Genomic DNA, 47,772 nt, shown 5'->3' with positions numbered 1-47,772 from the left:
ACCCAGGTCCAGCGAACAGGTCGCCTGGAGCGTCGGCATCCGCACGCGTTTTTCCGGGTTGAGAATCTTCGCGGTCTCGCCCATGAACTTGACCCCGGCCACCACCACGGTGGTGGCCGGATGCTGGTTACCGAAGCGGGCCATTTCCAGGGAGTCGGACACGCAACCGCCGGTTTCCTCGGCGAGCGCCTGGATGACCGGATCGCAGTAATAGTGAGCGACCAGAACGGCATTCTGCTTCTTCAGCTCGGCAGCGATTTCGCTACGATAGAAGGCTTCCTGCTCATCGGTCAGGGGCACCGGCTGCTTGGCGTCTAGGTGAGCCTGAACCAACAGGCGTTCGGAAATCTGAGTCATGTCATCAGGCTCTGAATATGCTTTCAGTGCGCCGATTATACCCGCCAACGATGCTGGCAAGCGGCTCTATATGAATACGGGAGGGGTGCTGCGAGGAGGGAGTGGTGGGTCGTGTAGGATTCGAACCTACGACCAATTGGTTAAAAGCCAACTGCTCTACCAACTGAGCTAACGACCCGACGCGGAGCGCATGATACTGATTTATCTCGACAAATCAACACCTGCGCGAAAAAACTTCAATAATAGCGAGTCGGATCGGCAACCCCCGCCGCCGAAAAGCCCGACGCCCGCAGTCGGCAGCTGTCGCACCGGCCGCACGCGCGCCCGTCGTCATCGGCCTGGTAGCAGGACACCGTCAGCCCGTAGTCGACGCCCAGCGCCACGCCCGCCGCGATGATCTGAGCCTTGCTCAGGTACTGCAACGGCGTCTGGATACGGAAATCGAAACCCTCGATTCCGGCCCGGGTCGCCAGGTTGGCAACACGTCCGAAAGCCACGATGAACTCGGGCCGGCAATCCGGATAACCGGAGTAGTCCACCGCATTCACGCCGATGAAGATATCGCGCGCACCGACAACCTCCGCCCAACCCACGGCGAGGGATAGAAACAGCATGTTTCGCGCCGGCACGTAGGTCACCGGGATTCCCTCGCCAGGTTCCTCCGGCACCGCGATGGACGTATCGGTCAGCGCGGAGCCACCCATGCCGCTGAGGTCCAGCCCGATGACCTTGTGCTCGACCACGCCCGCCTGCTTCGCCACGCGCCCCGCAGCGGCCAGCTCGGCGCGGTGACGCTGCCCGTAGTCGAAACTCATGGTGTAGCAGGCGTAGCCCTGCTCACGCGCCATCGCGACCACCGTGGCCGAATCGAGACCACCGGACAGCAGGATGACCGCCTTCTTGTCACTCATCGAAATACCTCGATGGCAGAAAAGAAAATCCCGCGCCGGGCGCGGGATTCAGGGAAGCGAGAACGCCTCAACGCAGGGTCTGCAGATCCCGCTGGGCCAATTGCGCGGCGGAACTGCCAGGATACTGGGCGATAACCTGCTGCAACGCCGTCCGCGCCTTGTCCGTATTACCCAGCCGACGCTCGACATCGGCGAGCTTGTATAGGGAGTCCGGCACCTTGGGATGATTCGGGTAGGTCGCGCTGACCTTGGCGAATGCCTGACCGGCGCCCTGCAGGTCACCTTTGGCGAGATTCACCTCACCCAGCCAATACTGCGCATTGCCGGCGTACTGGCTGTTGGGATACTTGCGCAGAAAGGCGTTGAACGCCTGACTGGCCTTCTCGAAATCCTTGGCCTTGATCAGATCGAAGGCGGCGTCGTAGTACACCTTTTCCTTCGCCGGATCGCCCGGTTCCGAATTGGCTGCCGCGGCAGGCGCACCTGCGGGGGCGGACGGGGCACCGCTGGCGTCTATCGCGCCAGCGGCTGAATTCTGGGTGGTCGATGCGCTGGCTGCGCCGGCCAAACGACGATCGAGGTCCTGATAGCGTTCGAGACCCTCCTGCTTCAGGCGCTGGATCTCATTCTGCTGTTCCTCGAGAGTACCGCGCAACTGCGCGATATCCCGTTGTATCTGCTGCAACTGCATAAACATTTCGCCCTGCGCCGAGGTCGGAGCCGAAGCCACGCCCCCGGCGGCATAGGCGCCACTCGTGCCGTAACCCGACGGAGGATACGAACTGCTGCCGCTGTTATAACCGGCATCGCCATCTTCTACGGGGACCTGGGCCATTGCCGCGAACGGCAAACCGACGGCCAACAGGATCAGAGCACGAGAGCACTTGCGCATATCGAATTACTTACGCAGTTCGACGCGACGGTTCTGGGCCCAGGACTGCTCGTCGTTGCCAGTGGCAACCGGACGCTCTTCGCCGTAGGAAACCAGTTCCAGCTGAGCCGGGGAAACGCCTTGCAGTACCAGGTAGCGCTGAACGGCATTGGCGCGACGCTCGCCCAGAGCCATGTTGTACTCACGGGTACCGCGCTCGTCGGTGTGGCCTTCCAGAACGACGCGAGCGCCGTTGGCTTTCAGGTCCTTGGCGTGAACGTCCAGAGCGCGCATGGCTTCCGGTTTCAGGTCGGAGCTGTCGTACTCGAAGTAGAAGGTGGTGATGGCGCGCAGAGCGGCTTCGTCGCTCAGGCTGCCGTCAACGGCACCGCTGTTTGCGCCGTAGCCAGCGTTCGGATCGACAGCAGCGCCTTCGCCAGCAGCATCGCCGCCTTTCGAGGAGCAACCAACAGCAACGGCCATGGCCAGAGCCAGAGCAGCAAATTTCCCAAATTTCAGCATTTCCATGATGTAACTCCTAATGACCCCAGTGTGTGTTTCAAAGTTGTAGGTATATCGACGCCGCATCAGTTCAGGTAGGGGGACCAGGATGGCTCTCGGACTTCGCCTTGAGCGGTAGGAAGTGGGAGCCTAACTCGACCGTTTATAGATACGAGCATCAAGACTCCCCGGCCCTGCTGGCGGGTGGCGTAGATTAGCATGGTGCCATTCGGCGCAACAGTGGGAGACTCATCCAGGTTGGTATCGGAAAGGACGCGCAAGCTGCCGCGCTGGAGATCCTGCGCAGCGACTTTGAAGTTGGTGAAGCCATCCTGACGGTGGATCATCACCAAAGTTTTTTCATCGGCGGAAAGTTTCGGGTTGGCGTTGTAGTTACCGGTAAAGGTAACTCGCTCCGCCGCACCGCCACCGATGCTTTGTTTGTAGATCTGCGGTTTGCCCGCGCGATCCGAAGTGAAGTACAGCGTGCGACCGTCGGCGCCCCAGAAAGGCTCGGTATCGATGCTGTTGGAGTTGGTCACACGGGTGATCTGCCGGCTACCGAGGTCCATCACGTAGATTTCCGGGTTGCCATCCTTGGACAGAACGAAGGCCAGGCGATTGCCGTCGGGCGAGAATGCCGGAGCGCCGTTGAGCCCCTCGAAGTTGGTCAGCTGCTCACGGCGACCGGTATCGATGTACTGCAGGAAGATCCGCGGACGACGTTGCTCGAAGGACACGTAGGCGATGCGACGGCCGTCCGGCGCGAAGCGCGGCGAGAGGATCGGCTCGCGCGACTGCAGCAGGGTGACTGCGCGGGCGCCGTCGTAATCGGAACGCTGCAGCGTGTAGCGGGTGCTGGTGGCGCCCGCGCCCATGCGCTCGGCGGTGACGTAGAGCATGCGGGTGGAGAACGCACCCTTGATGCCGGTGAGTTTCTCGAACGACTGATCGGATATGTGGTGAGCCATGTCGCGCAACTGGTCTACGCCGCCGCCAACGCTGCCGGTCGCGACCTGCTGCTCGGTGGCCACGTTGAACAGCGAGAACTGCACCTGCAGGCGGCCGCCGGCGGGAACGATGTTGCCGACCAGCACGTACTGCGCGCCGATGGCCTTCCAGTCACGGAAGATGATTTCACTGGCCTGCGACGGAAGGCTGATCATGTTCTGCCGCGGGATGGGCTCGAAGACGCCGGAGTTGCGCAGGTCGTTGCCGATGATCTCGGCCATGTCGTCGGGCAGCACGCTGCCGCTCTGCCAGCCGAAGGGAACCACGGCGATCGGGATTGCCCGATCGGCGCCGGTGGTCACCAGGATGTTCTTTTCCTGTGCCATCGCAGCACCGGCCGCACAGAAGACGATTACCAGTAAACCTCGAAGAAACTTGGTCACAACGCTAAATCCTCAGGTGTGAATGTCATCTTGAATGAGCGGTACGGCTGGAAGTCGGCGGGCTTCAGGCCCTGCATCTCTGTAAGTCGGCCAATGTTCTTCACCGCGGCGACCGCCGAGGCGTCGAATGGACCATCGCCACTGGACTTGGCCACGCTGACGCTGGTCACGGTGCCATCGGGCAACATGGCGATCTGCAGCACCACCGTCATGTTGTTGCGCGCCGACGGCGGACGACTCCAACCCTCGGCGGCGCGAATCCGGATAAGGTCATCGAAGTTTCCGCTAGTCTGATCGCCCACTTCGTCGGCCAGTGCTTCCTGACGTTCGGTGTCATCGGAAAGCAGCTCGGCCAGGGCCTGGGCTTTCTTGTCCGCGGCGGCCTTCTTCGCAGCTTCGGCGGCGGCCTTCTTCTTCGCGGAATCGGCAGCGGCTTTCTTCTTGGCATCCTCGACGGCTTTCTTGCGGGCCTCCTCGGCGGCTTTCTTCTTCGCGTCGTCGGCCGCCTTCTTCTTGGCGTCTTCTTCTTTCTTCTTGGCGTCGGCTTCGGCCTGCTTCTTCGCCTCTTCCTCGGCCTTTTTCTTCGCGATGTCGGCCTGCTCGGCTTTCTTGGCCTCTTCGGCCTTGGCGGCTTCGGCTTTTTTCGCCGCGGCGGCCTTCTCGGCTTCCGCCGCCTTTTCCGCTTCGTCGGCCTTTCGAGCTTCGTCGGCTTTCTTTTGTTCCGCGGCCTTCACGGCCTCTTGCTTCTGCTGCTCGATCTTCCTTTGTTCGAGCTGCTCGGTCTCGTATTGCTTTGCCGCCGTCTTCTTCGCTTCGCCGGCGATCTTCTGGTTGGTCTGGGTGGTCGCGCGGCTCTGGGATTTGAGCTGATACAGGGTGGCCTGGACGATCGGCTTGGAGGGCGGCAACTCGGGCGTGTAGGCAAAGCTGATGAACATCGTGCCGAACAGCAGGATGTGCAGCGCCAGAGCCAGGTTGCTCGGCCAGAAATAGCTTTCCGAAGGGGACCGCTCACGCTGGAACATCAAGGCGCCTCGGTGATCAGCCCGACATTACCCACGCCGGCGGTCTGCAGGCCTCCCATGGCGGCCATCACCGCGCCGTAGTCGACGGCTTTGTCGCCACGCACGAAGACCTGCACTTTCTTACCCTGACGGCTGTTCTCGCTCATGATCGCGGTGACTGCGCGGGTCATCTCCGGCAGGGTCGAGGCCTTGGCCTGCTGCGTCTCGGTGTCCACTTCGCTACCGATGTTCCAGTAGTAGGTCTTGTCGGCCTTGATGGAAATGGTCAGCACCTGGGAGTCGTTGTCCTGCGGCAGCGCTTCGCTGCTGACCTTGGGCAGATCGACCTTGACGCCCTGGTTGAGCATCGGCGCGGTCACCATGAAGATCACCAGCAGCACCAGCATCACGTCGATGTAGGGCACCACGTTCATCTCGGCGACCGGCTTGCGTCTGTTGCGAATTCTCGCCATGACTTAGAACCTGTTCGAATGGAAAACCTGCTGAGCGGGGCGTTCTCGCCTCACTCCTCGCTGGTGTGGACCTTGCGGTGCAGGATCGCCTGGAATTCGTCGGCGAAGGTGTAGTAGCGGGCGATCAGCATTTCGCCGCGCGAGGAGAAGCGGTTGTAGGCGACCACCGCCGGGATGGCCGCGAACAGGCCGATCGCCGTGGCGATCAGCGCCTCGGCGATGCCCGGGGCGACAGTGGCCAGCGTGGCCTGCTGCACCTGCGCCAGGCCGCGGAAGGAGTTCATGATGCCCCAGACGGTGCCGAACAGGCCGACGTACGGACTGGTGGAGCCGACGGTGGCGAGGAACGGCAGGCTCTGCTCGAGCTTCTCTTCTTCACGCGCGATGGCCACGCGCATGGCACGGGCGACGCCGTCCATGACCGCGTCCGGGTCTACGCCGGCCTGCTGGCGGAGGCGGGAGAATTCCTTGAAGCCGGCGCGGAATATCTGCTCGACGCCCGAATCCGGATCGGGATTACTGCCCGCCTGGCGATACAGCTTGGACAGGTCGATGCCCGACCAGAAGCGCTCCTCGAAGGTATCGAGGGACTTCTTCGCGGCGCGCTGCATGGTGGCGCGCTGGAAGATCATGATCCACGACGTGATCGAGGCGGCCACCAGGACCAGCATGACCAGCTGTACAACCACGCTGGCGTTGCTGATCAGACTCCACATGGACATATGGTCAACTGCGTTGGCTTCCACGCTTACTCTCCTGAAAGGGACGACGGGTCATCGGCGAAGGCTGCGCGCAGCGCTTGCGGAATGCCACGGGGTTTCAAACTGTCGGCGCGCACACAGGCCACCAGAAACTGCCCTTCGCAGAGCAGCGCGTTATCCGAGGCCCGCCGCACCTGTTGCATGAAGCGCAGGCTGGCCCTGTTCAATTCCACGACATGCGCAGTCACTTCGAGTTCGTCGTCGAGCCGTGCCGGTGCCAGGTAGCGGGCCTGCGTCGAATGCACGACGAATAGCAGATTCTCGCCGACCAGCTCGGACTGGGAGAAACCCAGCGCTCTTAGCCGTTCGGTGCGAGCCCGCTCCATGAACTTGAGGTAATTGACGTAGTAGACGATGCCCCCGGCATCGGTGTCTTCGTAGTAGACGCGACAGCGATGGGCGAAAGGCGGTACTGCGTTTTGCGCGGGCATACTCTAGTGCGCGCCTGCGTGGTTGCCAATCGGCAATGCCAAGTATTTTTTTGCCGCGATGGTCATTCGCCGGCACCTTCGAACAGATCGGCGACCGGCGCCTCGCCCAGACGCTTCGGCACGTTGAGGCCAAAATGCAGGTAGGCATGACGGGTGACCACGCGGCCGCGGGGCGTTCGCATGATGTAACCCTGCTGGATCAGGAACGGCTCGAGCACGTCCTCGATGGTGTGACGTTCCTCGCTGATCGCGGCGGCCAGGCTGTCGATGCCCACCGGCCCGCCGTCGAACTTGTCGATCATGGTCAGCAGCAGGCGGCGGTCCTGGTGGTCGAAACCATGCTCGTCGACGTCCAGCAGGTTCAGCGCCTTGTCCGCGATATCACGGCTGATGTGGCCGGTGCCGCGCACTTCGGCGAAATCCCGGACGCGGCGCAACAGGCGGTTGGCGATACGCGGCGTACCGCGCGCGCGGCGGGCGATCTCGTAGGCGCCCTCGACTTCCGTTGGCAGGCCGAGAATTTCCGCGGAGCGGCTGACGATGGTGGTGAGGTCGGCGGTGTTGTAGAACTCCAGCCGCTGCACGATGCCGAAACGGTCGCGCAGCGGGTTGGTCAGCATGCCGGCGCGGGTGGTGGCGCCGACCAGGGTGAAGGGCGGCAGGTCCAGCTTGATCGAGCGCGCGGCCGGGCCTTCGCCGATCATGATGTCGAGCTGGAAGTCCTCCATCGCCGGATAGAGCACTTCCTCGACGATCGGGGACAGGCGGTGGATCTCGTCGACGAAGAGCACGTCGCCCGGCTCCAGATTGGTCAGCAGCGCGGCCAGGTCGCCCGGACGCTCGAGCACGGGACCGGAGGTGCTCTTGATCGCCACGCCCATTTCCTGGGCGATGATGTTGGCCAGGGTGGTCTTACCCAAGCCGGGCGGACCGAAGATCAGCGTGTGGTCGAGCGCCTCCTGGCGGCCCTTCGCGGCCTGGATGAACAGCTCCATCTGTTCACGCACACTCGGCTGGCCGATGTACTCGGCCAGACGCAGCGGCCGGATCGCGCGATCCAGCTGTTCGTCGCGTTCGCGGCTGCTGGCGGTGACAAGGCGATCGGCTTCTATCACCTCAGACCATTCCCTTCAGCGCGCGACGGATCAATTCTTCACTGCTCAAGCCTTTCTCCTGAATCGCGGCGACTGCCCGACTGGCCTCCTGCGGTTTGAAACCCAGGGAAACCAGGGCGCTCAACGCATCATTCTCGGCGCTTGAGACTGCCATACCGGGGCGAGGTTCAACCACCAGCGTGGCGATGGAAGGCAGGCTCTCCCAGGCCTTGAAGCGATCCTTGAGTTCCACCAGCAAGCGCTCCGCCGTCTTCTTACCGACGCCGGGAATCTTCACCAGGGTCGAGGTATCGCCCGCCTGGACGCAGCGCACCAGCTCGTCGACCTCCATCCCGGACATCAGCGCCAGTGCCAGTTTCGGGCCGACGCCATTGAGCCGGATCAGCTCGCGGAACAGCTCGCGCTCGCGCTTCTCGTAGAAGCCATAGAGCAGGTGAGCGTCCTCGCGAACCACCAGATGGGTGTGCAGGGTCACCGTTTCGTTCAGCGACGGCAGGCGGTACAGCGTGGTCATCGGTACTTCCAGCTCATAGCCAACCCCCCCTACGTCGACGACCAGGTGCGGCGGCTGCTTTTCCAACAGGGTGCCACGCAAACGTCCGATCACGAATGCTTCCTCAAATAATCTTACAAACGAAGCCGACCGCCGCGCCGCTTGGCGCTGGCCAGGCCGTGGGGAATCAGGCTCTGCCGGTGGTGCGCATGGCAGAGCGCGATGGCGAGGGCGTCGGAGGCGTCGATCTGCGGCTTCTGCACCAGCTTGAGCAGGTGCATGACCATCATCATAACCTGCTGTTTGTCGGCGCCGCCGGTGCCGGCGATGGCCTGCTTGACCTGGGTCGCGGTGTACTCGGCGATCACCAGGCCTTCCTCCGCCGCCGCGACGATTGCCGCGCCGCGCGCCTGGCCGAGTTTCAACGCCGAATCCGGATTGCGCGCCATGAACACCTGTTCGATGCCCATGGTCATCGGCCCGTGCAGGCGGATCACCTCGCGTACGCCACGGTACACCGCCTGCAGACGCTCCGGCATTTCGCCGCTGCCGGTGCGTATGCAGCCGGAAGCCACGTACTCGCAGCCACGCCCGGTGTCGCGCACCACGCCGTAGCCGGTGATACGCGAGCCGGGGTCGATACCGAGGATCAGCGTCATACCTTGTTCACCCGCAACGCCATCCACTGTCTATTTATCCAGGCCGCGAGTATAGGGCCGGGCGACGCCTGCGTCACCGCGCCACCAACAAAAAGCCGGAAGCGCGCGAACGCGTTCCGGCTTCTTGTCACCCGGCCTGGATTCAGCCGAGCTGCTCCATGATTTCTTCGGAGATGTCGGCGTTGGAGTAGACGTTCTGCACGTCATCCAGGTCCTCGAGCATGTCGATCAGCTTGAGCACCTTCTGTGCGGTTTCCAGGTCGAGCGACGCGGTGGTCGACGGAATCATCGTCACCTCGGCTTCCTCGCCCTTGAAACCGGCGGCACTCAGCGCCTCGTTGACCGAAATGAAATCGGCGAAGCTGGTGAAGACGTCGAAGGAACCGTCCTCGTTGCCGACCACGTCGTCCGCGCCGGCTTCCAGCGCCGCTTCCATCAGCGCGTCTTCGGCCACGCCCGGCGCGAAGCTGATCTGCCCCTTGCGCTCGAACAGGTAGGCCACCGAGCCGTCGGTGCCGAGGTTGCCGCCGCACTTGCTGAACGCATGGCGCACTTCGGCGGCGGTACGGTTGCGGTTGTCGGTCATCGCCTCGACGATGATCGCCACGCCGCTCGGCGCGTAGCCTTCGTAGGTCAGCTCCTCGACCTTGCCGGCGTCGTCGGAACCGACGCCACGGGCGATCGCCCGGTCGATGGTGTCACGCGTCATGTTGGCGGTGAGCGCCTTGTCCACCGCCAGCCGCAGCCGCGGGTTATCCGCCGGCACGCCGCCGCCCTGGGACGCGGCCACCGTGAGCTCGCGAATCAGTTTGGTGAAGATCTTGCCGCGCTTGGCGTCCTGACGACCCTTGCGATGCTTGATGTTGGCCCATTTGGAATGACCAGCCATAACTCACTCCGTCCTTCTACTCGTTCACTGTGTTACGAGGGCGCCGGCCGCGGCCGGCACGCTCCCGGTGCCGATCACTCGGCCTTGGGCTGTTCGCGCAGACGAATGTGCAGGTCGCGCAGCGCCCGCGAATCCACCGCACCCGGCGCCTGGGTCATGACGTCCGCCGCGCTCTGGGTTTTCGGGAAGGCGATCACTTCGCGGATCGACTGGGCGCCGGTCATCAGCATCACCAGGCGATCCAGACCGAAGGCCAGGCCACCGTGCGGCGGCGCGCCGAACTTCAGCGCATCGAGAAGGAAGCCGAACTTCTCGTCCTGCTCCGCCTCGTCGATGCCGAGCACGCGGAACACCGCCTGCTGCATCGCTTTGTTGTGGATACGGATTGAACCGCCGCCCAGCTCGGTGCCGTTGAGCACCATGTCGTAAGCGCGCGACAGCGCAGCGGCCGGATTGGCTTCGAGCTCTTCCGGCGTGCATTTGGGCGAGGTGAACGGGTGGTGCAGCGCGGACAGCGAACCGTCGTCGTTTTCCTCGAACATCGGGAAATCGACGACCCACATCGGCGCCCACTCGCAGGTCAGCAGGTTCAGGTCATGGCCGAGCTTGATGCGCAGCGCACCGAGCGCCTCGCTCACCACCTTGGCGCGGTCGGCACCGAAGAACACGATGTCGCCGTCCACCGCGCCAACGCGGTCGAGGATGGTGTTGAGGTTGGCCTCGGGGATGTTCTTGACGATCGGCGACTGCAAACCTTCGACGCCCTTGGCGCGCTCGTTGACCTTGATGTAGGCCAGGCCCTTGGCGCCGTAGATGCCGACGAACTTGGTGTATTCGTCGATACGGCTGCGCGGCATGCTTGCCCCGCCCGGCACGCGCAAGGCGGCGACGCGCGCCTTGGGATCGTTGGCCGGACCGCTGAAGACCTTGAATTCGACATCCTTGAGCTGATCGGCGACGTCCACCAGCTCCATCGGAATGCGCAGGTCAGGCTTGTCGGAGCCGTAGCGGCGCATGGCCTCGGCGAAGGTCATGTGCGGGAACTCGCCGAACTCGAGGTCGAGGACTTCCTTGAACAGCTGACGAATCATCTTCTCGGTCAGGCCGATGATTTCGTCTTCGCCGAGGAAGCTGGTCTCGATGTCGATCTGGGTGAATTCCGGCTGGCGGTCGGCCCGCAGGTCTTCGTCACGGAAGCATTTGGCGATCTGGTAGTAACGGTCGAAGCCGGCCACCATCAGCAGCTGCTTGAACAGCTGCGGCGACTGCGGCAGCGCGAAGAAATGGCCCGGATAGGTGCGGCTCGGCACCAGGTAGTCGCGCGCGCCCTCGGGAGTCGGACGACCGAGGATCGGCGTCTCGACGTCGAGGAAGCCGTTCTCGTCGAGGTAGCGACGGATGCTCGAGGTGATGCTCGAACGCAGGCGCAGCTTGGCGGCCATCTCCGGGCGACGCAGGTCGATGAAGCGATAGCGCAGACGGGTTTCCTCGCCGACATCGCTGTATTCGTTGAGCGGGAACGGCGGGGTTTCCGCCTCGTTCAGCACTTCGAGCGAGTAGCCCAGTACTTCGATGGCGCCCGAAGCCATGTTGGCGTTGCCGGCACCGGCCGGACGCAGGCGAACCTTGCCGGTGATCCTGACCACGTATTCGCTGCGCACGCGGTCGGCGAGTGCGAAGGTCTCGGCACGATCCGGATCGAAGACCACCTGGGCCAGCCCTTCGCGATCGCGGATATCGAGGAAGATGACCCCGCCATGGTCGCGGCGACGGTGAACCCAGCCGCACAGAGAGATTTCCTGACCTTCCAGGCTTTCGTTAAGTTGGCCGCAATAGTGGCTGCGCATCATGATCCGGTTTCTTCTCTTGAGTCTTGATTCGTGGGGTCGCGCGGAAGGAGCGGTACGGCGCTGAAACAGGCGCCTGATCGGCCGACGGCTGCGCGAATCCGGGAGCACGCTCTTCGATCGAGTCGCCCGCGCGGGGCAAACCCGACGGCGCGCAAATGAAGCGGTGAGCGGCGACAAAGCGCGGGATTATATCTGGTTAATCGACACGACGCAGCCGTCGCCCGGCCACAACCGGTCGTTGCGCAGCCCCTGCCGCATGATCCAGCGCAATCACCTGTCGGCATGATCGACGCACCATCGAATCGCCCCGGCGAGCCGGACGAGACGGCGCGCAGCCGCTCTATGCTAGGCTCCACTACCGCTTTCAACCACCGACAAGGAGAAGACATGGAAATCAACATCGGCATCGCAGAACAGGACCGCGCCGCCATCGCCGAAGGTCTTTCGCGACTGCTTGCGGATACCTACACCCTGTACCTGAAGACCCACAACTTCCACTGGAACGTCACCGGCCCGATGTTCAACACGCTGCACCTGATGTTCGAAGGCCAGTACACCGAACTGGCTCTGGCCGTGGACCTGATTGCCGAGCGTATTCGCGCCTTGGGCTTCCCGGCTCCTGGCACCTACGCCGCCTATGCCAGCCTCTCCTCGATCAAGGAGGAAAGCGGCGTTCCGAGCGCGGAAGAAATGATCAAGCTGCTGGTGCAGGGCCAGGAAGCGGTGGTCCGCACCGCGCGTGGCATCTTCCCGCTGCTGGACAAGGTCAGCGACGAGCCGACCGCCGACCTCCTCACCCAGCGCATGCAGGTTCACGAAAAAACCGCATGGATGCTGCGCAGCCTGCTGGCAGCCTGAGCCCCACCCCGAGAGCCTGCGCCCGCAGGCTCTCGCTCCCACATCGCACCAAAACGCACCGGCCAGCCTTCTCGAAGCCCGCGCTCCAAGCCGCCGGCATGACCGCCCCTTTCATCAAGCCCGACGCACGACGTGCATACGCCGCGCTGGATGCCTGATTTGAGCGCGTCCTTTCTTTGCTGTTAAATACGCAGCGTGCCGCGAAAGGTGACAAGCGCGGCATAGGCTGACGAAGAGCATTCGCCTTTCCCTACAGGCATTCCGACTCAGCTCCTCCTCGTGACATCTATATAGTGAGCCACTTCAACATGCTGAGAATCGTCCATCTACTGGCGGGCGCTGCTGCCCTGCTGCTGTCCTTTGTACCTAGCCTGAGCGCCGAAGCGTTTCCCTATCTGCAACAACCCGATGCGCTCTACCTGGCCATGTTCGGCCTCATCAACCTGCTGATGGCCCCGATCGCCCCGCTCGGCAAGGATGCCCATCCTCAACTGCAAAGCCTGGTATCCGTCCTGCTGGTCATCGCGGTGATCGTGCAAACGCTGGTACTGCTGGCGCCCCTGCCGCTGATCGGTGGCAAACCGGCCATCTTCCTCAGCCTCATCGTGGTCGTCGTAGCCGCCGCATTGCACCTGGCCATCAACCTGCCGCGGCGCGGCTCCGAGCCCTATGCGTCAAGCGGCGGTGCCGACCTGGGCAACCGCGAGACCGGCACGGTCAAGTGGTTCAACACCTCGAAGGGTTTCGGCTTCATTTCTCGCGATACCGGCGACGATATCTTCGTTCACTTCCGGGCCATCCGCGGCGAAGGCCACCGCGTGTTGATCGAAGGCCAGCGCGTGGAGTTTTCGGTAATGCAGCGCGACAAGGGGCTCCAGGCGGAAGACGTGATCGCCGCCCTGCCCGGTCGCTACTGATACCCCGCAGAAATGAAAAAGCCCGCTGATCAGCGGGCTTTTTTCTGTCCTCAATAATGAGGCGGCGGCGCCTCGTCCTGCTCGCCACTCAACTGCCCGCTCAGCTCCTCCTGCCGCCCGGCAAGGGCAGCCAACTGCATCTGCAATCGATCAATCAGGCGCTGCTGCTCGGCAACCACGTCGCTGAGCGTCTGCAATGCATCGTCCTGAAACGCCTGGCGACTCTCCAGATCCGCCATCCTCGACTCCAGACTCATGCCCCTGCCTCGATGAACGTGAAGCTGCTTGCCAGCACCACGCGTAGCTTGTCTTTGATGGTATCGACCTGTGCGGCCTCGTAGGGCTTCGGCGGGTACTTACCCCAAACCGGGGCAGGCCAGGCGACATCGGAGCGCCGGCGCGCGATCACGTGCATGTGCAATTGACTGACCACGTTACCCAGGGCCGCCACATTGATCTTGTCCGCGGCGAAGGTGTCCTTCAGGGCCTCGGCAAGAAAGGTGGTTTCATCCCACAACGCCTGCCGATCCGCCTCCGACAGTTGAAACACCTCGCTGACGTCTTCACGCCTCGGAACAAGGACGAACCAGGGATACTGGGCATCGTTGATCAATAGCAGCCTGCACAACGGGAAGTCGCCAATCGGCAAGGTGTCGTGCTCAAGTTGCGGATCCAGCGTAAACATCAGCCCCTCCTTCTTATCCTGGCGAGCACTGCCCGCCCTCAGTGCGCCAAGGATAACGCCGTTCTCGGTACTCGCCCTAGCATGAGGCAGACCAAAAAAATGACGCCCCAAGATCTGGCATACAGGTGGCCGCGGGCAAGTGTGAAAAAAGCGTGAAATGGTGCAGACTGATCGGCGAGCGCGAAAGTTCGGCTTTTTTCAGTTTTTTTTGGATTTTGTGCACGGTTGTTGCTATCGAGAACTCAGTGTTTTCTGGCGGGCGCTAACGGAAACCCTCTTAGCCACCCACGATCAGAAAAACGACACTGGATTTAGTCATTTGCGACATTGGCGGAAAGTTCAATACGAAACAGCTTGCAACTATCGCCAACCCTAGCTGACATGCTATAAGTTAGCGCCGATAAAAACGAAAAAGAGCAGACCCATCAATGGGCTGCGCGAATCTTCTAAACCAAAGGAGCAATCACGATGCAAGTGATGAAGTGGAGCGTAATCGCCCTGGCAGTCGCAGCGGGCACCACTCAACTGGCTGTCGCCAGTGAGCAATCCGAGTCGAAAGGCTTTGTTGAAGACAGCAGCCTGAACCTGCTGCTGCGCAACACCTATTGGAACCGTGATTACAACCACGGCGCAGATGACCGCAAAACCTGGGGTCAAGCCTTCATCGGCACCTTCGAGTCCGGTTTCACCCAAGGCACCGTCGGTGTAGGCGTCGACGCTTTCGGCCTGCTGGGCCTGAAGCTGGATGGCGGTCAGGACGACATGTTCGAACTGAAATCCAACGGCCACCGTACCGATGACGTTGCCCAAGCCGGCGCTGCGGTAAAAGCCCGCTTTTCCAATACCGTGATCAAGTACGGTAACCAGATGCCGAGCCTGCCGGTCCTGGCGTATGACGACTCCCGCCTGCTGCCGCAGTCCTTCACCGGCACGCTGGTCACCAGCAGCGAGATCGAAGGTCTCGAGCTGAACGTCGGTCGCTTCACCCAGGACAGCTCCATGGCGTCCTCCAGCAGTGACTCGGGCGCACTGAAAAGCATCGACGTCTACGGCGGTAGCTACAAAGTCAACGACCAACTGAGCGTCGCTCTGTACGCCTCCGACGTTGAAGACACGTACAAGAAAAAGTACGCCAACGTTAACTACCAGATCCCGCTGAGCGAAGAGCAATCGCTCGCCTTCGACTTCAACATCTATAAGACCAAGTACGACAAAGGTTTTGTTGAAAACTACACCACCCGCACGGAAGACGACGTAGTAATAACCCCCGGCGTGCGTGAAAGCCGCGACAACACTATCTTCAGCCTCGCCGGCACCTACGCTTTCGGCGCACATGCGCTGACTCTGGCTTACCAACAGAACACCGGCGATGATGGCTACAAGTACGACTACGGAGACGGCGGTAGCGCGATCTTCCTGGCCAACTCCTACTACTCGGACTTCAACGCGAAGGACGAAAAGTCGATGCAGCTCGCTTATGATCTCGACTTCTCTGCCTATGGTGTTCCCGGTCTGACCTGGAGAAGTGCATACGTCTATGGTTGGGATATCGACACCACCTCAGGCGGTGTAGATGTTGATGGCAAAGACAACGTCAAAGAGCGTGAATTCTTCAACCAGGTCAAGTACACCGTTCAAAGCGGTCCGGCCAAAGATCTGGCTCTGAAAGCGCGTAATTCGATCTATCGCAGCGATCGCGCCTACGGCGATGATCTGAACGAATGGCGTCTGTTCATCGAGTACCCGCTGAGCATCCTGTAATCCAGGACTTCTTCGGATGATCGATACGAAAAAGCCCGGCTCCTGCCGGGCTTTTTCTATTCGGCCTTTGCCGGCAGGGCGGGCCACTATCCACCTCAACTCGGCAACGCGTAGGTTCCCGTCACATGTGCGACAAGGGTTTCACGCGCGCCGGCCGAGTACAGCAGCACCTCGCACACCGCTTGCCGTTTGCTCAGCAGCAGGATGGTCGCTTCGGCCAGCAGATCCGCCGGCGCCGGGCGGGCGAGAAAATTGATGTTCAGATTGGAGGTCACCGCCATCTCCACGCGCCCCAGACGACCGAGCACCACGGCGTACATCGCGGCATCGGCAAGAGCCATCACGGTCGGACCGGAAAGGGTGCCGCCGGGCCGCACCAGCTTCGGGTGAAAGGGCACCCGCGCCAACGCACAGTCGGTATCCAGCCGATCGACATGCAGATCGATCTCCTCGGCCATCGGCACGCCTTCGCGAATGAGCACCTGAACCTGTTCCGCTGTCAGCATCGCCCCGCTCTCCCCATCGCCTTTGCCCGGTGAATTCTGTACGCCACCCTGTCACCGCCGTACAATGCCGGGCCACTTCCCGACCCAGCAACCGACAGAACGGCCAAACATGCGTACCAGTCAGTACCTGCTCTCGACCCTCAAAGAAACGCCCTCCGACGCCGTCGTCATCAGCCATCAGTTGCTGCTGCGCGCGGGGATGATCCGCAAGTTGGCGTCCGGCCTCTACACCTGGCTGCCGATGGGGTTGCGTGCGCTGCGCAAGGCCGAGGCCATCGTCCGCGAGGAGATGAATGCCGCCGGCGCACTGGAAGTGCTGATGCCCGCCATTCAGCCGGCCGAGCTGTGGCAGGAGTCCGGCCGCTGGGAACAGTACGGCCCCGAGCTGCTGCGCCTGAAGGACCGTCACGATCGCGCATTCTGCGTCGGGCCGACCCATGAAGAAGTCATCACCGATCTGATGCGCAACGAGCTGAACAGCTACAAGCAGTTGCCGATCAACTTCTTCCAGATCCAGACCAAGTTCCGCGACGAGATCCGCCCGCGCTTCGGCCTGATGCGAGGGCGCGAATTCATCATGAAGGACGCCTACTCCTTCCACCTGTCCCAGGCTTCCCTGCAGGAAACCTATGACGTGATGTACGGCGCCTACAGCAAGGTGTTCACCCGCCTGGGCCTGAATTTCCGTCCGGTGCAGGCCGACAACGGCTCCATCGGCGGCAGCGGCTCCCACGAATTCCATGTGCTCGCCGATTCGGGCGAGGACGACATCGTCTTCAGCGACACCTCGGATTACGCGGCGAACATCGAGAAAGCCGAAGCGGTCCCGCGTGAAACCGCGCGCCCGGCGCCTGCCGAGGAATTGCGCCTGGTCGACACGCCGGAAACCAAGACCATCGCCGCCCTGGTGGACGGCTTCGGCCTGCCGATCGAGAAGACCATCAAGACGCTGGTCGTGCAGGGCGCCGAGGAAGGCACGCTGGTCGCGCTGATCGTCCGCGGCGACCACGAACTGAACGAGATCAAGGCGTCCAACCAGGCGCTGGTGGCCGCGCCGCTGGTGTTCGCCAGCGACGCCGAAATCCGCGCCGCCATTGGCGCCGGCCCGGGCTCGCTGGGGCCGCTGAACATGCCGCTGCCGTGCATCGTCGATCGCTCGGTCGCTTTGATGAGCGACTTCGCTGCTGGCGCGAACATCGAGGACAAGCACTACTTCGGGGTGAACTGGGAGCGCGACCTGCCGCTGCCGGAGGTCGCCGACCTGCGCAACGTCGTCGCCGGCGATCCGAGCCCGGACGGCCAGGGTACGCTGGTGATCAAGCGCGGTATCGAAGTCGGTCACATCTTCCAGCTCGGCACCAAGTACAGCGAGGCGATGGGCCTGAGCGTGCTCGGCGAGCAAGGCAAGCCGGTCACCCTGACCATGGGTTGCTACGGCATCGGCGTATCGCGCGTGGTGGCAGCCGCCATCGAGCAGAACCATGACGAGCGCGGCATCCTCTGGCCCGACGCCCTGGCGCCGTTCCAGATCGCACTGGTCCCGCTGAAGTACGAGACCGAGTCGGTCAAGGTCGCCACCGACCAGTTGTACGCCGAGCTGACCGCTGCCGGCTTCGAAGTGCTGCTCGACGACCGTGACAAGAAGACCAGTCCGGGCGTCAAATTTGCCGACATGGAGCTGATCGGCATTCCGCACCGCATCGTGGTGAGCGATCGCGGCCTCGGCGAAGGCGTTCTGGAATACAAGGGACGTCGCGAAACCGAGAGCCAGAACGTGGCGGTTACCGACATCCTGTCGTTCATCACCGACCGTATCCGCCGCTGACCACAGAGCCCTTCATGTTCAACGCAAGTTCATTGCGCCTCGCCGGCGCCGCCCTGGGCGGTGCGCTTTTTCTCGCAGGCTGCGCCAACCATCTGCCGCAGCGCAGCGAACACGAGGAAAGGGTCGAGCGAAAGCTGCTGAGCCATAGCCTGCAGATCGAGACCGGCGAACCCGCCGTCCTCGAGCTGCCGCAACGACGCGTACGCATTCTCGAGCAGAAAACCTTCGAGCTGACCGAGTTCGAAGTCACCCGTCGTTACGACCGCTACACGCCCTACCAGGCCTGGCGCGAACTCTACGAGGTGCCGCTGGGCGCGGTCGCGGTGGTCGCCGGCGTCGGCGCCAACGTGCTCAACGTGGTTCTACTCGGGCGCCTGCCGGACAGCGCCACCAAGGGCTGGATCAGCTACGGCTTCGCCGGCCTCAACCCGTTCATGAACGTGCAGTCCAACGGCCGCTCGCAGCAGAACCTGGCCGGCATCGACGAGCGCCAACTCGACAAGCGCATGGATTACTCCAGCCTGCCGTGGGCGGAGCGCCCGGTGCAGGTCAAGGCGGGCACGCACGACCTCGACCTGCTCACCGACCGCACCGGCGTGTTGCGCCTGAACCTGCTCGACGGCCCGTTCGCCGAGCAGGATTTGAGCGGTATCGCCACCCTGGGCATCAGCGTCGAGGACCCACAGGATGGAACCCGCGCCTCCGCCAGCCTGGGCATCAGCCGCTCCCTGCGGGGCAAGCTCAGCGAAGCCCACGCGCTGATCTTCGATGACCTCGAAGGCGACGACGTCGATCAGTGGGTGCATCGGGTCAAGCGTCTTTCCGAACTCGGCCTGGAAGAAGAAGCCAGCGAACTGGAGCAGAGCCTGATCGAGCTGACCCGCAATGATCCGGAGCTGCAGAAGGAATTCCTCCACGCGCTGCTCAAGGATGCCGGCCGACTGGCCGCCGATCCGGGCGAGGACTGAGCCCGTGGGCCCGGCGTCGTGGTGGCGCTGCGCCCTGCTCGCGCTGCTGGTGACGCCTGCGGCGCACTCGGCGCTGAGCCAGCTTCCCCAGGCCCCCGAACCGGAGTTGCGCGCACTGCTGCAACGCACCGTGGCCGAATCCGAGAGTTTTCAGGACCGTTTCGACGCCGAGGTCTGGCTGCTCGACATGTCGACGCGCCTGCAGCGCTACGTGCCGCGTGCCGACGATCGCCTGACGCTGCTGCGCCTGGTCCACCGGGAGGCCAGCAAGGCGGGCCTCAAGCCTGATCTGGTGCTGGCGCTGATCCACGCCGAAAGCCGCTTCGACCGCTTCGCCATCTCCTCGGTGGGCGCCCAGGGCATGATGCAGGTGATGCCCTTCTGGAAGGCCGAGCTGGGCCGCCCGCAGGACAACCTCACCGACAACGCCACCAACCTGCGCTACGGCTGCACCATCCTCAGCTACTACCTGAAAAAGGAAAACGGCGACCTGAGCCGGGCCCTGGCGCGCTACAACGGCAGCCTCGGCAAGAACGGGTATCCGGCGCGGGTGATCGGGATCTGGCAGGACATCTGGTACGTGAAGCCGTGAAAGGACGCGCCGGCAGGCCCCTCGCGGGACACGCACACGCGGACGGTCGTCAGCGGCGGATGACGAAACCGACCAACCCCTGCGGCGGACGCTCGTCCAGCGCCAGCGCATCGACACGCGCGCCGGCCGGCCCGTGTTTCAGCCAGTCGGCCAGTTGCTGCAGCGCTTCGTCCTGCCCCTCGAACAGCGTCTCCACACGCCCGTCCGGCAGATTGGCCACCCAACCAGCCAGCCCTAGGCATTGCGCCTGAGCCTGCGTGGCCTGGCGAAAACCGACGCCCTGTACCTTGCCGGCGATCAGCCCATGCAGGCAGCGACGGGCCATTTCAGGAATCCGACCGTAGCGTCGCGAGACGCGCGCGCAGGCCTTCCGCGGTCTGCTCGCCGAGCAGCCTTTCGCGCAGCTTGCCCTGCGGATCGACGATGAAGGTGGCCGGCAGCGCCTCACTGCGCGGCAGGGCGAAACGCTCGGCGGGGTCCTGGGCGAGCACCACGAAGCGAATGCCCATGTCGCTCGCCGCCTTGCTCAGCGCCTCGTCCTGCAGGCCATCGAAGTTCACCCCGATGACCTTGCCCCCCTCGGACGCGAGCTGTTCGGAAAGCTGGTTGAGCTGCGGAATCTCGGTGCGACAGGGCCCGCACCATTCGGCCCAGTAGTTGATGACCAACCACTGGCCTTCGAGACTGCCAGCCGTTACCTTCTGCCCATGCTGGTCGAGCCCCAGATTCTCGCCACAGCCACTGAGCAGCAGGCACGCCAGCAGCCCCATGACCCGTCGGAGTTGCGTTCCCATGCTTTCGATCCTCGTGCTCGCTGATTGATATGATCCTGGATGCCTTGCACCTGGGTGTGGCGGACATCGACGGTGAACCGATAGCGCCTCTGGCGGAGTTGAACGGGCGCTTGCTGGAGGCCCGCCAGCAAGCGCTGGAGATCGGTCTGCAGGAGACCCTGAGGCTACTGTTCCGCCTCAATCGCAGCGCCCTGACCTTACTTGAAAGGCAGCGTGCGCTGCAAAGCTTCAGCGACGAGTTCCGTCACTACGCCAAGGCCCTTTCCCCCCAGAGTCCGCTGCCGCCGCTGTTCCTGCGCCTGTGCGCGGAGCTGGCGGTGGGCTTCAAACGCCTGCTGTTGCAGATCATCCAGGGCCGCTCGCCGTCCCGTCCGCACCTCGCCTGGTGCCTGTACATGGCGCTGTATTTCACCGCGCAGTGCCTGCTGCGTCACTACCAGCTTTACCAGGAGCCCGCGCCGGAGCTGTGGCGCGACAGCCACCTGCTCTACTGGATCGGCGAGCAGCAGGCCTGCCTCGACGAGCCGGTAGCGGCCGCTTTCCAGCCGACTCCCGCGAGCACGCCGGGCGGGCTCTATCAGCAGGTTCTGCTGCTGGCGCTGAGCAACCCCTTCCACCTCGCCGAGGAAGAATGCCTGCTGCTGTTCAGTGCGCTGGCGCCGCTCGCCACGCTGCCGCAGATCATGCCGTGGGCGGCGGACGACGACGGCGGAGCTCCGCTCATCGACCTCACCCTCGCGCAGCCTTCGCTGGCGCCTGGCCAACCCGGCAATGGCAATCCCGCCTATCTGCGCCGACTCGAACTCGGCGCCCTGCTGATCGCGGTGAACGACCCCGCCCCGCTGCGCAGCGGCCCGGAGCATCACCTGCTGGAACGGGTCAAGCACCACTGGCTGGGTCGGGAGCAGCGCCGCCACCCGCGTACCGAACAGGCGGCCGACTGCAACCTCCTCATCGGCCTGCAGGCGATCCATGCCCATCTGCTGGAACAACGCCCCGTGCAATGCGCGGCGCGCCTGGTCGACAGCAGCGCGGGCGGCGCCCGGCTGCTCTGCCCGTCCGGACTCGGCAACCAGTTCCCGGTCGGCCAACTGGTGCTGCTGCTCGACGGCGCGCCGAACCTGGTGATGGTGCGCTGGCGTCACCTCAACGCCGAGGGTCTGCACCTCGGGCTGCATGCGATGCAGGGCCTGCCGCGCCCGGTATGGCTGCGCCGCACGCCCAGCGGGCAGACGCACCCCGGAGTGCTGCAGAGCACGGCTTCGGAGAATGGCTGGGAACATGGGCTGTGGCTGGCGCGCGATGCGTTTGCCGAGGGCGAGAAGCTCTGGCTGCAGCTGAGCGGCATGCACAGCCAGACCGAAATCCAGCTGTCACCGGCCAATCTCGGCAGCACCACGGTCAGCCGGCACCCGCTGAAACTGCGCTGAGCGACGGGCTCAACGGTCGCGAGGCGCGGCGGGCTGCAGCCAGCCGGCCAGGTCGTCGCCGAACAGCTCGACCTGCTCCTCGTGCAGTTTCGCCAGCGCGTCGCGCAGCGGCGCCAGCCAGTGCTCGCCCGCTTTGTCCGGCAGTTGCTCGACGCGCGGCAGCGGCCAGGGACTGTGGCGGATCAGCTGGTGCACCGGGTAGCGACTCAGGTCGCGGCACAGTACCCAGGCGCCGCCACTGGTACGGCAGACCAGTTGTTCGCGCTCGAGAAACTCGACCACCTCGACCCACTCGTCCTCCGGCATCGGCCAGCCGGCGCTGCGCATGTCCGCATGACGCACCGGGCGCCCGCTCTGCTGGCGCTGGTGAAACACCCGCAGCGCGCCGAACACCGCCAGCAGCCGGGGCACCTCGCGGTTGCGCCATTCGCGCGACGACGACAGGTTGCACACCAGCTCGGCGCCGAGCAGCACGATTATCCAGGACAGGTAGATCCACAGCAGGAACAGCGGCACCGTGGCGAACGCACCGTAGATCAGCTGGTAGCCGGGGAAGAAGCCGACGTAGAAGCTGAAGGCCTTCTTCGCTGCCTCGAACAGCACCGCGGCGAACACTCCGCCGACCAGGGAGTGACCCAGCGGTACGCGGGTGTTCGGCACCGCCGCGTAGAGCAGTGTGAAGGCCGCCACGCTGAGGAGCAGCGGCATGTACTTGAGCAGTGTGCCGGCGCCGATCAGCGGATGTGGCCCGCTGATCAGCGACAGCGAGGCGATGTAGGTGCTCAGCGCGAAGCCGGCGCCCAGCAGCAGCGGTCCGAGGCTGAGAATTGCCCAGTAGATGAGGAAGCTGGTGATCCCCCGGCGCGTCTGGTGGACCCGCCAGATCGTATTGAAGACCTTCTCGATGGTCAGCAGCATCAGCAGCGCGGTGACCAGCAGAAAGGCGATGCCGACCCAGGTCAGCTGGCGCGCCTGGACCGTGAACATCCGCAGGTATTCCTCGATGGCGCTACCCGTGGTGGGCACGAAGTTGCGGAAGATGAAGCTCTGGATCAGCTCGCCCATATTCTGAAACGCCGGCACCGCCGAGAGCATGGCGAAGGTCACCGTCATCATCGGCACCACCGCGAACAGCGTGGTGTAGGTCAGCGCCGCGGCGTTGTTCGGCCCCTGGTCGGCCAGAAAGCGGCGCAGCAGGAAACGCCAGAAGTCGACGGTATCGATGAAGCGCGTGCGCATCCCTTCTCCTCTGAACCGGCCAGTCGCCGGCGTGTATGGACCGCCGCGCTGCGAAGGTGACACCACGCAGGCTCCGGAGCGGCGCCGAGGCGGGTAGAATAGCCGCCACCTCACGCAAGATGCGATCCGCAAATGACCGATCTGATCCTCTATCACAATCCCCGCTGCTCGAAATCCCGCGGCGCACTGGAGTTGCTCGAAGCGCGCGGCCTGTCGCCGATCGTCGTGCGTTATCTGGACACACCGCTGAACGCCGCCGAGATAAGGGCGCTGCTGGCCAAGCTCGGCATCGGCGCGCGCCAATTGCTGCGCCGTGGCGAAGACGAATACGCCACCCTCGGCCTGGCCGACGAGCAACTCGACGAGGCCCACCTGATCGACGCGATGGCCAGCCATCCGAAGCTCATCGAGCGGCCGATCCTGGTGGTCGGCGACAAGGCGGTGATCGGCCGCCCGCCGGAGAAGGTTCTGGAGCTGCTGCCATGAGCGCGCCCTACGTACTGGTCCTCTACTACAGCCGCCATGGCGCCACCGCCGAAATGGCCCGGCTGATCGCCCGCGGCATCGAACAGGCCGGCATGGAGGCCCGCCTGCGCACGGTGCCGGCGGTCTCCAGCGAGTGCGAAGCGGTGGCCCCGGCGATTCCCGCCGACGGCGCGCTCTACGCCAGCCTTGACGACCTCAAGCACTGCGCCGGCCTGGTGCTCGGCAGCCCGACACGCTTCGGCAACATGGCCGCGCCGCTCAAATACTTCCTCGACGGCACCAGCGGCCTGTGGCTGACCGGCGAGCTGGTGGGCAAGCCGGCGGCGGTGTTCACCTCCACCGCCAGCCTGCACGGCGGCCAGGAAACCACCCTGCTGTCGATGATGCTGCCGCTGCTGCACCACGGCATGCTGATCTGCGGCCTGCCCTACAGCGAGGCGGCGCTGGTCGAGACCCGCGGCGGCGGCACGCCGTACGGCGCCAGCCATCACGCCGGCGTCGACGGCAAACGCCCGCTCGACGAGCACGAAGCGGCCCTCTGCCGCGCCCTCGGGGAGCGCCTGGCGCGCGTCGCCCAGCGCCTGGAGAACTGACATGGCCAAGACGCCAAAGCCGCTGCCGGCGCTGGAATGGCTGCAACCGCGGATGAAGCTGGTGCGCAGCCTCAGCCTGCTCAGCTTCGTCGCTCTGGCGGTGCTGATCGTCACCTGGAACCTGGCGTTCGCCGACCTGCACGGCGCGCGGGTCGGCGTGGTGTTGGCGATCCAGCTGGTGCCGCTGGCGCTGCTCGCGCCGGGCATGCTGATGGGCAGCCCGCGCGCGCATGCCTGGCTGTGCTTCGTGGTGAACCTGTATTTCATCCAGGGCGTACTCGCCGCCATCGACCCGGCGCGCGCACTGTACGGCTGGCTGGAAGCGGTGATCAGCGCCCTGCTGTTCTGCACCGCCCTGCTCTACACGCGCTGGTGCTTCCAGTACCAGCGCAAGCTCGCCGGCGAAGGGAACTGAGCAGCCTGCTCGATGGGTTACGGTGCGCTGGATGCCCTGCGCGCCAGTGAACCCGTGCGCTGCGCCTAACCCATCCTACGGCGGGGCTGGATGCTCTCGTAGATACAAGGGCGGGTTAGCGGCGAGCGCCCTACCAGCCCAGGGTTTCTTTGAGGAACGGAATGGTCAGCTTGCGCTGAGCCTGCAGCGAAGCCTGGTCGAGATGCTCGAGCAGTTCGAACAGCGCGCTCATGCTGCGCGCGCCGCGGGTGAGGATGAAGCGCCCGACTTCATCGTTGAGGTGCAGCCCGCGGCGCGAGGCGCGCAGTTGCAGGGCGCGCAGCTTGTCCTCGTCGGACAGCTGCTGCAGCTGGAACACCAGCGCCAGGCTCAGCCGTGATTGCAGGTCGGGCAAGCCGATCGCCAGCTCGCGCGGCGAGGCGCTGGCCGACAGCAGCAGCCGCCGGCCGGCGTCGCGCAACCGGTTGAACAGGTGGAACAGCGCCTCTTCCCAGTCGGCGCGTCCGGCCACCGCGTCCAGATCGTCGAGGCAGACCAGCTCGCACTGCTCCAGGTTGTCCAGCAGCGCCGGGCCGTGGTCGACCACCTCGCCGAGCGGCAGGTAGACCGCCAGTTCGCCGCGCTGCTCGAAGCGCAGACAGGCCGCTTGCAGCAAGTGGCTGCGGCCGACGCCTTCGGCGCCCCACAGGTAGATCAGGCTTTCCGTCCAGCCGGCGTCCGCCTCGCACAGGCACTCGACGTAGCCCAGCGCGGCCGCGTTGGCGCCGGGGTAGTAGTTGGCGAAGGTGGCGTCGTCACGCAGACGAACGCCGAGGGGGAGCTGCAGGGGTGTCATGCCGGACCGGGAGGTTCATGGGAGTTGGAAGGCTCCCGATAGAGGTCTGAAAGTTTATATAAAACATGCACATGCCGCAGCAGAACCATGACCACCGCAGCCACCGGCAAGGCCAGCAGCACACCGGTGAAGCCGAACAGCTGGCCGCCGGCGAGGATAGCGAAAATCACCGCCACCGGGTGCAGGCCGATGCGGTCGCCGACCAGCAGCGGCGTCAGCAGCATGCCCTCGAGCAACTGGCCGACGGTGAACACCGCTGCGACCCCGATCAGCGGATACAGATCGCCGCCGTACTGGAACAGCGCCGCGATCACCGCCGCGCCGAAACCGACGACAAAGCCCATGTACGGAACGATGCTGGCGAGACCGGCGAGGAGGCCGATCAGTAGGCCGAGGTCGAGGCCGATGATCATCAGCCCGGCGGCGTAGATCACCCCGAGCGCCAGCATCACCAGCATCTGCCCGCGCAGGAAGGCGCCGAGAACCTCATGGCACTCGCCGACCAGTTGCACGGTGGTTTCCTCGTTACGGCGCGGCAGCAGCACGCGCAGGCGGGCGACCATCAGGTCCCAGTCGCGCAGCAGGTAGAAGCTCACCACCGGGATCAACAGCAGATTGCCCAGCCAGGCGAGCAGCGCCAGGCTCGAGGTGGTCGCGCTGGCGAGGACGATGCCGACGATGTCGGTGGTCTGCCCCAGGTGCTCGGAGAACACCGCCTTGATCCGGTCGAAACGCCAGAATTCCTCGGCCAGGCCAAGCTTGGCCTGCAGCCAGGGCAGCGCGCTGACCTGCAGCCAGTCCAGCGCCCGTGGCGCCAGCTGATAAAGGTGCATCAACTGCTTGCCGAGCATCGGCAGGACGATCAGCAGCGCCGCCAGCAGGATCAGGCTGAACAGGGCGAACACCACGACCACGGCAAGCGTGCGCGAAAGCTTCCAGCGCTCCAGGCGATCGACCAGCGGATCGCCGAGGTAGGCCAGCAGCACGCCGATCAGGAACGGCGAGAGGATAGGAGTGAGCAGATAGATCAGCCAGCCGGCCAGCAGCAGGCCGATCAGCCACAGCCAGCGATTAGAAGGGGTCATGCCCGGTTCCTTGAACGGAGAAGTCAGCGGCCGCGTTGGCGGCCGCGCAGTGTACGCCGGCTACCAGCCGAAACGCAGCACGGGGTCCCGGGGTACCGCCGGTGCTGCCGGGCTCGCGGCCGGATCGGTCTCCACGCCTTCCGCCGGCGCGCTGGCTGCGGGCGCTTCGGCGGCCAGCTCATGCAGGCCACCCAGCGCGAGCTGCGCGCGCAGTTGCTCTGGGCTAGCATTCAACTGGTAATTGAGCTGATTGCCCGAGACGCTCTGCAGATGCGCCGCGAAGGGTTCGAGCAGGCGATCAAGTTCGGCGTAGCGCGCCAGGTCGGCGCCTTCTATCTGCACCGACAGCCCGCGCGCGGCGCCCGGTTTGGCGACGAAGCGCGGTGCCAGGCGCTGGTTCACCGCCCACAGCACCGCCTCGGCCAGGCTGGCGGCGTCGGCGCCCTCGGCGTTGCCCTGCTCGCGGGAGTCGCCGAGCCACAGCTTCCACTGCGCCGTCCACTTGCCCTCTTCCTCGTGGGCATCCACCGCCAGCAGCGCATCCGCGCCATAACGCGTGGATATCTCGCGCAGCGCATCCGGCGACGACGCCTTGAGGGTGTCGGCGGTCGCCACCAGTTGCTCCGGAAGATCGGCCAGCGGCAGGCGCAGCGGCAGACCGGCGCGCTGGGCGGCGGCACGCAGCGGCGCGGCGCTGCTTTGGCCATCGCCGACCAGACTGGCGGCGTCGACGGACTCGTTCAGCCACCAGGCGAGAATCGACGGCCGGTTGGCGCCCCACAGGGAGATCCCGGCGCGGCTCAGGGCGCGCTCGCTGGACAACGGATCGAAGTCGACCTTCAGTGCCTCGTCGTCGTAACCGTATTGGATGATCAGTTGCTGCGGGTCCTTGCGCAGCTCGGCCAGGCCCGGATTGCGCAGCGCCGCCGGGTCGCCGGAAAGACGCAGCACCAGGGTATCCAGCGCCCGTTGCAGGGCCTGTTCGCGGTCCGCCGGCTGCTGGCTGGCGACCGGCTCGCGCACCTCGTAGAGCCCGGCGACCGGTTCGGCGAAGCTCGGCAGGCACGGCAGCGCGAGGCTGAGAAGAAGCAGACGGGCGATCGGACGCATGGATAACTCTCTGGACAGGGGCGGCATGGCAGCCACCCGGAGCGCTATACCTTAAACAGCCCTCCGCCACCCGGCAACCGGGCGGGCAGGATGGCCGCTGCCCGGCAAGCCTGATAAAATCGCGCGCCTCGCAGACCGGCCCCGCGCGGCACCGGTCCCACCCCGAAACCCCAAGGGCCCGATTTATGAGCAAGCAACCCTCCATCAGCTACAAGGACGCCGGTGTCGACATCGACGCCGGAGAAGCGCTCGTCGAACGCATCAAGGGTGTGGCCAAGCGCACCGCACGTCCGGAAGTGATGGGCGGCCTGGGTGGCTTCGGCGCCCTCTGCGAAATCCCAGCCGGCTACAAACAGCCCGTGCTGGTCTCCGGTACCGACGGCGTCGGCACCAAGCTGCGCCTGGCGCTGAACCTCAACCAGCACGACAGCATCGGCCAGGACCTGGTCGCCATGTGCGTCAACGACCTGGTGGTCTGCGGTGCCGAGCCGCTGTTCTTCCTCGACTATTACGCCACCGGCAAGCTCAACGTCGACGTGGCTGCCACCGTGGTCACCGGCATCGGCGCCGGTTGCGAGCTGGCGGGCTGCTCCCTGGTCGGCGGCGAGACCGCCGAGATGCCGGGCATGTACGAAGGCGAGGACTACGACCTGGCCGGCTTCTGCGTCGGCGTGGTGGAAAAGGCCGAGATTATCGACGGCTCGAAGGTCGCCAGTGGCGACGCGCTGATCGCCCTGCCCTCGTCCGGCCCGCATTCCAACGGTTACTCGCTGATCCGCAAGATCATCGAAGTCGCCGGCGCCGACATCGAACGCATCCAGCTCGACGGCAAACCGCTGAAAGACCTGCTGATGGCGCCGACGCGCATCTACGTCAAACCGCTGCTCAAGCTGATCAAGGACACCGGCGCGGTGAAGGCCATGGCCCACATCACCGGCGGCGGTCTGCTCGACAACATCCCGCGTGTGCTGCCGCAAGGCGCCCAGGCGGTGGTCGACGTGGCCAGCTGGACGCGCCCAGCGGTGTTCGACTGGCTGCAGGAGCAGGGCAACGTCGATGAGCACGAGATGCATCGCGTGCTCAACTGCGGCGTCGGCATGGTCATCTGCGTCGCCCAGGAACACGTCGAAGCCACGCTGAGCAATCTAACCGCCAGCGGCGAGCAGCCCTGGGTGATCGGCCAGATCGGCACTGCCGCCGAAGGCGCCGCGCAAGTCGTGCTGAACAATCTGAAAGCCCATTGATGGGCGAATCCTGCAATGTGGTGGTGCTGATCTCCGGCAGCGGCAGCAATCTGCAGGCGCTGATCGACGATCTCCACGGCGCGGGTAGCCCGGCCCGCATCCGCGCGGTGATCAGCAACCGCGCCGACGCCGCGGGCCTGTCCCGCGCGCGGGCGGCCGGCATCGACACCCGCGTACTCGATCACACGCGCTATGCAGGTCGCGAGGCCTTCGACGCCGCGCTGATGGCTGAGATAGACGCTTTCGAGCCGCAGCTGGTGGTCCTCGCCGGCTTCATGCGCATCCTCAGCGGAGGCTTCGTGCGTCACTACCAGGGCCGCCTGCTGAACATCCATCCTTCGCTGCTGCCCCGGCACAAGGGCCTCGACACCCACCGCCGGGCGCTCGAAGCCGGGGACGCCGAGCACGGCTGCAGCGTGCACTTCGTCACCGAAGAACTCGACGGCGGTCCTCTGGTCGTACAGGCAGTGCTGCCGGTCGAAGCGGACGACACGCCAGAGCGTCTGGCGACGCGTGTTCACCACCGGGAACATCTGATCTACCCAATCGCCGTGCGCTGGTTTGCCGAGGGTCGCTTGCGCCTCGGCACCGATGGCGCAATGCTTGACGGCGCAAAACTGCCGGCCACCGGCCATCTGATTCGAACCTAGGAGCCTTTATGCGTCGCGTCCTGCTGTTCGTCCTCGCCCTGCTCGCCTTGCAGGTACAGGCCTACGAGCTGAAGCCGTTCTCCGCCAGCTATACCGCCGACTGGAAACAGCTGCCCATGAGCGGCACCGCCGAGCGCAGCCTCAAGGCCGACGGCGACAACCGCTGGCTGCTCAACTTCAAGGCCTCGATGCTGGTTGCCAGCCTTACCGAGGAAAGCACCTTCCGCCAGGACGCGGACCTCTTCGTGCCGCTGACCTACCGCTTCGACCGCAGCGGCCTGGGCAAGGGCAAGACCGTCGAGCAGGATTTCGACTGGAACGAAAAGCAGATCATCGGCAACGACCGCGGCAACCAGCTGCGCGTGCCGCTGAACCGCGGGATGCTCGACAAGTCGACCTACCAGCTGGCGCTGCAGTACGACGTGGCCGCCGGCAAGAAGAGCATGAGCTACCAGGTGGTCGACGGCGACGAAGTGGAGACCTACGACTTCCGCGTGCTGGGCGAGGAAGTGGTGCGCACCCGCGCCGGTCTGCTGGATGCGATCAAGGTGGAGCGCGTGCGCGACCCCACCCAGAGCAACCGCAAGACCGTGCTCTGGTTCGCCAAGGACTGGGATTACCTGCTGGTCAGCCTGCAGCAGGTGGAAAAGGACGGTAAGGAATACCAGATCATGCTCGCCGAGGGTAACGTCGACGGCCGCAAGGTCGAAGGCCGCCGCGACTGATTCGCCTCCCTCGCTCCTCCGTCCGGGGGAGCGATTCGTCTCACCCTCTCTCTCTCTACAAGACACAGGCGCGGCCCCTAGGCCGCGACCTGCCTCACCACATCAGGTCGTCGGGAATCTGGTAAGCGGCGTAGGGGTCGTCGGCGTCCGGCGCTTCGGTCTGCACGTTGAGCTGCACGATGCGCTGCGGGTCGCGTTCCTGGATCTTCAGCGCCGCCTCCCGCGGAATCACCTCGTAGCCGCCGCCATGCCGGACGATGGCCAGCGACCCGCGGCTGAGCTTGTCGCGCATCAGGTTGTTCACCGAAAGGCGCTTGACCTTCTTATCGTCGACGAAGTTGTAGTAATCCTCGGTGGTCAGCTTGGGCAGCCGCGAGGACTCGATCAGTTGCTTGATCTGCGCCGCGCGGGCCTTCTGCTCGGCCTTTTCCTGCTGCTGGCGGTTCAGCTCCTGGTCGCGGGCGAGCTTCTCGGCCTGCGCCTGCAGGGCGGCCTGGCGCTGCGAGTCGTCCTTTTCCACCTGATTCTTCTTCTCCAGGCGGACCTGCTTCTGCTTCTGTTTGCCGGCCTGCTTGGCCTGCTTCTCGTTGACCAGTCCGGCTTTGAGCAACTGATCGCGTAGGGAAAGACTCATGTTTCGGCTCGTCGTGAATTGAGTTGGACCTGGGGTGGCACGCGCTTCATCGCTCCGCCCGGGATTGTGGTGGATGTGAAAAGCGACATCCACCGGCTTTCTGTTCGCCGCGCGGGGGGCTCAAAGGGCCGCTGCGGCTTTCTCCTGCTTCTTCGCCTCACCCCAGAGCGCATCCAGTTCGTCGAGGCTGCACGCCTCAATGGGGCGGCCGCGTTCGCGCAAGCGTTGTTCGATGAAGCGGAAACGCCGCTCGAACTTGGCGTTGGCGCCGCGCAGCGCGGCTTCAGGGTCGACCTTGAGATGCCGCGCCAGGTTGACCGCGACGAACAGCAGATCGCCGACTTCCTCGGCGATCGCCCGTGGGTCATTCTCGCTCATCGCCTCGAGCACTTCGTCGAGTTCCTCGCGGACCTTGTCGACGACCGGCAGCGCATCCGGCCAGTCGAAGCCGACGTGGGCCGCGCGCTTCTGCAGCTTGGCCGCGCGCGAAAGCGCCGGCAGCGCGCCCGGCACGTCATCGAGCAGCGACAGTTGCTGCGGCGCGGCAGCGGCCTCGGCGCGCTCCTCGGCCTTGATCTCTTCCCAGCGCTGACGGATCGCCGCCTCTTCCAGGCGCGCCATGTCCGGCGCGCCATACAGGTCGCCGTCGGGAAACACGTGCGGGTGGCGGCGCACCAGCTTGCGCACGATGCCGTCGACCACCGTGGCGAACTCGAAGCGCCCTTCTTCGCGCGCCAGCTGGCTGTAGTAGACGACCTGGAACAGCAGGTCCCCCAGCTCGCCGGGCAGGTGGGCGAAATCGCCGCGCTCGATGGCGTCGGCGACCTCGTAGGCCTCTTCGATCGTGTGCGGGACGATGCTCGCGTAATCCTGCTTGAGGTCCCACGGGCAGCCGTGTTGCGGGTCGCGCAGGCGCGCCATCAGATGCAGAAGGTCGTCGAGTCGGTACATCGGAATGTCCTGGTAACGCGGAGGCCGTCCGTCAACCGCCGACGCGGTGACGGCGGGCTTCGATGATGTTGGGCAACTGCGAGAGGCGCCCGAGCAGACGGCCGAGGGCGTCCAGACCGGGAATCTCGATGGTCAGCGACATCGATGCGGTGTTGTCTTCCTTGTTCGAGCGGGTGTTCACCGCCAGCACGTTGATGCGCTCGTTGAGCAGCATCTGGGAGACGTCGCGTAGCAGGCCGGAACGGTCGTAGGCGCGAATGACGATGTCCACCGGATAGGTCATCACCGGCACAGGGCCCCAGCTGACCTGGATGATCCGCTCGGGTTCGCGGCTTTCCAGTTGCAGCACCGAGGCGCAATCCTGGCGGTGGATGCTGACGCCGCGGCCCTGGGTGATGTAGCCGACGATGGGATCGCCCGGCAGCGGCTGGCAGCAGCCGGCCATTTGCGTCAACAGGTTGCCGACGCCCTGGATCTGGATGTCGCCGCGCCGACCCGGCTTGTTGCCGCCATGCTTGCGCGGGATCAGCTCCAGTTGCTCGGAGCCGCGCTCCGGCTCGACCAGTTGCTGGGCATGGTTGATCAGTTGCGCCAGGCGCAGGTCGCCGGCGCCGAGGGCGGCGAACATGTCCTCGGCGGTCTTCATGTTGGCCTTCTCGGCCAGCCGCTCGTAATCCACCTGCAACAGCGCCAGGCGGTTCAGCTCGCGCTCCAGCAGGCCCTTGCCGGCGGCGACGTTCTGGTCGCGGGCCTGCAGCTTGAACCAGTGGACGATCTTCGCCCGCGCCCGCGAGGTGGTGATGTAGCCGAGGTTGGAGTTCAGCCAGTCACGACTCGGCGAGCCCTGCTTGCTGGTGATGATCTCCACCTGCTCGCCGGTCTGCAGGCTGTAGTTGAGCGGCACGATGCGCCCGTTGATCTTTGCGCCCCGGCAGTTGTGGCCGATCTCGGTGTGCACGCGGTAGGCGAAATCCAGCGGCGTGGCGCCCTTCGGCAGGTCGATGGCGTGGCCGTCGGGGGTGAACACGTAGACCCGGTCCGGCTCGATGTCGACGCGCAGCTGTTCGGCCAGCCCACCGATGTCGCCGAGTTCCTCGTGCCATTCCAGCACCTGGCGCAACCAGGAGATCTTCTCCTCGTAATGGCTGGAAGTGGCCTTGAGGTCGGTGCCCTTGTAACGCCAGTGCGCGCATACGCCCAGCTCGGCCTCCTCGTGCATGGCGTGGGTGCGGATCTGCACTTCCAGCACCTTTCCATCCGGGCCGATTACCGCGGTGTGCAGCGAGCGGTAGCCGTTCTCCTTGGGGTTGGCGATGTAGTCGTCGAATTCCTTGGGGATGTGCCGCCAGAGGGTGTGCACGATGCCGAGCGCGGTGTAGCAGTCGCGGATTTCCGGGACCAGCACGCGCACCGCGCGGACGTCGTAGATCTGGCTGAATTGCAGGCCCTTGCGCTGCATCTTCCGCCAGATCGAATAGATGTGCTTGGCGCGCCCGCTGATGTCGGACTTGATCCCGGTGGCGGCCAGCTCGGCACGCAACTGGTCCATCACCGTGGTGATGTACTGCTCGCGGTCCAGGCGCCGCTCGTGCAGCAGCTTGGCGATCTGCTTGTACTGCTCGGGCTCGAGGTAGCGGAACGACAGGTCCTCCAGCTCCCACTTGATATGGCCGATGCCCAGGCGGTGCGCCAGCGGCGCGTAGATGTCGAAGACCTCGCGGGCAACGCGGTGGCGCTTCTCGTCGTCGGCATTCTTCACGGTACGGATGGCGCAGGTGCGCTCGGCGAGCTTGATCAGCGCGACGCGCACGTCGTCGACCATCGCCACCAGCATCTTGCGCAGGTTCTCCACCTGCGCCTGGGTGCCGAGCACCAGCGACTGGCGCGGGTTGAGGCTGGCGCTGATCGCCGCCATGCGCAGCACGCCTTCGATCAGCTTGGCGACCACAGGGCCGAAGCGCTGGTTGACGTCGGGAAGCTGGATCTGCCCCTCGCGCACGCCGCGATAGAGCACTGCGGCGATCAGCGAGTCCTGGTCGAGCTTGAGGTCGGCGAGGATTTCGGCGATTTCCAGGCCGGTCTGGAAGCTCGACGTGCCTTCGACCCAGAGGTTCTGCGCGGCATTCGCCTGCTGCTCGACCTGGCGGGCGAACTCGCAGGCCTCGCGCATGGCGTCGCGATCCAGCGCCGGGTCGAGACCGATGACGTGGTCCAGCCACGCCTCCAGATTGATGCTGCCGTCGGTATTGATCGGCTGATGCGCTCTGACCTGTACCATTTCGCCTATCCCCACGACGTGCCGAACACGTCGAAAACGTCGGTCCGAAAAATTGGACCGCACGGATTACCGGAGCTTCCCGCTCCTCTCGAATAAAACCATCGCCTCGACATGCGCCGTCTGCGGAAACATGTCGAGGATGCCGGCGCGTCGCATCCGGTAGCCCTGACGGGCCAGCTCGGCGGCATCGCGCGCCAGGGTCGCCGGATTGCACGACACGTACAGCACCCGGTCGGCATCCAGCTCGGCCAGGTGCCGCACCACATCCCACGCGCCGTCGCGCGGGGGGTCCAGCAGAATCGCGTCGAAGCCGTGCTGCGCCCAGGGCGCATCGGCAAGCGGCTTCGACAAGTCGGTCTGGAAAAAGTGCACGTTGCCCAGACCGTTACGCCGCGCGTTCCCCTGCGCGCGCTCGACCATCTCCGCCACGCCTTCCACCGCCACCACTTCACGCACCCGCTGCGCCAGCGGCAGGGCGAAATTGCCCAGCCCGCAGAACAGGTCGAGGACCCGCTCGCCAGGCTGCGGCGCCAACCACTCCAGGGCTTGGGCGACCATCGCCTGGTTCACCGGCGCGTTGACCTGGACGAAATCGCCGGGGCGAAAATCCAGTTGCAGGTCCCAGGCCTCCAGGCGGTAACCCAGTTCCTGCCCGGCGACGAAGGCCTGCGGCTCGCCCGTGCCCTGCAGCCAGAGCTGCGCGGCGTGATCGGCGCAGAACGCCTGCAAGCGTTGCAGGTCGGCCTCGCCGAGCACCGTCGTGTGGCGCACCAGCAGCGCCTCTGCGGTGCCGCTGAAGATTTCCACGTGGCCGATCGCATGGGGTTTGTCCAGCGCACGCAGCACCTGCGGTAACGCGCGCACGATCGGCTGCAAGGGCTGTACCAGCACTGGGCACTCGTCGATGGAAAGGATGTTCTGGCTGGACGCCTCGCGGAAGCCGACCTCCAGCCGCGAGGCCCGCGCGTCCCAGCGCACGGCGATCCGCGCACGGCGCCGGTAGGCGAACTCCGGCCCGCTCAGCGGCGCGGCCCACTGCTCGGGCTGCAGCTGCGCGGTGCGCGTCAGTTGCTCGTCGAGGGTGCGCTGTTTCAGCGCCAGCTGCTCGGCATGGGGCAGGTGCTGCAGGCTGCAGCCACCGCACTGGCGCGCGTGCTTGCAGGGTTCGACACGGCGCAGCGGCACGGCCTCGAGCACACGTTCGACGCGTGCCTCGACCACCTGGCTGCGCGCGCCAAGCACCCGCGCCTCGATCCGCTCGCCCGGCAGCGCACCGGCGACGAACCAGGTGCGCCCTTCGAGAAAGGCGATGCCGCGCCCGTCGTGGGCGAGACGCTCGATGCTCAGCTGCTGCTTCTTGCCCGTCGGCACCTGCACGCTGCGCGCGCCGCCACTGGGCTGAAAACGCAGGCCGCTACGCTTGGCCATCAGCGCGCGCTCCGCGGATCAGGGCTGTTCATACACACCGGTGGACAGGTAGCGGTCGCCACGGTCGCAGACGATGGCCACGATCACCGCGTTCTCGACTTCGCGCGACAGGCGCAAGGCCGCGGCGACCGCGCCGCCGGAGGACACGCCGCAGAAGATGCCTTCCTCGCGGGCCAGGCGGCGCATCACGGTTTCGGCCTCGTTCTGCGCCATGTCGACGACCCGGTCGACGCGCGTGGCGTCGTAGATCTTCGGCAGGTATTCCTGCGGCCAGCGCCGGATGCCGGGGATCGCCGAGCCCTCCATCGGCTGCAGCCCGACGATCTCGATCGCCGGGTTCTGTTCCTTGAGGTAACGCGAGGTGCCCATGATGGTGCCGGTGGTACCCATGGAGCTGACGAAGTGGGTGATGGTGCCGGCGGTCTGCCGCCAGATTTCCGGGCCGGTGCCGGTGTAGTGCGCCTGCGGGTTGTCGCCGTTGGCGAACTGGTCGAGCAGCTTGCCCCGGCCTTCGCGCTGCATCCGCTCGGCAAGGTCGCGGGCGCCCTCCATGCCCTCCTCCTTGCTCACCAGGATCAGCTCGGCGCCGTAGGCGGTCATCGCCCACTTGCGTTCGTCGGTGGAGTTGTCCGGCATGATCAGGATCATCCGGTAGCCCTTGATCGCGGCGGCCATCGCCAGGGCGATCCCGGTATTGCCGGAGGTGGCTTCGATCAGCGTATCGCCGGGCTGGATGTCGCCGCGCAGCTCGGCGCGGGTGATCATCGACAGCGCCGGGCGGTCCTTCACCGAACCCGCCGGGTTGTTGCCCTCGAGCTTCACCAGCAGGGTGTTGCTGGTTTCGCCGGGCAGGCGCTGCAGGCGGACCAGAGGCGTGTTTCCGATGCAATCGGCGATCGTGGGGAACTGCGGAGTCATGGGCTCGACGATCCGAACGGCGAAAAGAAGGCGCCTATGATACCGGCAAACCCGGCGCCGCCCCACCGCGACGATGCACGCAACGAACCGGCAGCCCGATCAGCGCGGGCGGCGACTCACTCCGGCGATCAACGGCGTGCCGCTGTGCGGATCGCGCAGCAGCACGCACTGCACGCCGTACAGCTGCTCCACCAGCGGTGGCGTGACGATCTCGCCCGGTGCGCCCTCGGCGACGATCCGCCCGTCCTTCATCGCCACCAGATGATCGGCGTAGCGGCACGCGCTGGAGAGGTCGTGCACCACCATCACCACCGTCTTACCCGCCGCGGCCAGCCCGCGAATCAGCTCGAAGACCTCGATCGCGTGGCCCAGGTCGAGGGCCGAGGTGGGCTCGTCGAGCAGCAGCAGCGGCGTCTGCTGCGCCACTGCCATGGCGATCCAGGCGCGCTGGCGCTGGCCGCCGGACATCGACTCCAGCGGCCGCTCGGCCAGCTCGGCCAGGTCGGCGACACGCAGCGCCTCCTCGACGATGGCCTGATCCTCGGCCGACCACTGGCGCAGGATGCCCTGGTGCGGCTGGCGGCCGAAACGGATCAGCTCGGACACACTGAGTCCGTCCGGCGCGGTCGCGTCCTGCGGCAGCAGCGCCAGCAACCGCGCCACCTCGCGGGACGGCTGGCTGCCGATGGCAGCGCCGTTGAGCAGCACCGCGCCGGCGCTCGGCTTGTGCAGGCGTGACAAACCGGCGAGCAAGGTCGACTTGCCACAGCCGTTGGGCCCGACGATGGCGGTGACCTTGCCCGGCGGAATGCGCAGCGACAGCTCGCGCACGATCGGCGTGTCGCCGTAGCCCAGGCTCAGCGCCTGGGCCTCGAGGGTCGCCGTGGCGCTCGACCGGCCGATGAGCGGCGATTCGGGGTGGCTCATGTCAGCCTCCGCGCCGGCTGGCGCAACAGTATCCACAACAGGTAGGGGCCGCCGACGATGGCGGTGACCACGCCGACCGGGATTTCCACCGGCGCCAGCAGGGTGCGTCCGGCCCAGTCGGCGCAGAGCATCAGCAGCGCGCCGGCGAGCCCGGCGTTGAGCACCGGCACGCCGCGATGGCCGCTCAGGTAGCGGGCCATTTCCGGTGCAGCCAGGGCGATCAGCCCGACCGGGCCGGCGACAGCCACACCGAGCGCGGTGAGCGCCACCGTGACGATCAGGGTGAGCAGGCGCATGGCGCCCAGGCGCACGCCGAGGCCGACCGCGACGCTGTCGGAGAAGCGCATCAGGTCCAGCGCCCGCCCCAGGTACTTGGCCAGCGGCAGGCACACCGCGAGCCCCGCCGCGAGCAGCCAGACCGCCTGCACAGGGCGCGCGTTGAGGCTGCCGACCGTCCACGGATAGGCCTGGTTGGCGGCGTCCATGTCGGTGCGCGCCAGCATCAGGTTGGTCAGCGCGCCGAACACCGCGCCGATGGCGATGCCGACCACGATGAAGCGGTAGCCGCGCGCCCCGGCACCGGCACTGAGGCCGAAGGCCAGGGCAGCCGCCGTCGCCGCGCCAACCAGGGCGAGCATCGACGGCGCCAGACTGGTCGGCACCGCGACGATGGAGGCGACGGCGAACGCGGTCGCGCCCTCGTCGATGCCGATCACGCCCGGCGTGGCCAGGCGATTGCGCGCCAGCGTCTGCATCAGGCAACCGGCGACGCCGAAGGCCAGCCCGGTGAGCACGCCGGCGGCCAGGCGCGGCAGGCGCAACTCGCGCACCAGGAAAACCTGCATCGTCTCGCCCTGGCCGAAGGTGGCCTGTACCGCGCTCCACGGCGACAACAACGCGCTGCCCGAGGCCAGGCTGATCGCCGCCATCGCCAGCAGCGCCAGGCCCAGCGCCAGCCCGGCCAGCAGGCCGCGCCGGTTGAACAGGATGCGCCAGGGCCCGACGGCCAGCAGCCAGTGGCCCGCCGGAGCATGCAGAGGCCGGGCGCTCATAGCGTTGGCAACCGGTGACTGCGCACCACGGCGATCAGGATCGGCGCGCCGACGAAGGCGGTGACCACGCCGATCGGCAACTCGTAGGGCCGCACGATCAACCGCGACAGCGTGTCGGCGAACAGCACGATGGCCGGCCCGAGCAGCAGCGACAGCCCAAAGGTGCGGCGGATGTCGGGCCCGACCAGGCGCCGCGCAATGAACGGCACGATCAGGCCGACGAAGGCGATCGGTCCCGCGGCGGCGGTCGCGGTGCCCACCAGCAACGCGACGCCGGCCAGCGCGGCCAGGCGGATCGCCGCCGGATGATGGCCGAGGCCGCGGGCCATTTTCTCGCCGAGGGCCAGGGCAGCCAGTGGACGGATAATCGGCAGCAGCACCAGCAAGCCAAGCAGCAGGCCGGGCAGGCTCCAGCCCAGTACCTCCTGCGGCCGGCCGGCGAGCGCGCCGATGATCCAGAAACGGATTTCGTCGGCGCTGCGCTGGTCCTGCAGCAGGATCAGGCTGCTCAGCGCCGAGAGGATGCCGGAGAACGCGGCGCCGGCCAGCACCAGGCGTACCGGGTCGTTGCTCAGCCCGCGCGCCTGGGTCACCAGCAGCACCAGCAGGCAGCCGACCAGCGCCCCACCGATGGCAACGCCGAGGTTGAGAGTCGCCGCGCTGGCGCCAAGGCCGAGCGCCAGCACCACGGCGAACGAGGCGCCGGCGCTGACGCCGAGCAATCCCGGCTCGGCCAGCGGGTTGCGCGTCGCCGCCTGCAGCACCACGCCGGCCGCGCCAAGCGCCGCACCGACCAGCAGGCCGAGCAGGGTTCGCGGCAGGCGCAGCTCGAAGACCACGAAGCGCGCCTCCCCGGCGCCCTGCCCCAACAACGCCCGCACGCCTTGCAGCGGATCGACGTTACCGGCGCCGAACAGCAGGCTGGCCAGGCACAGCGCGAGCAAGGCGCCGCCGCTGAGCAGCAGCGCGGCGGGAACCGACAGCGGGAGGTGGGAACACATCAGTCGTGCAGCGCCTTCTCCACGTCATCCAGCACGATCTGCGCGGCCAGCGGCCCGGAACCACTGCTCCAGACCTGGCCGTCGACGCTCAGCAGCTTGCCGTGGCTCACCGCGTTCAGCCGCTCGAAGGCCGGCTGGCTGCGCGCCTGTAGCAAGGCCTTGTCGCCGTCCGGATTGAGGGAGGCGAGAAGCAGCCAGTCGCCGTCGACCTGCGAGAGGTTCTCCAGGCTCAGGGTGTCGCTGTGCGGTTTCTCGGTCAGCGAGCGCGCCAGCGCCGTGCTCTCGAAGCCCAGCTGGCCAAGCAACTGTCCGGCGAACAGCTGGTTGGACATGACGATCGGCCCCTGCGGATTCCAGCGCACCACGGAGGCGACGACGCCGGGCTTGACGGCTTTCTTCAGCGCGGCGATGCGCGCGTCGATCTGCTCGAGATAGGCATCGGCCTCGGCCCGCTTGCCGAGGGCCTCGGCATAGAAGGTGGTGACGTCTTGCCAGGCGTCGAAGGCGTTGCCCTTGGGCACCAGCGTCGGCGCCATCAGGCTGAGCTTGGCGTAGAGGTCGCGGCTCAGGTCGGGCGCGGCGAGGATCAGGTCGGGCTGCAATTGCAGCACCGCTTCCAGGTTCACCTCGCGGCTCGTGCCGACCAGCGCGATGGGCCCGGCCTTGTCCTTCAGGTAGCCGGCGACGCCCGTGCCGCCGCGCGTGGCGAGCGTGCCGATCGGCTTCACGCCCAGCGCCAGCGCGGTGTCCAGCGCCGTCTCCGTGAGCACCACCACCCGCTGGGGCGTGCCGTCCAGGCTGACCGCGCCGTAAGCGGTGTCCAAGGTCCGCGCGGCAGCTTCGGCATGCACCGCGAAGACCATCACCCAGGCGCCGAGCAGCGCGCCGGCGGTACGGCGGGAACGGGAAATCGAGCGGAGAAACGCAGGGGACATGACCATTTCCTTGCTGCTGGAACGGGCGAAGACGTGGGGGTGAAAGGATATACCGGGGCGGGAGACAATAATCGTTCTCAAACGCCAGATATTTGTATCAGATCAATGAGCGCGGGCTTCCAAGAGGGCCATCGGCGCCCCCGCGCACGGCCTTACTGGCCATGCGGGGCCAGCTCCGCCGGCGTCCTGCCCACCGCCAGTTGCAGCGCCAGATCGAGCGAAACCGGCAGCAGCGGACCGTGGCCCATGCCGGGAAATGCGCGATAGCCGACCTGTATGCCCGGCCGTTGCGCCAGGCGCCCGGCCAACTGCGCGATGGCGTCCGGCGGCACCGCGGCCTGGGCCTCGCGGCGCGCCTGGAGCACCTTGTCGTCCACCCCCAGCGGCGGCGTGCCAGCGATCGGGGCCTCGCCGTGCATCAGCAGCAGACGCTTCGGCCTGTTCTCTCGGCTGGCGAACGCCTTCTCCTCGCTGAGGACGAAACCCTTCTGCCACCACAGCGACGGATCGGCGGCGGCGTAGAACTGGAAGCTCTGCGGCCGGGTGAACAGGCAGTGCAGCACCAGCAACCCGCCGTAGGAATGGCCCCAGAGCGTCTGTCGCGACCTGTCGAGCGGCGCGCGTTCGGCCACCGCCGGCTTGATGCGCTGCTCCAGCAGGTCGAGGAACCGGTCCGCCCCGCCGCCGCGGCGGTCACGGGCGAGGTCGTCGATGACGTGCTCCACGCCCGGCATCGGCGGCGTGTAGTCGTAGGCCCGGGCGACCACGTCGAAGCGCAGGTCGGTGGCATAACCGATCGCCACCAGCACCGGCGGGCCCTGTCGGTCCAGTTCGTCCAGGCGCTCCTCGTCCAGCGCGCCCATGGCGGCGTTGCCGTCGAGCAGGTAGATCACCGGGTAGCCGATCCGGGGCGCCGGTCGCCGGGGCACGCCGACCCAGATGCGGTAATGCCGCGCGCCGTCCGCCGAGGGCATTTCCAGGGTCTCGAAGCGGTAGAAGGCCGAGCCACGCTCGGCGATCGTCGGGCCGAGCTTCTCGCTCAGGTCGGGCTTGGCCTGTACCGGAGCGGCGATGCCCAGGCACAGCAGAAGGGAAAGCCACAGAACGCGCTTCATCGATTCAGGCCTCTCCGCGGCCGCCAGATCGGGTCGTCCGCAATCAGCGGAATGCGGGGGGAAACGAGACTGATAGACTGCATGGAGACGGCCCTAGATCAAATGAGAACGATTCTACATCGCCGTCGATCGTTAGTGCCCAGGGAATCGCGGCGCATTGCACACACCACCGAGCGGGGGGCCGATCATCGTGTTGACGGATTTGGGGATAAAGGGACGTGTCCTGCTGCTGACGCTGCTGCCTACCAGCCTCCTGGCGCTGATGCTGGGCGGCTACTTCACCTGGATGCAGCTTTCCGACCTGCAATCCCAGCTGCTCCAGCGCGGGCAGATGATCGCCGAGCAGTTGGCGCCGCTGGCCGCGGCCTCGCTGGCGCGGCGCGACAGCGCGCAGCTCGAACGGATCGCCGACGACGCCCTGGAGAATCCCGACGTGCGCGCGGTGAGCTTTCTGGGTTCCGACCGTGCACGCCTGGCCCACGCCGGGCCGGGCATGCTCAACCTGATGCCCGATGGCGACGGCAATCGCCTGTCGCTGAACAGCGGCAACGACGCCACGCGCTTTCTCCTGCCGGTGTTCAACCGCCATCGCGCACTCAGCGGCGACCTCGACACGAGCGGAGACGAACGCCTGCTTGGCTGGGTCGAGGTCGAGCTGTCGCACCAGGGAACCCTGCTGCGCGGCTACCGCAGCCTGCTCGCCAGCCTGTTGCTGATCGTCACGGGCCTCGGGGTGACCGCGCTGCTTGCGCTGCGCATGGGGCGCACCATAAATGAACCCCTGCTGCTCATCCGCCAGGCCGTCGCGCAGCTCAAGGACGGCCATCTGGAAACCCGCCTGCCGCCGCTGCGCAGCCACGAACTGGACCAGGTCGCCGAGGGCATCAACAGCATGGCACAATCGCTGCAGAGCGCCCGCGAGGAACTGCAGCACAGCATCGACCAGGCCACCGAGGACGTGCGGCAGAACCTGGAGACCATCGAGATCCAGAACATCGAGCTGGACCTGGCGCGCAAGGAGGCGATCGAGGCCAGCCGCATCAAGTCCGAATTCCTCGCCAACATGAGCCACGAGATCCGCACCCCGCTCAACGGCATCCTCGGCTTTACCAACCTGCTGCAGAAGAGCGAGCTGACCTCGCGCCAGCATGACTACCTGGGCACCATCGAGAAATCCGCGGAGAACCTCCTCGGCATCATCAACGAGATTCTTGACTTCTCGAAGATCGAGGCCGGCAAGCTGATGCTGGAGAACCTGCCGTTCAATCTGCGCGACCTGCTCCAGGATACCCTGACGATTCTCGCCCCGGCGGCCCATGCCAAGCAGCTGGAGCTGGTCAGCCTGGTCTATCGCGACACGCCGCTGGCGCTGGTTGGCGATCCGCTGCGGCTCAAGCAGGTGATGACCAACCTGGTGAACAACGCGATCAAGTTCACCCGCGAGGGCTGCATCGTCATCCGCGCCATGCTCGAAGAGGAAAGCGACGACCGCGCGCAGCTGCGGATCAGCGTCCAGGACACCGGCATCGGCCTCGCCGAAGAGGAACTGCGCGCGCTGTTCCAGGCGTTCAGCCAGGCCGACAACTCGCTCAACCGCCAGGCCGGCGGCACCGGCCTCGGCCTGGTGATCTCCAAGCGCCTGATCGAGCAGATGGGCGGCGAGATCGGCGTCGACAGCACGCCTGGCGAAGGCTCCGAGTTCTGGGTCAGCCTGACCCTGCCCAAAGCCCGCGACGACGCCGACGACCTGCCGCGCGCACCGCTGGCCGGCCGCCGCGTGGCGATTCTCGAGGGCCACGAACTGGCGCGCCAGGCGCTGCGCCACCAGCTCGAGGATTGCGGCCTGGAGGTGCTCGAATTCCCGGTGCTCGACGACCTCATCGATGCGGTCGCCGGCCAGCGAGACACGCCCCGACCGATCAACCTGGCGGTGCTCGGCGTCAACCTGAAGGATTTGCCCCCCGAGCCGTTGAGCCAGCAGGTCCACGCCCTGGAAAGCCTCGGCTGCAAGGCCCTGGTGCTCTGCCCGACCACCGAGCAGATGCTCTATCACGACGCATTGCCGGACGCCGACAGCCAGCTGCAGGCCAAGCCTTCCTGCACGCGCAAACTGCACCGCGCCCTCGGCGATCTGCTCAACGCGCCGCCGCCGCGCCTGCTGCCATCTATCGCGCCGAGCAACAGCCGGCCGCCGCGCCTGCTCTGCGTCGACGACAACCCGGCCAACCTGCTGCTGGTGCAGACGCTGCTCAGCGACCTCGGCGCCGAAGTCGTCGCGCTGGACAACGGCGAGGCCGCGCTGAAGGCCGTCGCCCGCACGCGCTTCGACCTGATCTTCATGGACGTGCAGATGCCCGGCATGGACGGCCGGCAGACCACCGAGGCGATCCGCGCCTGGGAAATCGAGCACCAGCAGGGTCAGGTGCCGATCGTCGCGCTGACCGCCCACGCGCTGGCCCACGAGAAACGCATCCTGCTGCGCAGCGGCATGGACGACTACCTGACCAAGCCGATCAACGAACGCCAGCTCAGCCAGGTGGTACTCAAGTGGACCGGCCTGAGCCTGCTCGGCAGCGCCGCGCGCAGCGAACCCCACGCGCCGCGTGGCAATTCCACGCTGCCGGTACTGGACACCGAGGAAGGCCTGCGCCTGGCGGCCGGCAAGGCCGACCTCGCCGCCGACATGCTGCGCATGCTGCTGGAATCGCTGGAAGTCGACCGCCAGGCGATCCGCCAGGCGCGTGAAAGCTGGGAACGCACGGCGCTGATCGAGCGCGTGCACCGACTCAACGGCGCCACCCGCTACTGCGGCGTGCCGCAACTGCGCGACGCCTGCCAGCGCAGCGAAACCCTGCTCAAGCAGGACGACCCGGGTGCCGCCGCCGCCCTCGGCGAACTGGACGCCGCCATCGAGCGCCTGCTCGACGCCGCCGCGACCGCCTGACCGGCGAAGCGCCCGTGCCGGCAGCGCGTGATAGCATGCCGGCCAGCGCTTTTGCCCGATCCGCGAACACGAAGAACCATGGCCGAACACGATTTCCGCTACAGCCTGCTCAACCCGCAACACACCCTCAACGAATGCCGCGCGCTGGCGCCAGGCCGTTACCAGGTCACCGGCAACGGCGGCTCGATCAACGCCGGCGATACCCTGCTGGTGACCCTCAAGGGCAGCCGCGACCTGTGCCTGCGCCTGCAGGTGGAAAAGGTCCGCCACCTGATCAATCCGCCCGGCCAGTGGCTCGCGGTGGCCAACGGGCCGGCCTTCCGCGAACTGGAAATCCGCCAGTGGAGCGTCGATTGCGACGGCTGTGCCAAGCACCTCGACTTCGAGTTCGCGGTGGACGCAAAACTCGGCGACAAGGCCCGCGCACCGGCCGCCGAAGCGCGCATCGCCGAGCTGGGCTGGGCCTCGGTCGACGGGCGCCACCTGTGTCCCCAGTGCCGGGAAAGCGCCTGATGAGAACCCCGCTGAGCCTCGCCCTGTGCGCCGCCACGCTGGTCGGCTGCGCCAGCCACACGCCGCTACAGACCGAACGCAGCTACAGCGTCGAATGGATCGGCGAGCGTCCGCTGATCGACCGCAGCCACCTCACGATGACCTTCGGCGCGGACGGACGCGCCTATGGCCATGCCGGCTGCAACCACTGGTTCGCCCAGTACACGCTCAAGGGCGAACAGCTCGGTTTCGACTTCCCCGGCAGCACCCGCAAGAGCTGCGCTCCGGCGCTGATGGAACAAGAACGGCGCTTCCTCGACGCCCTCGGCACGGTGCGCCGCTGGGACGTATCGGAACAGGACGAATTGCGCCTGTGGCCGGCCAGCGGCAAACCGATCCGCCTGCTGCCGGAACGCTGAGCGGCAAACCGGCATTCCTGCGCGAATGCCGTGCCCTCAGGGCGCGAACAGCTCCATCTGTTCGCTCATTCCGCGCAAATCCAGCAGGCGCACACCGACGCCAAGCAGGCGCACCGGCTTCCCGCCGCGGGCATGCGCGGCGCTCAGCAGCTGGGTGTAGCTGTCCAGATCGCGACCGGCGCCGGCCTGCTCCAGGGTGGTCTGGCTGAAGTCGTGGAACTTCACCTTGACGAAGGGTTTGTCCGGCCGGTAGCTCTTGTCCAGCCGCTCCAACCGTCCGTTCATTTCCTCCAGGAGGCCCGGCAGCTGGGCGATGCAGGCCGCCAGATCGGGCAGGTCCTGATCGTAGGTGTTCTCCACGCTGAGCGATTGCCGGCGGTTCTCCACCTGTACCGGCCGCTCGTCGATGCCCCGCGCCAGGTTCCACAGGCGCTCGCCGAAACTGCCGAACTCGCGGGCCAGCGCCAGCTTGCTCCAGCCAAGCAGATCCGCGCAGCCGACGATGCCCTGGCGCGCCAGGCGCTCCGCCGTCACCTTGCCGACCCCGTGGAGCTTGCTCACCGGCAGCGTGGCGACAAAATCCGCAACCTGGTCCGGGGTGATGACGAAGAGCCCGTCGGGCTTCTTCCAGTCGCTGGCGATCTTCGCCAGGAACTTGTTCGGCGCCACGCCGGCGGACACGGTGATGCGCAGCTCCTTCCAGATGCGCCGGCGGATGTCCTGGGCGATGCGGGTGGCGCTGCCGGCGAAATGCCCGGCGTTGGAGACATCCAGAAACGCCTCGTCCAGCGACAGCGGTTCGATGATCTCGGTGTAGTCGCGGAAAATCGCCTGGATTTCACGCGAGGCTTCGCGGTAGGCCTCGAAGCGCGGTTTGACGATCAGCAGGTCCGGACAAAGCTTCAGCGCATGCCGCGACGACATCGCCGAACGCACGCCATAGGCGCGTGCCTCGTAGTTGCAGGTGGCGATCACCCCGCGCCGATCTGCCGATCCGCCCACCGCCAGCGGCCGGTTGGCCAGCGCCGGATCGTCACGCATCTCGATCGACGCGTAGAAGCAGTCGCAGTCCACGTGAATGATCTTTCTTTGCGGCTTGACCGGTTGATCCAACATAAAATTTCCGAAATCGGAGGCGAACGACGCTTCTCGTAGAAAGGGCGGAGTAATCTTACACCGCCGAAGACTGTATGAATAAACAGTTAACGCGCCCGGAAGGCGCTCGATGCGCTCCCCCAACGCCGGCGAATGCGTGGCTCGGTTGCCCTCGGCGGTGCGGGCCGAATCCCCTTTCCAAAGGATCGATGTGATGCAGTCGACATTTACGCGCTGACGAACGGCCGGAATGTGTCGGCTTTGGTAAAATTCGCCAACCAACCTTCGAGTACGCCCCGGTGAAAGAACAACGCACTTTTCACGCCCTGCGTGCCCACATCGATGAAATGCTCTCCAAGGGCGCCGTCATCGTCGGCCGCGATCCGCTCAGACTGAACGTCGACGGCACCCTGTTCCGCGTCGCCCACGGCATGCTGATCAGCCAGGCGGCTGCCTGATCCTTCGGTTTTCCCTCCCCCGCTGAACCCCTGTCGTCAGCACCACTGACGTCCGCCTGTGCCCTTGCCCCTCGCGTCACGGTTGTGTGCCTAGTCCCGACGCGGCTAGGCTGCACGCTCGACGATCGGTGGAGCCTATAGATGACGGAGCGGGTGAACTTCAAGGACAAGATTTCCCGGGAGCGCCCCTATCCGGGCGCTCTGCGGGAGAACTTCAGGGTTCCCGCCTGCAGCGTGCAGGACCTCATCGACCAGTTCGAGAGCGACCGCGGGCGCATCCTCAACTCCGCCGCCATCCGCCGCCTGCAGCAGAAGACCCAGGTCTTCCCGCTGGAGCGCAACGCCGCCGTGCGCAGCCGCCTCACGCACTCCCTCGAGGTTCAGCAGACCGGCCGCTTCATCGTCAAGACGCTCTACAAGCAGCTCGGTGAGCGCGCCGCGGAGTTCGGCCTGGACGGCCTGGAAGGCGCCGTGGAAAGCCTGGTGGAGATGTCCTGCCTGATGCACGACATGGGCAATCCGCCGTTCGGGCACTTCGGCGAATACGCGATCAACGCCTGGTTCGAGCGCCACCTCGACGGCCTTTTCGAGCGCGCGGTGCCGGCACCGCGCGATGCTCCGCTGCGCGGCGCCATGCTCCGCGCCCTGAAGAACTTCGAGGGTAACGCCCAGGCCATCCGCCTCGCGGTGCGCCTGCG

At 65.8% G+C, this 47,772-nt stretch carries 52 protein-coding genes and 1 tRNA gene; 18 read left to right on the top strand and 35 right to left on the bottom strand.

Annotated elements, in window-relative coordinates:
• From nadA to aspS, 15 genes are all read right to left on the bottom strand, one after another.
• Positions 1-357, bottom strand: a 357-nt coding sequence (nadA, locus tag QMX85_RS14960) for a quinolinate synthase NadA (RefSeq protein ID WP_282342113.1), incomplete at its 3' end; no start/stop codon positions are given.
• Positions 358-459: 102 nt separating this feature from the next.
• Positions 460-535, bottom strand: a tRNA-Lys gene (locus tag QMX85_RS14955).
• A 58-nt stretch (positions 536-593) separates the two neighbouring features.
• The gene (queC, locus tag QMX85_RS14950; protein WP_282342111.1) at positions 594-1,268 is read right to left on the bottom strand and encodes a 7-cyano-7-deazaguanine synthase QueC; all 675 of its coding nucleotides are present in this window, start codon (positions 1,266-1,268) and stop codon (positions 594-596) included.
• A gap of 67 nt (positions 1,269-1,335) precedes the next feature.
• Complete coding sequence (ybgF, locus tag QMX85_RS14945) at positions 1,336-2,160, bottom strand: tol-pal system protein YbgF (protein WP_282342109.1); 825 nt, start codon at positions 2,158-2,160, stop codon at positions 1,336-1,338.
• 6 nt (positions 2,161-2,166) lie between these two features.
• On the bottom strand, positions 2,167-2,667 hold the full coding sequence (pal, locus tag QMX85_RS14940; RefSeq protein ID WP_090228054.1) for a peptidoglycan-associated lipoprotein Pal: 501 nt from the start codon (positions 2,665-2,667) through the stop codon (positions 2,167-2,169).
• 59 nt (positions 2,668-2,726) lie between these two features.
• Positions 2,727-3,977, bottom strand: coding sequence for a Tol-Pal system beta propeller repeat protein TolB (gene tolB, locus QMX85_RS14935; protein ID WP_217632887.1), 1,251 nt, complete (start codon positions 3,975-3,977; stop codon positions 2,727-2,729).
• Between the two features lie 53 nt (positions 3,978-4,030).
• The gene (gene tolA, locus QMX85_RS14930; RefSeq protein ID WP_282342106.1) at positions 4,031-5,059 is read right to left on the bottom strand and encodes a cell envelope integrity protein TolA; all 1,029 of its coding nucleotides are present in this window, start codon (positions 5,057-5,059) and stop codon (positions 4,031-4,033) included.
• Positions 5,059-5,511 (bottom strand): protein TolR, encoded by a 453-nt coding sequence (gene tolR, locus QMX85_RS14925; RefSeq protein ID WP_090228062.1) that lies wholly within the window; start codon positions 5,509-5,511, stop codon positions 5,059-5,061. Before tolR ends, tolA begins: the two co-directional genes overlap by 1 nt.
• A 50-nt stretch (positions 5,512-5,561) precedes the next feature.
• Positions 5,562-6,257 carry a protein TolQ gene (gene tolQ, locus QMX85_RS14920; protein ID WP_090228063.1) on the bottom strand — a complete coding sequence of 232 codons (696 nt, stop codon included), beginning with the start codon at positions 6,255-6,257 and terminating at the stop codon, positions 5,562-5,564.
• A 2-nt stretch (positions 6,258-6,259) separates the two neighbouring features.
• Positions 6,260-6,703 (bottom strand): tol-pal system-associated acyl-CoA thioesterase, encoded by a 444-nt coding sequence (gene ybgC, locus QMX85_RS14915; protein WP_273229440.1) that lies wholly within the window; start codon positions 6,701-6,703, stop codon positions 6,260-6,262.
• A gap of 62 nt (positions 6,704-6,765) precedes the next feature.
• Positions 6,766-7,818: a Holliday junction branch migration DNA helicase RuvB gene (gene ruvB, locus QMX85_RS14910; RefSeq protein WP_090228068.1), complete on the bottom strand. Its 1,053-nt coding sequence runs from the start codon at positions 7,816-7,818 to the stop codon at positions 6,766-6,768.
• A 1-nt stretch (position 7,819) separates the two neighbouring features.
• Positions 7,820-8,425 (bottom strand): Holliday junction branch migration protein RuvA, encoded by a 606-nt coding sequence (ruvA, locus tag QMX85_RS14905; protein WP_090228070.1) that lies wholly within the window; start codon positions 8,423-8,425, stop codon positions 7,820-7,822.
• Between the two features lie 20 nt (positions 8,426-8,445).
• Complete coding sequence (gene ruvC, locus QMX85_RS14900; RefSeq protein WP_273229437.1) at positions 8,446-8,970, bottom strand: crossover junction endodeoxyribonuclease RuvC; 525 nt, start codon at positions 8,968-8,970, stop codon at positions 8,446-8,448.
• A gap of 142 nt (positions 8,971-9,112) precedes the next feature.
• Complete coding sequence (locus QMX85_RS14895) at positions 9,113-9,859, bottom strand: YebC/PmpR family DNA-binding transcriptional regulator (protein ID WP_090228074.1); 747 nt, start codon at positions 9,857-9,859, stop codon at positions 9,113-9,115.
• A 74-nt stretch (positions 9,860-9,933) separates the two neighbouring features.
• On the bottom strand, positions 9,934-11,709 hold the full coding sequence (aspS, locus tag QMX85_RS14890) for an aspartate--tRNA ligase (RefSeq protein ID WP_090228077.1): 1,776 nt from the start codon (positions 11,707-11,709) through the stop codon (positions 9,934-9,936).
• 387 nt (positions 11,710-12,096) lie between these two features.
• Between aspS and QMX85_RS14885 the strand changes: the two genes are divergently transcribed.
• Positions 12,097-12,567 carry a Dps family protein gene (locus tag QMX85_RS14885; RefSeq protein WP_090228079.1) on the top strand — a complete coding sequence of 157 codons (471 nt, stop codon included), beginning with the start codon at positions 12,097-12,099 and terminating at the stop codon, positions 12,565-12,567.
• Positions 12,568-12,875: 308 nt separating this feature from the next.
• Positions 12,876-13,484 (top strand): cold-shock protein, encoded by a 609-nt coding sequence (locus QMX85_RS14880; protein ID WP_282342096.1) that lies wholly within the window; start codon positions 12,876-12,878, stop codon positions 13,482-13,484.
• Positions 13,485-13,534: 50 nt separating this feature from the next.
• Here QMX85_RS14880 and QMX85_RS14875 read toward each other — a convergent pair whose 3' ends face one another.
• Both QMX85_RS14875 and QMX85_RS14870 read right to left on the bottom strand, forming a co-directional pair.
• Positions 13,535-13,741, bottom strand: coding sequence for a SlyX family protein (locus QMX85_RS14875; protein WP_282342094.1), 207 nt, complete (start codon positions 13,739-13,741; stop codon positions 13,535-13,537).
• Positions 13,738-14,169, bottom strand: a complete 432-nt coding sequence (locus QMX85_RS14870; RefSeq protein ID WP_282342092.1) for an HIT domain-containing protein — start codon at positions 14,167-14,169, stop codon at positions 13,738-13,740. Before QMX85_RS14870 ends, QMX85_RS14875 begins: the two co-directional genes overlap by 4 nt.
• A gap of 468 nt (positions 14,170-14,637) precedes the next feature.
• On the opposite strand from QMX85_RS14870, the gene QMX85_RS14865 reads away from it, so the two are divergent.
• Positions 14,638-15,930 carry an OprD family outer membrane porin gene (locus tag QMX85_RS14865; protein ID WP_282342090.1) on the top strand — a complete coding sequence of 431 codons (1,293 nt, stop codon included), beginning with the start codon at positions 14,638-14,640 and terminating at the stop codon, positions 15,928-15,930.
• A 95-nt stretch (positions 15,931-16,025) separates the two neighbouring features.
• On the opposite strand, the gene QMX85_RS14860 is transcribed toward QMX85_RS14865, so the two are convergent.
• Positions 16,026-16,433 carry a PaaI family thioesterase gene (locus QMX85_RS14860; protein WP_282342115.1) on the bottom strand — a complete coding sequence of 136 codons (408 nt, stop codon included), beginning with the start codon at positions 16,431-16,433 and terminating at the stop codon, positions 16,026-16,028.
• Positions 16,434-16,545: 112 nt separating this feature from the next.
• On the opposite strand from QMX85_RS14860, the gene QMX85_RS14855 reads away from it, so the two are divergent.
• From QMX85_RS14855 to QMX85_RS14845, 3 genes are read left to right on the top strand one after another with little or no spacing between them, the layout of a single operon-like run.
• The gene (locus QMX85_RS14855) at positions 16,546-18,261 is read left to right on the top strand and encodes a proline--tRNA ligase (protein ID WP_282342089.1); all 1,716 of its coding nucleotides are present in this window, start codon (positions 16,546-16,548) and stop codon (positions 18,259-18,261) included.
• Between the two features lie 14 nt (positions 18,262-18,275).
• Positions 18,276-19,229, top strand: coding sequence for a hypothetical protein (locus QMX85_RS14850; protein WP_090228094.1), 954 nt, complete (start codon positions 18,276-18,278; stop codon positions 19,227-19,229).
• Positions 19,230-19,233: 4 nt separating this feature from the next.
• The gene (locus QMX85_RS14845; protein ID WP_282342086.1) at positions 19,234-19,821 is read left to right on the top strand and encodes a lytic transglycosylase domain-containing protein; all 588 of its coding nucleotides are present in this window, start codon (positions 19,234-19,236) and stop codon (positions 19,819-19,821) included.
• 49 nt (positions 19,822-19,870) lie between these two features.
• On the opposite strand, the gene QMX85_RS14840 is transcribed toward QMX85_RS14845, so the two are convergent.
• Both QMX85_RS14840 and QMX85_RS14835 read right to left on the bottom strand, forming a co-directional pair.
• Positions 19,871-20,146, bottom strand: a complete 276-nt coding sequence (locus tag QMX85_RS14840; RefSeq protein ID WP_282342085.1) for an acylphosphatase — start codon at positions 20,144-20,146, stop codon at positions 19,871-19,873.
• Position 20,147: 1 nt separating this feature from the next.
• Positions 20,148-20,615 (bottom strand): TlpA disulfide reductase family protein, encoded by a 468-nt coding sequence (locus QMX85_RS14835; protein ID WP_282342083.1) that lies wholly within the window; start codon positions 20,613-20,615, stop codon positions 20,148-20,150.
• Between the two features lie 29 nt (positions 20,616-20,644).
• On the opposite strand from QMX85_RS14835, the gene QMX85_RS14830 reads away from it, so the two are divergent.
• On the top strand, positions 20,645-22,045 hold the full coding sequence (locus QMX85_RS14830; protein WP_282342081.1) for a PilZ domain-containing protein: 1,401 nt from the start codon (positions 20,645-20,647) through the stop codon (positions 22,043-22,045).
• Between the two features lie 9 nt (positions 22,046-22,054).
• Here QMX85_RS14830 and QMX85_RS14825 read toward each other — a convergent pair whose 3' ends face one another.
• Positions 22,055-23,284 (bottom strand): virulence factor BrkB family protein, encoded by a 1,230-nt coding sequence (locus tag QMX85_RS14825; protein ID WP_282342079.1) that lies wholly within the window; start codon positions 23,282-23,284, stop codon positions 22,055-22,057.
• Between the two features lie 132 nt (positions 23,285-23,416).
• On the opposite strand from QMX85_RS14825, the gene arsC reads away from it, so the two are divergent.
• From arsC to QMX85_RS14810, 3 genes are read left to right on the top strand one after another with little or no spacing between them, the layout of a single operon-like run.
• A complete protein-coding gene (gene arsC, locus QMX85_RS14820) occupies positions 23,417-23,770 on the top strand; it encodes an arsenate reductase (glutaredoxin) (RefSeq protein WP_282342078.1) in 354 nt (117 codons plus the stop codon).
• Positions 23,767-24,363, top strand: coding sequence for an NAD(P)H:quinone oxidoreductase (gene wrbA, locus QMX85_RS14815; RefSeq protein ID WP_273229417.1), 597 nt, complete (start codon positions 23,767-23,769; stop codon positions 24,361-24,363). Before arsC ends, wrbA begins: the two co-directional genes overlap by 4 nt.
• 1 nt (position 24,364) lies before the next feature.
• Positions 24,365-24,778 (top strand): DUF2069 domain-containing protein, encoded by a 414-nt coding sequence (locus QMX85_RS14810; protein WP_090228115.1) that lies wholly within the window; start codon positions 24,365-24,367, stop codon positions 24,776-24,778.
• Positions 24,779-24,908: 130 nt separating this feature from the next.
• Here the strand turns inward: QMX85_RS14810 and hda are convergent, their stop codons facing one another.
• The 3 genes from hda to QMX85_RS14795 are packed head-to-tail and all read right to left on the bottom strand — an operon-like array spanning position 24,909 to position 27,808.
• On the bottom strand, positions 24,909-25,613 hold the full coding sequence (hda, locus tag QMX85_RS14805; RefSeq protein ID WP_282342077.1) for a DnaA regulatory inactivator Hda: 705 nt from the start codon (positions 25,611-25,613) through the stop codon (positions 24,909-24,911).
• Positions 25,610-26,698 (bottom strand): AI-2E family transporter, encoded by a 1,089-nt coding sequence (locus QMX85_RS14800; RefSeq protein ID WP_282342076.1) that lies wholly within the window; start codon positions 26,696-26,698, stop codon positions 25,610-25,612. Before QMX85_RS14800 ends, hda begins: the two co-directional genes overlap by 4 nt.
• A gap of 60 nt (positions 26,699-26,758) precedes the next feature.
• A complete protein-coding gene (locus QMX85_RS14795) occupies positions 26,759-27,808 on the bottom strand; it encodes a DUF2066 domain-containing protein (protein WP_282342075.1) in 1,050 nt (349 codons plus the stop codon).
• Between the two features lie 185 nt (positions 27,809-27,993).
• Here QMX85_RS14795 and purM point away from each other — a divergent pair, with 185 nt between their 5' ends.
• Genes purM through QMX85_RS14780 form a run of 3 tightly spaced genes read left to right on the top strand, consistent with a single transcriptional unit; the run spans position 27,994 to position 30,427 of the window.
• Positions 27,994-29,052, top strand: coding sequence for a phosphoribosylformylglycinamidine cyclo-ligase (gene purM, locus QMX85_RS14790; protein ID WP_282342074.1), 1,059 nt, complete (start codon positions 27,994-27,996; stop codon positions 29,050-29,052).
• Positions 29,052-29,702 carry a phosphoribosylglycinamide formyltransferase gene (gene purN, locus QMX85_RS14785; protein WP_282342073.1) on the top strand — a complete coding sequence of 217 codons (651 nt, stop codon included), beginning with the start codon at positions 29,052-29,054 and terminating at the stop codon, positions 29,700-29,702. The genes purM and purN overlap by 1 nt, the downstream gene beginning before the upstream one ends.
• An 8-nt stretch (positions 29,703-29,710) precedes the next feature.
• Positions 29,711-30,427: a DUF3108 domain-containing protein gene (locus QMX85_RS14780; RefSeq protein ID WP_282342072.1), complete on the top strand. Its 717-nt coding sequence runs from the start codon at positions 29,711-29,713 to the stop codon at positions 30,425-30,427.
• Between the two features lie 94 nt (positions 30,428-30,521).
• Here the strand turns inward: QMX85_RS14780 and QMX85_RS14775 are convergent, their stop codons facing one another.
• The 10 genes from QMX85_RS14775 to QMX85_RS14730 form a co-directional block, all read right to left on the bottom strand.
• Positions 30,522-31,061: a DUF2058 domain-containing protein gene (locus tag QMX85_RS14775; RefSeq protein WP_282342071.1), complete on the bottom strand. Its 540-nt coding sequence runs from the start codon at positions 31,059-31,061 to the stop codon at positions 30,522-30,524.
• 120 nt (positions 31,062-31,181) lie between these two features.
• The gene (gene mazG / locus QMX85_RS14770; protein ID WP_282342070.1) at positions 31,182-32,012 is read right to left on the bottom strand and encodes a nucleoside triphosphate pyrophosphohydrolase; all 831 of its coding nucleotides are present in this window, start codon (positions 32,010-32,012) and stop codon (positions 31,182-31,184) included.
• A 31-nt stretch (positions 32,013-32,043) separates the two neighbouring features.
• A complete protein-coding gene (gene relA / locus QMX85_RS14765) occupies positions 32,044-34,290 on the bottom strand; it encodes a GTP diphosphokinase (RefSeq protein WP_273229409.1) in 2,247 nt (748 codons plus the stop codon).
• A gap of 66 nt (positions 34,291-34,356) precedes the next feature.
• The gene (rlmD, locus tag QMX85_RS14760) at positions 34,357-35,718 is read right to left on the bottom strand and encodes a 23S rRNA (uracil(1939)-C(5))-methyltransferase RlmD (RefSeq protein WP_282342069.1); all 1,362 of its coding nucleotides are present in this window, start codon (positions 35,716-35,718) and stop codon (positions 34,357-34,359) included.
• An 18-nt stretch (positions 35,719-35,736) separates the two neighbouring features.
• Positions 35,737-36,636 (bottom strand): cysteine synthase CysM, encoded by a 900-nt coding sequence (gene cysM / locus QMX85_RS14755; protein WP_273229406.1) that lies wholly within the window; start codon positions 36,634-36,636, stop codon positions 35,737-35,739.
• A 99-nt stretch (positions 36,637-36,735) separates the two neighbouring features.
• The gene (locus QMX85_RS14750) at positions 36,736-37,563 is read right to left on the bottom strand and encodes an ABC transporter ATP-binding protein (protein WP_282342068.1); all 828 of its coding nucleotides are present in this window, start codon (positions 37,561-37,563) and stop codon (positions 36,736-36,738) included.
• Complete coding sequence (locus QMX85_RS14745) at positions 37,560-38,615, bottom strand: iron ABC transporter permease (protein ID WP_282342067.1); 1,056 nt, start codon at positions 38,613-38,615, stop codon at positions 37,560-37,562. Before QMX85_RS14745 ends, QMX85_RS14750 begins: the two co-directional genes overlap by 4 nt.
• Entirely contained in the window at positions 38,612-39,616 is a 1,005-nt protein-coding gene (locus tag QMX85_RS14740; protein ID WP_282342066.1) for an iron ABC transporter permease, read from the bottom strand. Before QMX85_RS14740 ends, QMX85_RS14745 begins: the two co-directional genes overlap by 4 nt.
• Positions 39,616-40,551 carry an iron-siderophore ABC transporter substrate-binding protein gene (locus QMX85_RS14735; RefSeq protein WP_282342065.1) on the bottom strand — a complete coding sequence of 312 codons (936 nt, stop codon included), beginning with the start codon at positions 40,549-40,551 and terminating at the stop codon, positions 39,616-39,618. The genes QMX85_RS14740 and QMX85_RS14735 overlap by 1 nt, the downstream gene beginning before the upstream one ends.
• 152 nt (positions 40,552-40,703) lie before the next feature.
• Positions 40,704-41,666 (bottom strand): alpha/beta hydrolase-fold protein, encoded by a 963-nt coding sequence (locus QMX85_RS14730; RefSeq protein WP_282342064.1) that lies wholly within the window; start codon positions 41,664-41,666, stop codon positions 40,704-40,706.
• A 190-nt stretch (positions 41,667-41,856) separates the two neighbouring features.
• Between QMX85_RS14730 and QMX85_RS14725 the strand changes: the two genes are divergently transcribed.
• The 3 genes from QMX85_RS14725 to QMX85_RS14715 all read left to right on the top strand — a co-directional run bounded on the left by QMX85_RS14725 (position 41,857) and on the right by QMX85_RS14715 (position 45,521).
• Entirely contained in the window at positions 41,857-44,610 is a 2,754-nt protein-coding gene (locus QMX85_RS14725) for an ATP-binding protein (protein ID WP_282342063.1), read from the top strand.
• A gap of 78 nt (positions 44,611-44,688) precedes the next feature.
• Entirely contained in the window at positions 44,689-45,123 is a 435-nt protein-coding gene (locus QMX85_RS14720) for a hypothetical protein (RefSeq protein WP_282342062.1), read from the top strand.
• Entirely contained in the window at positions 45,123-45,521 is a 399-nt protein-coding gene (locus tag QMX85_RS14715; protein WP_090228161.1) for an META domain-containing protein, read from the top strand. Before QMX85_RS14720 ends, QMX85_RS14715 begins: the two co-directional genes overlap by 1 nt.
• 36 nt (positions 45,522-45,557) lie before the next feature.
• On the opposite strand, the gene dinB is transcribed toward QMX85_RS14715, so the two are convergent.
• Positions 45,558-46,637, bottom strand: a complete 1,080-nt coding sequence (dinB, locus tag QMX85_RS14710; protein WP_282342061.1) for a DNA polymerase IV — start codon at positions 46,635-46,637, stop codon at positions 45,558-45,560.
• Positions 46,638-46,915: 278 nt separating this feature from the next.
• On the opposite strand from dinB, the gene QMX85_RS14705 reads away from it, so the two are divergent.
• Positions 46,916-47,074: a hypothetical protein gene (locus tag QMX85_RS14705; RefSeq protein WP_175534346.1), complete on the top strand. Its 159-nt coding sequence runs from the start codon at positions 46,916-46,918 to the stop codon at positions 47,072-47,074.
• A 141-nt stretch (positions 47,075-47,215) separates the two neighbouring features.
• A partial coding sequence (gene dgt / locus QMX85_RS14700) for a dGTP triphosphohydrolase (protein WP_282342058.1) occupies positions 47,216-47,772 on the top strand: 557 nt, incomplete at its 3' end.

It is taken from the genome of Pseudomonas sp. PS02288, from assembly GCF_029959715.1.
GTDB classification, from domain to species: Bacteria; Pseudomonadota; Gammaproteobacteria; order Pseudomonadales; family Pseudomonadaceae; genus Pseudomonas_O; species Pseudomonas_O kuykendallii.
Note: the sequence above shows the minus strand (reverse complement) of the source record. Positions and strands in the feature narration are given on the sequence as shown.

Coding starts and splice junctions, on each gene's coding strand:
- queC (WP_282342111.1), bottom strand. CDS start 1,268: ATGAGTGACAAGAAGGCGGTCATCCTGCTGTCCGGTGGTCTCGATTCG.
- ybgF (WP_282342109.1), bottom strand. CDS start 2,160: ATGCGCAAGTGCTCTCGTGCTCTGATCCTGTTGGCCGTCGGTTTGCCG.
- pal (WP_090228054.1), bottom strand. CDS start 2,667: ATGGAAATGCTGAAATTTGGGAAATTTGCTGCTCTGGCTCTGGCCATG.
- tolB (WP_217632887.1), bottom strand. CDS start 3,977: ATGGCACAGGAAAAGAACATCCTGGTGACCACCGGCGCCGATCGGGCA.
- tolA (WP_282342106.1), bottom strand. CDS start 5,059: ATGTTCCAGCGTGAGCGGTCCCCTTCGGAAAGCTATTTCTGGCCGAGC.
- tolR (WP_090228062.1), bottom strand. CDS start 5,511: ATGGCGAGAATTCGCAACAGACGCAAGCCGGTCGCCGAGATGAACGTG.
- ybgC (WP_273229440.1), bottom strand. CDS start 6,703: ATGCCCGCGCAAAACGCAGTACCGCCTTTCGCCCATCGCTGTCGCGTC.
- ruvC (WP_273229437.1), bottom strand. CDS start 8,970: ATGACGCTGATCCTCGGTATCGACCCCGGCTCGCGTATCACCGGCTAC.
- QMX85_RS14895 (WP_090228074.1), bottom strand. CDS start 9,859: ATGGCTGGTCATTCCAAATGGGCCAACATCAAGCATCGCAAGGGTCGT.
- aspS (WP_090228077.1), bottom strand. CDS start 11,709: ATGATGCGCAGCCACTATTGCGGCCAACTTAACGAAAGCCTGGAAGGT.
- QMX85_RS14885 (WP_090228079.1), top strand. CDS start 12,097: ATGGAAATCAACATCGGCATCGCAGAACAGGACCGCGCCGCCATCGCC.
- QMX85_RS14880 (WP_282342096.1), top strand. CDS start 12,876: ATGCTGAGAATCGTCCATCTACTGGCGGGCGCTGCTGCCCTGCTGCTG.
- QMX85_RS14875 (WP_282342094.1), bottom strand. CDS start 13,741: ATGAGTCTGGAGTCGAGGATGGCGGATCTGGAGAGTCGCCAGGCGTTT.
- QMX85_RS14870 (WP_282342092.1), bottom strand. CDS start 14,169: ATGTTTACGCTGGATCCGCAACTTGAGCACGACACCTTGCCGATTGGC.
- QMX85_RS14865 (WP_282342090.1), top strand. CDS start 14,638: ATGCAAGTGATGAAGTGGAGCGTAATCGCCCTGGCAGTCGCAGCGGGC.
- QMX85_RS14855 (WP_282342089.1), top strand. CDS start 16,546: ATGCGTACCAGTCAGTACCTGCTCTCGACCCTCAAAGAAACGCCCTCC.
- QMX85_RS14850 (WP_090228094.1), top strand. CDS start 18,276: ATGTTCAACGCAAGTTCATTGCGCCTCGCCGGCGCCGCCCTGGGCGGT.
- QMX85_RS14840 (WP_282342085.1), bottom strand. CDS start 20,146: ATGGCCCGTCGCTGCCTGCATGGGCTGATCGCCGGCAAGGTACAGGGC.
- QMX85_RS14835 (WP_282342083.1), bottom strand. CDS start 20,615: ATGGGAACGCAACTCCGACGGGTCATGGGGCTGCTGGCGTGCCTGCTG.
- QMX85_RS14830 (WP_282342081.1), top strand. CDS start 20,645: ATGATCCTGGATGCCTTGCACCTGGGTGTGGCGGACATCGACGGTGAA.
- QMX85_RS14825 (WP_282342079.1), bottom strand. CDS start 23,284: ATGCGCACGCGCTTCATCGATACCGTCGACTTCTGGCGTTTCCTGCTG.
- arsC (WP_282342078.1), top strand. CDS start 23,417: ATGACCGATCTGATCCTCTATCACAATCCCCGCTGCTCGAAATCCCGC.
- wrbA (WP_273229417.1), top strand. CDS start 23,767: ATGAGCGCGCCCTACGTACTGGTCCTCTACTACAGCCGCCATGGCGCC.
- QMX85_RS14810 (WP_090228115.1), top strand. CDS start 24,365: ATGGCCAAGACGCCAAAGCCGCTGCCGGCGCTGGAATGGCTGCAACCG.
- hda (WP_282342077.1), bottom strand. CDS start 25,613: ATGACACCCCTGCAGCTCCCCCTCGGCGTTCGTCTGCGTGACGACGCC.
- QMX85_RS14800 (WP_282342076.1), bottom strand. CDS start 26,698: ATGACCCCTTCTAATCGCTGGCTGTGGCTGATCGGCCTGCTGCTGGCC.
- QMX85_RS14795 (WP_282342075.1), bottom strand. CDS start 27,808: ATGCGTCCGATCGCCCGTCTGCTTCTTCTCAGCCTCGCGCTGCCGTGC.
- purM (WP_282342074.1), top strand. CDS start 27,994: ATGAGCAAGCAACCCTCCATCAGCTACAAGGACGCCGGTGTCGACATC.
- purN (WP_282342073.1), top strand. CDS start 29,052: ATGGGCGAATCCTGCAATGTGGTGGTGCTGATCTCCGGCAGCGGCAGC.
- QMX85_RS14780 (WP_282342072.1), top strand. CDS start 29,711: ATGCGTCGCGTCCTGCTGTTCGTCCTCGCCCTGCTCGCCTTGCAGGTA.
- QMX85_RS14775 (WP_282342071.1), bottom strand. CDS start 31,061: ATGAGTCTTTCCCTACGCGATCAGTTGCTCAAAGCCGGACTGGTCAAC.
- mazG (WP_282342070.1), bottom strand. CDS start 32,012: ATGTACCGACTCGACGACCTTCTGCATCTGATGGCGCGCCTGCGCGAC.
- relA (WP_273229409.1), bottom strand. CDS start 34,290: ATGGTACAGGTCAGAGCGCATCAGCCGATCAATACCGACGGCAGCATC.
- rlmD (WP_282342069.1), bottom strand. CDS start 35,718: ATGGCCAAGCGTAGCGGCCTGCGTTTTCAGCCCAGTGGCGGCGCGCGC.
- cysM (WP_273229406.1), bottom strand. CDS start 36,636: ATGACTCCGCAGTTCCCCACGATCGCCGATTGCATCGGAAACACGCCT.
- QMX85_RS14750 (WP_282342068.1), bottom strand. CDS start 37,563: ATGAGCCACCCCGAATCGCCGCTCATCGGCCGGTCGAGCGCCACGGCG.
- QMX85_RS14745 (WP_282342067.1), bottom strand. CDS start 38,615: ATGAGCGCCCGGCCTCTGCATGCTCCGGCGGGCCACTGGCTGCTGGCC.
- QMX85_RS14740 (WP_282342066.1), bottom strand. CDS start 39,616: ATGTGTTCCCACCTCCCGCTGTCGGTTCCCGCCGCGCTGCTGCTCAGC.
- QMX85_RS14735 (WP_282342065.1), bottom strand. CDS start 40,551: ATGTCCCCTGCGTTTCTCCGCTCGATTTCCCGTTCCCGCCGTACCGCC.
- QMX85_RS14730 (WP_282342064.1), bottom strand. CDS start 41,666: ATGAAGCGCGTTCTGTGGCTTTCCCTTCTGCTGTGCCTGGGCATCGCC.
- QMX85_RS14720 (WP_282342062.1), top strand. CDS start 44,689: ATGGCCGAACACGATTTCCGCTACAGCCTGCTCAACCCGCAACACACC.
- QMX85_RS14715 (WP_090228161.1), top strand. CDS start 45,123: ATGAGAACCCCGCTGAGCCTCGCCCTGTGCGCCGCCACGCTGGTCGGC.
- dinB (WP_282342061.1), bottom strand. CDS start 46,637: ATGTTGGATCAACCGGTCAAGCCGCAAAGAAAGATCATTCACGTGGAC.